Below are 57,200 nucleotides of genomic sequence, written 5' to 3'. Positions count from 1 at the left end.
TCTTCGAGATCGCCCATTCGAACCCCAGCTCATCCGGCGAGGTCAGCGCGTCGGTGTCCTGACCAATCAGGATATGGCCTTTCTCCAACCGCAGAATCCGGCTGGCTTCCAGCCCGTAAGGGCGCAACTCGTGCGCGTGACCCGCCGCCATCACCGCATCCCACAGGGTGTGGGCATAGCTGGTGGGGCAGTGCAGCTCGTAGCTCAACTCGCCCGTGAACCCAATCCGCATGGCGCGCACCGGCACCCCGGCCACCATGCCGCTACGCCCGTCGAGATAGGCAAATCCATCGCGCGAGAAATCGATGTCGCTGTCCAGCGCTTCGACCACGGAGCGCGCCTTGGGACCGGTAATGTTGAAGCCCGAGAAGGCCGAGGTGACGTTCAGCACATCCACATCCAACCGCCACTGCGCATTCCAGAACAACATATCCGAATAAACCCGCGCCACGGCCCCGGTGGTGGCGGTGACATAGAACAGATCCTCGGCCAGCCGATACGCCACGCCATCGTCGATCACCGTGCCCATTTCGTTTGTCATCAGGCAGTACCGGCAGCGGCCCACAGGCTGCTTTTTGTAGGCCATGGTGTAAATGCGGTTGAGGAATTCGCCCGCATCCGGGCCACGCACCTCGAGCCCGCCCAGAGTTGAAACATCCAGCACGCCGACCCCATTGCGCACCGCATGCACCTCTTCTTCGATGAGGCGCTTGGCGTCTTGTTTCGGGCCGTAGAAATAAGGCCGCCACCACGCTCCGACCGGGCGCATGTCCGCCCCCAACCGGATATGTTCGTGATGCAGCGCCGTGCGCCTGTCTGCCGGGTGATGATGACCGGACAGCACGCCCAGCGTTTCGGGGCCAAATGGCGGACGGGCCGTAGTCACGCCGATCTGCCCGATGGTGCGGTCGGTCGCCTTGGCCACCACCCGGGCGGTGGCCAGCGCCGAGTGCCGCCCTTGTGACGGCCCCATACCAACTGTGGTAAAGCGCTTGATCAGCTCCAACTCGCGATAGCCTTCGTTAACCGCGTTTTGCAGGTCCTTGATTTGAATATCCTCGTCCCGGTCGACAAAATCCTTGCCCTTGGGATGCCCGGCGATTGCCGGTTCGAAATTCGTCAACGCAGCTTCGACATCTTCGACCTGCGCGATGTCGCGGGTTGGCAGCCCCAGACGAGTCAACGCCGTCTGTGCCGCGCGTTGCGCATCGGCCACCACCGCATCAGGCGCAAAGACCCCGGCAACACCCCCGGCAATGCCCAGCGGAGCGTCTGGCAGAGACAGGGAAAACCGCGCCGCCGTTTCATTGTACCCAAGGTTCGCGCCAGCATGACAGGGCAGTTGCCACATTGGCGCATAGCCGACCGAAATTACCAACAGATCGCAATCTAGCCAGTCGCCTCCGACCTTTACGCCGGTAACATGGGTCTTGCCACGCGCCTCGCCCACGGCGCCGTGAATGACACGCGTTCCCCTTGTTGCCAGTTGCTGGCCAAGCTCGCCGCCGCTGCCGCCGGGGCGCGGATCAACCACAGCCGCCAGTTCTACGCCTGCGTCCAACAGATCCAGCGCCACCCGATAACCGTCGAGATTGGCGGCCAGTACCACCGCGCGCTTGCCCGGTTTCACACCATAGTGCCGCATAAGCCGTTGCGCGCCAGTGCCCAGCAAGATGCCCGGCAGGTCATTGTTTCGGAAGATCGCGGGCTGTTCGATGCAGCCGGTGGCCAGCAGAACCTCGCGCGCGCGCGTCTTGAACAGCTTGTTGCCCCGGATCAGCGGCAGCCAGTTGTCCTCGAACCAGCCGTTCACCACTGTACCGGTCATGATGCGGAGGTTCGGCAGACTTTGCACTTTCGCCAGTAGGTCGGACAGCCTGTTGGCATCGCGGCCATAGGTCAGCGCACCGCCCAAGACCGGCTCCTGCTCGGCCAGAATGACGTCAGCCCCGGCCTCGGCGGCTTCGATGGCGGCGGTCAACCCGGCCAGCCCCGCGCCGACGACCAGCAGATCGCAAAACAGGTTGGCCTTTTCGTAGTCTTCATGCGGTGCGTTGATATCCAGAACGCCCAGCCCCGCCTTCTTGCGGATCAGCGGCTCCCACAGTTTCAGCCAGCTATTGCGCGTCGGGCCCATGAAGGTGCGATAATAGAACCCCACCGGCATGAATCGCCCCAGCTTGTCCATGAATGCGTCGCGGTCTCGCGCCAGTGTTCCGTTGACGTTCTGCGCCGTAACTTGCAGCCCTGCCGAAATCGGATGCCGGTCGGCCTGCACGTTCGGGTCCGAGGGCAGTTGCACCAGCGTATCGGCCTCGGTGCCCGCCATCGACATCGCACCGCGCGGTCGATGGTATTTGAACGAGCGCGACAGCATCCACTTCCCCTGACCGGCCAAAGCCGAGGCGATCACATCACCTTCGTATCCCTGAAACGCCTGCCCTTCAAAGCTGAACGATACCGGCGCATCTCGATTGATCCTGTTGCCCCAGGGTGCGGGAAGTCGGGCCATCACCTTTGCTCCAACCCTGAGGGGTCAAAAGTGCGGATCACCTCGTTCGTGGTGGCGTTGCGCTCGGCCAGAAAGAAATAGTTCGAGGGCACGTGCCGCCACCATTCCACCAGCGTTCCGCGTGAATTGTCGGCGCGGAACAGGTGACGTGCCCAGTCCTGATCGCTGGTTGCATCCGGGTCGGGGTTGGCGCGCAGAGGGCCGAAGCTCTGGAATTCATTAATATTGCGGGGCCCGTTCATCGGGCAGATCAGGATCTTCATGTCAGTGGCTCGCGGCAGTTGCGCCCATTTCATTGAGCAGATCAAAGGTGGCGAAACGCTCCATTGTGAAGGGTTCGAGTATCGGCGCGACCTTCTGGTTGGCGATGGACTGCGCCATGTACTTGCCCGCCACCGGAGTGGCTTTGAACCCCCAAGTGCCCCAACCGCAATCTAGCCATAGGTTGGACAATGGGCTGGCACCCATGATGGGTGAGTAATCGGGCGTCATGTCGGTAATCCCGGCCCATTGTCGCAGCAGACGCACCCCGTGCAGGAACGGGAACAAATGTACCGCGCCTTCGGCCAGATGTTCTTTCATGTCCAGTGTCGAGCGGGTGGAATACAGCTGATAAGGGTCCGAGCCACCGCCGATCACGATCTCGCCTCGCGAAGACTGCACCAGATAGGTGTGCAGGCTGACCGAGCTGACCAGCGTGTGCAGCCACGGTTTCAGCGGCTGCGTAACCATCGCCTGCAACGGATAGCAACGGATCGGCAATTCTACCCCGGCTTTCATCGCCATGTCGTAGTTCATACCCCCGACAGCAATCATCACCTGACCGGCACTGATATCACCGCGATTGGTGCGCACCTTTGTGATCTTGCCACCGGCAGTGTCGAACCCTTCAACCTCGGTACGTTGATGAATTTCCACCCCGCGCCTACTGGCTTGCGCTGCATAGCCCCAGGCCACCGCATCATGCCGCGCAGTGCCTCCATCGGCGTGCCACAAACCGCCGATGATTTCCAGCGGCCCGCCCTCATCCATATTCAGATGCGGGGACAGGTCCTTGACCGTCTGCGCATCAACGACCTCGATCCGGGTGCCCGCGTGTTTACCCATCTCGGCCCGCAGATGGAACGAGCGTAGCGTCGCCTCGGTATGGGCCAGCGTCAGTTGACCGCGCTGGCTGAACATGACGTTGAAATCCAGCTCTTCGCTCATCTCCCCGTAAAGCTGCACACCTTTCTTGTAGAACGCGATGCCCTCTTTGGTGATGTAGTTCGAGCGGATGGTAGTGGTGTTCCGCGCGGTGTTGCCGCCCGCCAGATAACCCTTTTCCAGCACAGCCACATTGGTGATGCCGTGATACTTTGATAGGTAGTGGGCACAGGCCAGTCCGTGGCCGCCACCACCTACGATGACCACATCGTAACTGGATTTAAGCTCTGGCGTGGCCGGAATGTCTCCGGTGACAGGGTAGTCGGCGGATAGCCCGTATTTCAGCAGCCTTAGCGGCATTTTTGTTGTCCTGATTTCAGCGGTTGTCAGCGGCGTCATAAATCAGCGCGCCGAGATCCGAGAATTTGGCGTCCGGCGACTGCAACCCCAGAACCGCGTCGCGTATGGCGGCGGCACGGCTGACCCCCAGCGGTGGAGTGGCGAACTCCATGAACTTGGCAATCACTTCGTCACGGTCCATGGGTGCCTCGGGCCCGCCGCGCGCGTGGACGTCGCCCGACGCCAGTTCCCGCCCATCCGTCAAGGTCATGACGACATCAGCAACGCGACTTTGAGGAAAGCGGTCGGAATGGCGCGCGGTCTCGGCCACCGAGATACGGTCGACAATCGCCGCGACCAGCGGATCGGAGAGGCCCGCGCCGGTGATATGCTCGACCCCGATACGGCCGTGCGCCACCATCGTCGCCACAGCGAAGGGCAGCGAATACTGCGCCTTCGAAGTGTCATCCGGCATACCCTGAAACAGGCAGGCACTTTCGTGGAAAGTGTTCACCTGAATCGCGGCAATGTCCTGATGAGACAGGCCATATTCACGCATCAGCGCCCTGGTGGCGTCGATCGCTGCATGGGCCCAACGACAGATCGGATAGGGCTTCACATATTGATGTTCCATCTGCCAGAAGCTGCCCAGATCCCGCCAGTGATGCGCGACCTCATCCGCCTCTATTGTGATCGCCGGCGCGCCGGTAAATCCCTTCTCGGCGAGCACTGCCGAGGATACACCCACCAGCGCGCCCCAGCCCGAGCCGTCATGCAGCATGGTGGGGTTGGCAATCTCGCGCATCATTTGACTGCGCGGCCCGTGATATTCGGCGATGCCCATGGCCTGCCGCATCTGTTCCGCGCTCAGCCCGCGCAGACGGGCGGCAACGGCCACAACTCCCAACGCGTTCCATGCGCCGGAAGTGTGGTAGTCGCTGACTGTGTCATGCAACGAAATCCCGGCGCGCCCGGCGATTTCGTATCCAATAGTTACGGTCGCCAACGCCTCGGGGCCGGAAAAATCCGCGACCGTTTCCGCCAAAGCCGCCAGAACCGGCACAACGGCAACACCGATATGGCCCTTGGTGGGGTTATAGCCGTCATGGCCATCCAGATTATCGGTCTGAGTCGCAGCGGCATAAGCCGCGCCGGCAACGCTAACCTTGCGGCCATCGAACAGCATCCGTGCGCTGAGGCCCGGATCGCCCGCACCGTAAAGCGCCACTGCGCTGTCACGCGCGATCTGACCGGCCTGCATCGGTCCGGACCCGATGGTGATCCCCATCGTGTCCAGCAGCATCAGTGCCGCTGCTTCGAGCGCGCTGTCGGGGAAATCCTGCACCCTTCGATTTAGCGCAAACTTTGCGATAGTTTGAAATGTGTTGGTCACGATGCCCTACAGATGAGGTTTCGGGTTCGGCCAAAACCTAAGTGTGTTTGCCCATCGCAGCACGAAAACAATACGAGGGCAATGGCCCCGGAAAATTTGTAGCTTTGGCTCCGCTCCATTGTAGCATATGAACCAGATCAATTCCCGCCGCGAAACAGGATTCCCGGCGCACCACCCATCCGCCCGCCCAGGAAAATGTCGCCATGATGAACCTGCCCCACCTGATCTTCCTGCGCTCCTTCGAGGCCGCCGCCCGGTACCTCAGCTTTACCAGCGCGGCAGATGAGCTGAACTGCACCCAATCCGCCGTCAGCAACCATGTGCGTTCGCTCGAAGAGTTTTTGCAGCGGCCTCTGTTCGTGCGCCATGCCCGGTCATTGTCGCTGACCGACGTGGGCGAGGCGTATCTGCCTTCAGTGCGGCATGCTCTGCATGAGATTGACGTGGCCACACAATCGGTCATCCAGCGGTCACACACCCGCAAAGTCGTCGTGTCTTGCCCGGTCAGCCTGGCCGAGAATTGGCTACCGGACGTAATCCGGGGCTTTAGCGACCAGCACCCGGATATCGACCTGACGGTACACGGCACCGTCTGGATTGATGTCGAGCCGAACGTCTCGGACATTTCGATAACGGTCAATCATATTGACGATGTGACGGTGGGCGCGCGGCAGCTGTGGGCCGAAAAGCTTGCGGTCGTGTGCGCGCCCGAATTCACAGTCAATGGCGCGCAGCTGACCGATCCGGCGCAACTGCAAGAGGCACCTCTGATCCATATTCTGGGTCGTCCAGCTTATTGGGAACGGGTCGCACGCCATTTTGATCTGGCAGACCTGAACCAGAAGGAGGGGCTGCGGACCAACGCTTCAAATCTGGCAATGGAGATGGCGGCGAAGTCGTTGGGCTGCGTCGCTCTGCCCCGCTCTTTGGCCGGGTCTTATGTGGACCGGGGGCTGCTGATCGAACCGTTCGAATTCGATTTGGACAGCCCCTGGGCCTATTTCGTGCGTCTCAAGGAAAAACCCGTTTCACCGTCGGTCAGGCTGTTTCAGGACTGGCTGCTAAACGCCGCCGCCAGCATGAACCGCTGACCTGCAACGGGGCTTCTCAGGCAGCCCCTTCCAGTGCCGGTTTAACATCACGCAGGCGGTTTCCATCCGGGTCAAAAGGAGGCTCGGACAGGATTTTCGCTTTATGGGGCTTGCCAAGGATGAACACTTCGACCGTATCACCAGGTTGCGCGAACCCAGGGTTTATATAGCCAAGCGCTAGCGATTTGCCGACCGAATAGCCGTATGCACCGGATGTCACGCGGCCAACCGGGGTACCATCCGGGGTAAAAATCGGCTCACCGCCGGTAGCGTCGGCATCCTCGGAGACTTCGACCTCGAAGATTGACAGCACTTCGCGCGCGGCGTTGTCCTTGACCGACAGATACGCATCCTTGTGCAGGAAATCCTTGTCCAGCTTGATCAGGCCCGCCAGCCCGACCTCTTGCGGCCAGTATTCCTGCGAATACTCACGGCCCCATGAGCCATAACCTTTTTCGATCCGCAACGACCCCAGCGCGCGGCCGCCAACGGGGCCGCCATCCAGCAGCTTGGCCGCATCCAGCAGCGCAGCGTACAGGCGGGTCTGATCTTCTTCGGCGCAGTGCAACTCCCACCCTAGATCGCCGGTAAAGCTGACGCGGATGGCCAGACAGGTGACACCTGCAACCTCGATTGTGGCCGAGCGCATAAAGCGGAACGCCTCGTTCGACAGGTCTGCATTGGTCAGCCGCTGCAGCAGGTCACGCGCTTTCGGACCGGCGACGTTGAACCCTGCTATGCGGTCGGTGGCGACTTCGAAGGTTGTGTCCTTTGGCAGGTCGATCATGTTGAAAAAGCGTTGATGATAGCGCTCGGCCATGCCCGATCCGATCATCATGTATTCGTCATCGGCCACCTTGGTTATGGTGAAATCTCCAGCCACGCCGCCACGGACAGAGATCAGCGGCGTCAGGCAAGACCGCCCGATCACGGTCGGTACGCGGTTGGCGACCAAGTGATCCAGCCAATCTTGCGCACCGGGTCCTTTGATGATGTAGTTCGCAAAATTCGATATGTCGATGACGCCCACATTCTCCCGCAGCATCTGTACCTCACGTCCCACCGGCTCCCACCAGTTCTGGCGTGTGAAGCCGTTGGTTTCCTGTACACCGGGCTGATCGGCGAACCATAGGGGATGCTCCCAGCCGCAGTTCAGACCAAAGACACAGCCCATGTCTTTCTGCATTTCAAAGGCAGGGCGGACTCGGGCGGGGCGACCTGCACTACGCTCCTCGTTCGGGAAGTGGATGGCAAAACGGTGGGTATACTGGTCCTCAACCCGTGCCTTGGTGAATTTTTTGTCGGCCCAGTCGCCGAAGCGGGCCAGATCCCATGCAAACATGTCGTATTGCGGCTCGCCCTCGATCATCCACTGCGCCGCCAGCAGGCCCAGACCACCCGATTGCGAGAAACCCGGGATCAGTCCGCCGCAGAGGAAATAGTTCTTCAGTTCGGGCACCGGACCCCACAAGGCGCTGGAGTCCGGAGACCAGATCATCGGCCCGTTGATCACCCGTTTGACCCCTGCGGTGGCGGCAACTGGCACACGTTCGGTAGCGCGGATCACGTTTTCCATGATCCGATCCAAATCGTCGGGGAACAGGTCATGGGCAAAGTCCAGCGGCGTACCGTCCTCGGCCCAGAACTTCATGTCCTTCTCATAGGCCCCGATGAGCAATCCGTTGCCTTCCTGACGGAAATAGTACTCGCCATCCCGGTCTGCAATTGACGGAAGGCGACGGCCCAGATTGGCAACTTCTTCGATGGATTCAGTCACGAAGTACTGGTGCTCGGTCGGTTGCAACGGCAGAGTCAGCCCCGCCAGCGCCGCAACTTCGCGGCCCCAAAGACCAGCGGCATTCACCACCCATTGCGTGTGAATATCGCCCTTTGCGGTACGCACGATCCAAGACCCGTCGGGTTGCTGATCCGTACCTAGTACCGGACAGAACCGTTCTATGGTTGCTCCCATGGCGCGGGCACCGGAAGCATAGGCGTGGGGCACGCCCGAGGGATCCACATTGCCGCCATCGGGTTCATACATGATGCAGCGGATATCGTCGAACTGCGCCAGCGGGTGCAGTTCCTTGGCCTGCTCGCGACTGACCTCGTGGAAGTTCAAACCATAGAATTTAGCCTTGGCTTCCTGTAGGCGCAGCTGATGCTCGCGTTCTTCGGTTTGCGCTAAATAGAGCGAACCTGGCTGGAACACGCCGCAGCTCTGACCGGTTTCCTGTTCCAGCTCTTTATATAGATTCATCGTATAGTGCTGGATGCGGGTGATATTGTTGTTGTCATGCAGCCCATGAATGTTGGCCGCCGCGTGCCAGGTCGAGCCGCTGGTCAGTTCGTCCCGCTCTAGCAGGACCACATCGGTCCAACCCAACTTGGCGAGATGATACAGAATTGAACAGCCGGCTAGGCCGCCGCCGATTACAACCGCTTGCGCATGCGTTTTCATGTGCTTCCCCTCTCAATTGCCTCAGGCGGCGATGGTTTTCATTGCACCCAGAAACTGGGCCACTTCGGCGACGCTGTTGTAGTGGCACATCGAAACACGCACGCAGCTGTCCATGCCAAGCGGTGTCAAGATGTTGCCCGAGTAGTGATCGGCCTTGCGCAAATGCGTACGGATGCCTTGTTCGTTCAGTTGCTTGACCACATCGACCGACGGCACGCCCTCGACCTGCAGTGACACCAGCCCCTCGCGTGCTGGGTTATCGACACCGCCCAGAATGGTCACCTTCTCCATCTCGGCCAGCCCGGGCAGGTTGCCGGTTCCGCGGATCATCGCATCAGTCAACGCTTTTTCCTGCTCATGGATCGCCTCTCCGGCAGCGACGAATTTTTCGCGCCGGTCGGTGGCGTCGCTGACCTGTGCGCCCAGCCATTCGAAATAGCTGACTACGTCAGACATTGTAGCGTAAGAGCCGGTATCACGCGTCCCCATTTCCCAATTGTCGGCGGGGCCGTCGATCAAGCTGTTATGTGGCAGCTTGGTCAGCCGGTCAGAAATCCAGGCCACCCCGTAACCATGGCGCGAGAACACCTTGTAGGGCGAGATCACATAGCCATCGACATCATAGGCGGTCAGGTCGATCCGGCCATGCGCGGCGTGCTGGATACCGTCGATTATGATGAAGCAATTGGGCGCAACGGTGCGGATTTCGGCAGCCACAGCCGCTACATCCACGCCCATACCGGTCACCGGCGAGGTGTGCACGATAGTCGCAACCTTTGTGTCCGGCGTTACCTGCGCCGCATAAGCATCTGCGGTGACGGTGCCTGTGGCGTCGTCATGGACCACCAGAACATGATCTTGCCCGGCCACCCCGGCCCAACGCGCGCAAGCGCTTCGGGTCGCGGGATGTTCCAGCGTTGTGCCAAGTACCCGACCGGTGGCGGTGCCCAGACAGGCGTTCATGATCAAACGAAACAGCAGCTCGGTCCCGCTTTCGCCGACAAAGAACTGGCCACCGGGGGCGTTCATGAACACGGCCATATCTTCTTTGGCCTTGTTGATTACCCGCACCAGTTCGTGACTTCCCGGGTTGTCGCGGCCCTGATTGTCAGGGACCGCAGCATAAGCCTGCGAGGTACCCACAACCGAATTCAGCGTCAGCGCCCCACCCGCGTTTTCAAAGAAAATACGCGGTCCCTGCTGCGGGCAGTGGTCAACCTGCGCAAATCGGGCACGGATTTGTTCAAGCAATTCTGGAGTGATCTTGGTCATCGGGAACCATTCCTGCGAAAATGTCATTCTGGCAAGATATATGCGCCCTTTTGCAAAACTACTCACAAAAAAACTTGGGGCATTGTGGGTGGAAATTGAGACCATCGAGCCAAGAGAGCTCAGCCACAAGAACAATATGGTTCGCGAATTTCAATTTCGTCGGCCCGATCACACCCTCACGCATGCCTTCGCTTGGTTGAGAAACCGCTGGTCAGGCCGACGGTTTGTAACCTGAGCGTTGTTCTAGAGACATCGCTTTGCAGGACGGTGTTGAGAGAGTGACGATCCAACCTCATTGGCGCAGCCTGTACCGCCATCACAAACCAGACATCGTAGAAGCGGGCATGCATCCTGCATCCCAGATATTCCCATATCGGCTGGGGTATTTAGATAGATAGCGATTCATGCATTTGTTTACAGCAGTTTGGGATTTCGTCACGCCTTTCAGACCTGACTAATCGCCATTGTAAGAGATCACGAACTTGCCTTCGACGCGGCGATACCGCGAACCACTCACGCGCTGGTGGCGCATTCGTCGATGGTCAATAGCTTGTAACATATTGGTGTATAGAGCTTGCTGATTGAAAGCTGAAAAGTTAATCGCCTGCAACAGGTTAGCTTATGTCCAGACTTCGAGTATTAAATCAATTTGCCAAAATTTCTGCTAATTAGGCTTAAACCCATCATCGACGCACCAAGGACATACGCGGAGCAGCGACAGACCGGTGTTGCGACCCAAACGCCGTTGCCCCGCAAAACCTGACATAACCCACCTGAACGATGAACATTGGTTGTCCGGCCCACCAAAAAGGCAGGCCGAACAGAGTTAATAAGTACTTTTAGTCGTACAGAACGGCCGAGATCTTCGGGTCGTCAATATTCGAGGCATCGTAGTAGTAGAAGCCTGTGTCGATCAGACCTGGAACCTCTTCCCCATTCAGAGCCGCAACCGCTGCTTTCACAGTCTCATAGCCGATGCCCACAGGGTTTTGCGTGATCGCACCCGCCATCAGGCCGCTCTTGATTGCGTCTTTCTGGGCCTTGCCACTGTCATAACCGATGATCACCAAACCCTCGGTACCCAGCTCCTGAACGCCATTCACAACGCCGATGGCCGAGCCCTCGTTGGTGCCGAAGATGCCATTCAGATCGGGGTTTGCTGTCAGGATCGCCTTTGTGACCTCGGTCGACTTCAGGTGGTCGCCCTGACCGTACTGAACTGTGACGACTTCGATATCCGGGTACTTCTCGGCCATGCGATTGACGAAACCGTCGCGGCGGTCGATGCCGGTTCGGCTGGTCTGGTCATGCGCGACAACCGCAACTTTACCCTTGCCGCCGATTTTTTCGGCCATCTTGTCGGCTGCAAGCCCAGCCGCCGCCAGATTGTCTGTTGTCGCAGTCGAAAGCGGGATGTCACTGTCAACGCCGCTGTCGAAGGCGATGATCGGAATGCCCTTTTCATTGGCCTGCTTCAAAAGCGGAATTGCGGCCTGACTGTCCAGAGCGGCAAACCCAATGGCTTTGGGGTTGTTGGCCAAAGCGGCAGCCAGCATGTCGATTTGGCGGTCCACCATTGTTTCGTTATCCGGACCTTCGAACGTGATGGTGACATCAAACTCGTATGCTGCCTGTTCGGCGCCGGACTTCACCGCTTGCCAGAACTGATGTTGGAACCCTTTGGATACCAGTGGAATGTAAATCTCTTCGGCTACCGCCATCGAGGCGGGACCTGCCAGGGTGGCTGCGCTGAGCGCACCCAGAATGAAACGACGTGTTAACATGTTTTCTCCTCCAGTTGGTCGTTTTGGTCTTTGATTTAGTTGCTTGGTCATCCCGATTTCTTGCGCCGCGCCATGTCGGCATAGACGGCCAGAATGATGATCGCGCCGGTGACAACGGTCTGCCATTCCTGCGCGACTGACAGCACGCGCAATCCGTTGGTCAGTACAGCCATGATCAGGGCGCCGATCAACGTGCCCAGGATCGTGCCGCGCCCACCGGACAAAGACGTGCCACCGATCACTACGGCTGCGATCGCCTCCAATTCGTATCCCAAACCCAATGCCGGTTGCGCCGAGTTCAGGCGCGAGGCGATCAGGATACCGGCGATGCCGCAGATCGCTCCGGCCAGCGCATAAATGCGCATCTTCCACATGTCGGTGTTCACGCCTGACAGACGCACCGCTTCCTCGTTAGAGCCAAGCGCAAAGGTGTAACGACCCAGAACTGTGCGCCCCAGAATGTACGAAGCCGCGATGGCCACCAGGAACAGGATAAGCACACCGTTGGGGATGGGTAGCGATGGGAAGACCTCTCCGATCAGCGACCCGCGCGAGATCTGGTCAAAGCCCGGCGTGTCATTGAAGTAGATTGGCCGTGTCCCAGAGATCACCAGCGACAGGCCTTTGAGGATCAGCATCATCCCAAGCGTGGCGATGAAGGGCGGAATTTTCATTTTCGCTACGAAAGTGCCCGAGCAAAGTCCGCAAAATGCGCCCGCCGCAATGGCTGCGGCCACTCCCAACAGCAAGGGCATGCCGAGATATGTCAGGACCACCCCGGCGATCACAGCGCAGAAAGTCATCAGTGTTCCGACTGAAAGGTCGATCCCACCGGTGATAATGACCAGCGTCGCAGCAACAGCCAGAACGCCATTCACCGATGTCGCCTGCAGAATGGCGATCATGTTCGACGTCTGCATGAAGTTGGGTGAAGCAATGGAAAAACCGATTAGCAGAACGATCAAACTGGCAAAGGCCAACAGCTTTTGATAGGCGCCGCTGTCCGCGAGGCCCGATAGTGGCTTTTTCTTTTCGATGTCGGTTGCTGTGGTCATTGGACTGTCCCTGTTACCTGCATCGCCGCCGCACGTTGCGTGGCCAGATGCATGATGTCTTCTTGAGTGGTGTCTTTTCCGCCGGGCAGAATGCCGGTCAGTCGTCCTTCGCACATCACGGCGATGCGATGGCTAAGACGCATGATCTCGGGAAGTTCGGATGAGATCACGATGATCGTCTTGCCCTGCCCTGCCAGTTCTTCCAGCAACTTGTAAATCTCGGATTTCGCGCCGACGTCGATACCGCGGGTCGGTTCGTCAAAGATCAGAATATCGCAGTCGCGCAGCAGCCATTTGGCGATGACAACCTTCTGCTGATTGCCGCCTGACAGCAGACGAACCTCTTGCACATCCGATGGCGTTCTAATGCCCAATTGCTGGATGTAGCTTTTGGCGGTGTCGCTGATTTCACCATCGTGCAGAACCCCGCCTGCGCCGGTGAACAGGTCCATCGAGGCAAGCGCGATGTTGTCGCGTACATTCATACCAGTGGCGAGACCGAAATGCTTTCGGTCCTCGGACAGGTATCCAATCCCCGCTTTGACGGCGTCGGTGGGTGATTTGATCGACACCACCTGACCATGTACCCGGATTTCGCCGCAATCCTTGGGATCGGCCCCGAAGATAGCCCGTGCAACCTCTGTACGACCTGCGCCCATCAGACCGGCAAAGCCCAGAATTTCACCCTTTTGGACCGAGAAACTGACGTCCTGAATTTCGTTGCTCCGGCACAGCCCGGTGACTTGCAAAGACATCTCCGCATCACCCAGATCGGGCACGTCCAGCGGTTCTTCCTTGACCTCTCGGCCCACCATCATCGCGATGATCTGGCTGATCGGGGTTTCAGCAGCCCCAACTGTTCCGACATATTCCCCATCGCGCATAACCGTCACGCGATCCGAGATCTGCTTCAGCTCGTCCATCTTGTGGCTAATGTAAACGATGCCTACACCTTCAGCCTTGAGGCGGCGGATGATCACGAACAGCTCGGCAATCTCGGCGTCATTCAGGGCCGCTGTTGGCTCGTCCATGATGAGCACCTTGGACCGAAAGGACAGTGCCTTGGCGATCTCGACCATTTGCTGTTTTGCGATGGTCAGGCTGCCAACCAACGCCTTGGGATCAAGGCTGAGGTTCATCGAAGCAAAGATTTCGGCAGTCTGCGCATTCAGCGCCGCCTCGTCCAAACGGCCAAAGCTCTTACGCGGTTCGCGTCCGATAAAAATGTTCTGGGCTACAGTCAGGTCGTTCATCAGGCTCAGTTCCTGATGGATGATCCCAATACCTAGATCCTGCGCCTCGCGCGGGGTTGTCGGACTGACTTCGCACCCTTCGATCTTCAAGGTCCCACCGTCACGTTGATAAATACCCGACAGGATTTTCATCAACGTACTTTTGCCGGCACCGTTCTCGCCCATCAGCGCGTGAACTTCACCCGGTTCAAGATCGAATTGCACGGATTTCAGCGCGTGCACGCCGGGGAAAAACTTATCAATCCCCGTCATTTCGACCAGTCTATTTTTGTTGCCTCCCATTTGCCCCTCTCCCCTTGGGCCAACGCGGTTTACATCACCGCACCAATTTGCCAGGGGACGAATTCAACGCCCCCAAATCCAAGTTCCTCGCTTTTGGTTTTCTTGCCTGAGGCGACACGGATCAGTATTTCGAACAGTTCTTCGCCCTTGCTCTCGATGCTGACCCCGTCTGTCACGATGTCACCGCAGTTCAGATCCATATCCTCGGCCATGCGGGCATACATTTCGGAATTGGTGGCCAGCTTGATGCAGGGCGTTGGCTGATATCCAGACACCGAACCACGCCCGGTGGTAAACACAATCAGGTTCGCACCCGAAGCGACTTGTCCGGTGACCGAACACGGATCAAACCCGGGGCTATCCATGAAGACAAACCCGCTCTTGTCGATCATCTCACCGAATTTGTAGACGTCTCGCAGTGGCGCGGTGCCTCCCTTAGCTACGGCACCAAGCGATTTCTCAAGAATGGTTGTGAGCCCCCCGCGCTTGTTGCCTGGGCTTGGGTTGTTGTCCATCTCACCGCCGTTTCGGGCCGTGTAGTCCTCCCACCAGTGGATGCGTTCGATCAGTTTTTCACCCACCTCAACAGTCTCGGCCCGCCGGGTCAGCAGGTGTTCGGCACCGTAGATTTCCGAGGTTTCCGACAGGATCGTTGTTCCTCCATGGCGCACAAGTAAATCCGACGCATACCCCAGCGCCGGGTTCGCGGTTATCCCAGAATACCCGTCCGAGCCGCCGCATTGCATACCGACCGTGATGGCACTGATCGGAGCCGGAGCGCGTTCGGCTTGATTGGCCAGATGGGCGATGCCGCGCAACTCCGCCAGCCCCCGTTCGATAGTGCGGCGTGTTCCGCCCTCGTTCTGAATGGTCATGTAACGCAGCGCACCGTCAGCGCGGATTGGTCGACCGCCGACAAGATCTGCCACCTGCATGACTTCGCAGCCCAGACCGATCAGCAGAATACCCCCGAAATTCGGATGCTGTGCATAGCCGGCCAACGTCCGAAACAGGGTAGCATAGCCCTCATCCTTGCTGGACATTCCACATCCGGTCCCGTGCACAATCGGGACCACACCGTCAACATTGGGATAGCTTTCCAACAACCCGGTCTTTTCCGCTGCGTCGGCGATAAAACGCGCTACTGAACCCGAGCAGTTCACGGTGGTTAGAATCCCGATGTAGTTTCGGGTTCCCACTTTACCGTCAGATCGATGGTATCCGTCGAATGTACGCTTTTCAGTCAAAACAGGCAGCGGGGTGTTGGCGCTGGCATGCGCATAATCCTGCTGATGCGCCCCCATGCCAAGGTTGTGCACATGGATATGTTCGCCAGGCGCTATATCGCATCTGGCCTGCCCGATGATCTGACCGTAGCGGACAATATTCTCGCCAGTTTGGATTGATGACACGGCAAGCTTGTGACCGCGGGTAACGGGCGCAGCCAATTGCACGGGAACATGTGCCGGCTGCTCACCCGCTTGCAAGTCACGCAAAGCAATAACGATGTTGTCCTGCGGATTTAGCTTCACGACATCGCGAGCCGCCTCTTCCAAAACGTTTATGCTGCCGTTCGCTCGCATCTCTTCTCCACTTGCTTGGTCAATGTTGCTAAATCCAATATCTCTACTTGTCAACTAACATGTTAGAATGCTAACTTATGCAGTATGAACAAACACCAAGATATTGATGCCGAACTTTTGCCCGAGATCACAACGATCGAAGGACCGCTCGCTCAGCGGGTTCACCACTCATTGAAGCAGGCGATTCTCTCACTGGATTTCCCACCCGGAGCGAACCTTAGGAAGGCACCTGTGTGTGAGAGATTGGGAGTGTCGCGCGCACCTGTGGCCGATGCGATCGCGCGTTTGGCCTCGGAAGGGCTGGTGGATGTGGTACCGCAGTCAGGCACTCGCGTATCCTACTTTTCGATGGACGAGATCCGCGAAGGCGTATTCCTGCGTGAAGCGCTTGAACTTGCAACTGTCGCCAAAGTCGCGCGCGACATAACCGACGATCAGCGTAAAAGGTTAAGCCGCAACATGCGTCTGCAGGAACTGTTGATTATGGATGATGATATCCCAGGCTTTTATCAGGCTGATGAAGAGTTCCACAGTCTTCTGATGGAATTTACAGGCTTCCGTCGCCTCGCCGACGTTGCCCAAACCGTTTCCTTACAGGTCAGTCGCGCACGCATGCTATTGCTGCCCACCCCTGGCCGGATCGCTGAAACACTGGCAGAACACAGGGCCATTTTCGAGGCAATCAGCAATCGCGACGAACAGGCCGCGCAGGTCGCTATGCGCGCCCACCTCGGGCAGTTGATGCCGCGCATTGAGCAGTTGGAGCAACTGAAGCCGCATCTGTTCAACCTCACCCCACAGCTGAATAGCGAGGCAGGATGACCGTTTCCCAAACAGAATTACTGAACAACCGGACCACGCGGCCCGTTCCCCTGACCCGCATGGGGTTCGGCGGAGCGCCATTGGGGAACCTGTACCGCAAAGTCTCGGACGAGGACGCGCAGGCTGCATTGCAAGCCGCCTATGACGCAGGCATCCGTTTTTTCGACACCGCGCCGCAATACGGGCTTGGCCGGTCAGAGCATCGGTTTGGGCAGGCGATCGACCGGTTCGGTCGCAAGAACATTCAGCTTTCGACCAAAATCGGGCGTTTATTACTGGATTGCAAACCGCATGAAGTGACACCCGAAGCCTTTGTCGATGTGCCGCAGAAACGGATTGTGTTCGACTATACCTATGACGGGGTCATGCGGTCTTACGAGGCCAGCCGCGACAGGATCGGCGTTGCCAATTCTGACATTCTTCTGGTCCATGATGTCTGTGTCTTCAGCCAGGGCAGTCAGGAAATGTCGGACGCCAAGGTGCGCGAACTTTTTGATGGCGGAGGTTACAAGGCTTTGACCGAGCTGCGCGATGCGGGTGAAATCGCAGCAATCGGCGCAGGTGTAAACGAATGGCAGGTTTGCGAGAAACTTCTTGGGCTGGGCGACTTCGACGGGTTCCTTTTGGCTGGGCGCTATACATTGCTTGAACAAGAGGCCCTCGACAGTTTCCTGCCACTCTGCGAGCAGCGCGATGTCGGGATCATCCTCGGAGGACCTTACAATTCAGGCATTCTCGCGACCGGAGCAGTGCCCGGCGCCAAGTACAATTATGCTGACGCGCCCGAAGACATTCTGGACCGGGTTCGCAAAATCGAAGCCGTTTGCGCGGCGCACGACACTCCGTTGATTGCTGCAGCACTGCAATTTGTTCTGGGTCATCCTTGCGTCAAAACAGTAGTTCCCGGAGCCGTAAACGCATCCGAAGTCCAATCCAATGTGGCATTGATGGAGCGTGACATTCCCCCGGGCCTGTGGGCGGACCTACGATCCGAAGGTCTGATCCGACCGGATGCGCCTCTGCCAAGCGAGACTGCAGATGCTGCGTAACATCGATCCGATCCTGTCGCCGGAGTTGCTTTTCACCCTCAGGGCCATGGGCCACGGGGATGAGATTGTTATCGCAGATGCGAATTTTCCGGGCACCAGCATGGGACCAGACTGCATCAGGGCCGATGGGTCTACAGCCAGTGAAATGTTGAAGGCCGTACTTTCTGTGATGCCTTTGGATACGTTCGTTCCTGATCCGGCGTTGACCATGCAGGTTGTCGGCGACGCAGAGGCGGTTCCCGACGCAGTCGCGGACTTTCAACGCATCATCGACACGACCGCCGACAACCCGGCCAAAGTTCAGGGCTTGGAACGGTTTGCATTCTACGAGCGTGCGGCCAACGCGTTTGCCATCGTTCAAACGGGCGAACGCAGGCTTTATGGCAACATCATCCTGAAAAAGGGTGTGATCGCATGAGGATCGACGCGCATCAGCATTTCTGGGCTTTGGCGCGCTGCGACTATGGCTGGCTGACGCCCGATCTGGACACGATCTACCGGGATTTCACGCCGGGCGATCTAATGCCCCTGCTTAAGGCTGCCGGGATCGATGGCACAGTCCTTGTCCAGGCGGCGCCCACTGTGGCTGAGACGGAATACATGCTCTCGCTGGCCGACCAGAATGCGTTTATCAAAGGTGTTGTCGGCTGGGTTGATTTTGAAGCCGATGATGTTGGCTCACAGATTTCTGCGTTAGACGCCCATCCGGCACTGATCGGTCTTCGTCCGATGATACAGGACATCGCTGACCCTCTGTGGATGCTCGGCGACACGCTGCCTCCAGCTTTCGAGGCTGTCCAACGGCATGACCTGACATTCGATGCATTGACCTTGCCCCAACATCTGGGCCCGCTCAGACAACTTCTGGAACGCCATCCGAAAATGCGTGTAGTCGTCGACCATGGCTCGAAACCGCTGATCAAAGACGCAATCTTGGGTGACTGGTCCGACAACATGACCGCATTGGCCCGAGATACAACTGCATGGTGCAAGCTTTCAGGCCTTGTGACTGAGGCTGCTAAAGACTGGACGATCGACGATCTGCGCCCGTACGTGGATCACCTGCTGAACACCTTCGGTCCATCGCGTCTGATCTGGGGTAGCGATTGGCCAGTTTGCACCTTGGCCAGTAGCTATGAGCGCTGGTGTGAAACCACCGACATGTTGCTGAAACATCTGAGCAGCGCAGAACGACAGGCAATAATGGGTGGCAACGCCGCCCGCGCCTACAACCTCAGGAATTAAAATGACCATAGGTACATTGGATTCGAACGGGCTGTGGCTCGGCCGTATTGAGCGCGGTGGAATCGGCCCCAGCGTGGTGACCCTGCGCAATGGGCGGATTATCGATATCACGTCAAAAACGGCACCAACTGTCAGGGACATTCTGGAACGCGACGATGAAGCAGATCATGTGCGCAACGCTCAAGGTGAAGATATCGGCCCTTTGGACGCCGACCACCAATGGCTGGCCCCGTGTGACCTGCAGGCGGTCAAGGCCTGTGGTGTCACATTTGCCGGGTCCATGGTCGAACGCGTAATCGAGGAACAAGCCGCCGGTGATCCTGCCAAAGCCGACGCGATCCGGGCGCGCATCGGAGACCGGATCGGAGACAGCCTCTCGAACATCCTACCTGGATCGGACGCGGCCGCAGAGGTCAAAGAAGCACTGATCGCTGAAGGCCTCTGGAGCCAGTATCTGGAAGTCGGGATCGGCCCCGATGCCGAGGTGTTCTCCAAAGCACAAGTTTTGTCTTCGGTCGGGTTCGGTTCAGAAATCGGTCTTCACCCGATTTCGACCTGGAACAACCCCGAGCCCGAGGTCGTTCTGGCCGTTACTTCTAAGGGCGAGATTAAGGGCGCTACGCTGGGGAACGACGTCAACCTGCGTGACGTTGAAGGTCGTTCGGCTTTATTGCTGAGCAAAGCAAAGGACAACAATGCCTCTTGCGCGATCGGACCGATGATCCGGTTGTTCGATGATGGGTTCACACTGGACGATGTACGCCAGGCTGAACTTGCGCTGACCGTGACCGGATCGGATGGATTTGTGCTGAACGGAAGCTCATCTATGTCCCAGATCAGTCGCGATCCTGCAGACCTTGTGAAGCAGACTATCGGGCGCCATCACCAATATCCTGATGGGCTGATGCTTTTCCTTGGCACCCTGTTCGCCCCGACCCAAGACCGTGACACACCTGGCGGTGGGTTCACTCACAAAATTGGCGATGTCGTCACTATCTCCAATACACGCCTTGGAGCGCTGACAAACACCGTGCGCCTGTCGACGGAATGCCCCGAATGGACCTTTGGGGCATCACACCTGATGCGAAACCTCGCCCATCGCGGCCTGCTGTAAGAGAGAACGAATATGTTGACCGGAAAACACCTGATAGCTGGCGAATGGATCGGCGCAGACACCACTTTTGCGTCAGAACCAGCGCATGGACCAAGCCATGACTTTTCTGTGGGGACAGCGGCGATGATTGATAACGCGGTGGAGGCAGCAGAGTCGGCATTTGCCACTTTCGGGTGGTCCTCTCGTACCGAACGTGCCGCGCTGTTGCGCATGATCGCAGATGAGATTGATGCCCGCGGGGATGCCATCACCGAAATCAGCGCTCAGGAAACCGGCTTGCCCGAGGCGCGCCTGCAGGGGGAACGTGGCCGTACCGTCGGCCAGCTGCGCCTCTTCGCCGATCACATCGAAGCGGGTAATTATCTGGACATGCGCCATGACCCGGCCATGCCGGATCGTACACCCCTGCCCCGCCCCGACTTGCGCATGATCCAGCGCCCGCTGGGTCCTGTTGCGGTGTTCAGCGCGTCGAACTTCCCATTGGCCTTCTCGGTTGCTGGGGGCGATACCGCCGCGGCACTGGCCGCAGGATGTCCGGTTGTCGTTAAAGGCCATTCGGCCCATCCCGGCACGGGCGAGATCGTGGCGCAGGCCATCGACGCCGCCATCAAGGCGACCGGAGTTCATCCCGGAGTGTTTTCATTGGTACAGGGTGGCAAACGGGATGTGGGCACGCGATTGGTGCAACATCCCTTGATCCGGGCGGTTGGCTTTACGGGCAGCTTCGGAGGTGGACGGGCGCTGTTCGATTTATGCGCGCAACGCGATGAACCCATTCCGTTTTTTGGCGAACTGGGTTCAGTCAATCCGATGTTCATACTGCCGCAAGCGGCGGCCGCGCGCGGTGCTGAAATCGGCAATGGCTGGGCCGCGTCCCTAACCATGGGCGCTGGACAGTTCTGCACCAACCCCGGTATCGCCGTGATCATCGACGGTCCTGATGCTGACGCGTTTCAAGCAGCGGCAGAGGCTGGCCTGTCTTCGGTGGCCGAGCAGACAATGCTGACCGATGGAATTGCGGAGGCATACCGAAACGGAGTTTCGCGTGTAGCTGCTGGTACCGGTGTATCGAAGATTATCGGCACAAGCTGCAAGTCACGCGATGCGGCCCCATACCTGTTCACTGTTTCAGGTGATGACTGGCTCGCCAATCGGAAGCTGCAAGAAGAAGTCTTCGGACCATTGGGCATCATCGTACGCGTGAACGACAGCTCTCAGATGCAACAGATCGCGCGGGCCATCGAAGGGCAGTTGACCTGCACACTACATCTGGACGCAGGTGACAAAGCGGACGCTCAGGCACTGCTACCGCTGCTTGAACGAAAGGCTGGGCGATTGTTGGCCAACAGCTTTCCGACCGGGGTCGAAGTTTGCGACAGCATGGTTCACGGAGGCCCCTACCCCGCCTCAACCAACTTTGGCGCAACATCCGTGGGAACATTGTCGATACGCCGTTTCCTGCGGCCGGTTTGTTATCAGGACATCCCATCCGAGCTTCTACCCGAGAAATTGTGAGGTTGTTCATGTCGACAATCAACCCATCCAACCGGCTTGCAGATAAGACCGCTCTCATCACAGCAGCTGGCCAAGGCATTGGCCGTGCAACCGCCGAATTATTCGCTGCCGAAGGCGCACGGGTGATAGCCAGCGACATCAACGATGCTGCGCTTGCCGAATTGGGCGGTATTCCGGGTATCGAACCGCTGCAACTGGACGTAATGGACGATAAGGCCGTTACAGATGCATCGGTCAATCTGCCGCAACTGGACATTCTGTTTAACTGCGCAGGTTATGTAGCGGGGGGATCAATTCTTGAATGCACTGAAAGGGATTGGGATTTCAGCTTTGACCTCAACGTAAAGGCCATGTTCAGACTGATCCAACTGACTCTACCCGGAATGCTGAAAGCAGGCGGAGGATCGATCATCAATATGTCGTCGGTCGCATCGTCCATGAAAGGCGTGCCCAACCGATTTGCGTATTGCGCGTCAAAAGCAGCGGTGATTGGCCTGACCAAGTCTGTGGCAACCGATTTTGTGACCCAGGGCATTCGGTGCAACGCGATTTGTCCAGGTACGGTGGACAGCCCCAGCCTGCATGACCGGCTTCGCACCACCGGGGATTATGAGCAGGCAATGACTGATTTCATCGCCCGTCAACCGATGGGCCGTATTGGCACAGCGGAGGAGATCGCTGAACTGGCTCTGTATTTGGCCAGTGATGCCAGCAAATACACTTCGGGCCAGCCCTTTGCCATAGATGGCGGCTGGACGATCTGAGCAGGAAGGACCTGACAATGAAACTACTACGCTATGGCCCGAAGGGCGCTGAGAAACCCGGCATTTTGGCCTCAGACGGTTCGGTTCGCGACCTTTCCGGTGTGGTGGATGATATTTCGGGCGATACTCTTGGCGATGTCGTTCTTGAAAAGCTCCGCGCACTAGATTTGGCCAGCCTGCCATTGGTAGACAGCAACCCGCGCATCGGTCCTTGCGTTGGCAATGTTGGAAAGTTCATATGCATTGGCCTGAATTATGCCGATCACGCAGCAGAAAGCGGCATGGAATTGCCTGCTGAGCCCGTAATCTTCTTCAAAGCCACCTCGGCCATCGCCGGCCCCGACGATACCGTAGAAATCCCGCGCGGATCGGTCAAAACCGATTGGGAAGTTGAGCTGGGCGTCGTTATCGGCAAAGAGGCCAAATATGTCTCTGAGGCGGAAGCCATAGACCACGTCGCCGGCTACTGCGTAGTGAACGATTTGTCAGAACGTGACTTTCAGCTTCATCGCTCTGGCCAATGGGTCAAAGGAAAGTCTGCGGACACGTTCGGCCCAATTGGCCCCTGGCTGGTAACACGAGACGAAGTCCCCGACCCGCAGAACCTTCCGATGTATCTTGAGGTAAACGGGCACCGATATCAGGACGGATCAACCAAAACGATGCATTTTGGCGTAGCGACGGTCATCTCGCATCTGTCGCAATTTATGTCTTTGCAACCCGGTGACGTAATTTCTACAGGCACACCCCCGGGTGTTGGTATGGGACAGAACCCGCAGACCTACTTGAATCCCGGCGACAAAATGGAGCTTGGTATTCAGGGTTTGGGCACGCAACGTCAGAACGTCATCCAGGGATGAGAGCGCGCTGTTGGCGAATGCCATAAGTAGCCTTGAAGCAACAAAAGTAAGCGAGAAGGTTTTGTCTCAGATAACGCCGCCCGTATACTGATTATCTATCAGGCCAGTATATATTCTTATAGGCGCTTCTCGCGCGATTAATCCGGTATTTGTAGTATCGGATCAGGTTACCGAACATCTTTCTGGTTGCTTAGGGCGTTTCAATACTGAGAAGAGTCATTGTTTTTTTAGCAAGCTTTAACAAAGCCTGTCCTTAAATCACGATTCAGCAGGCCCCTAAGCCGGCTAGATGGGGCGCCTTCGCATTAAAGTAGGCAGACCGATACAGCTCTTAATAATACTTATTAAAGTATTTTGCACACTACGCCCAAATGACCTTCTACTCAGTCAATCATTCAACCCATCGCCGCCCTTTCTTTGGCAAGCCACAGCGCAATCATATCCATCATTGATAGGTGCTCACGGCCAATCCGTTATATGCTCACGCGCCTCGAATATGTTTCGGTACGCTATGTTGGTCTTCCCGTTGAAATGTAGTGCCGGGGCGCTCGAAGATAGAAGCGATCGCGTCGTCCCTGCCCTGCCGCGAAAACTGTGTATCTGTTCAGCCGCGACTAACTACATAAATTGTAGATTATCTGCCCTAGTTCCATATCAATACGTTAAGAAACCTTCTACTGATGGCCTGAACTTGTATTCGTCAACTCTGCTCGGAACGTACCTGCCCGAACTACAAAACAAGAATTTGAGGCCGGGCGGTAAAAGCTAAGCGTTTAGATGGTCTCCCAGGGTACCGTATTACACGATTGGTCTTTTTATGCAAAAAAACGGCGCTGAGATTAACCAGCGCCGCGCTTCGGATCTATCTCGCTAAGCCCGTCTTACCCGTGGGTAAGATCGTCTTCTTCTCGCAGATCCTCGATCAAAGTGGCCACAGCACGTTCTAATTTCGCCCTATCGACACGGGTGAAATCGAGATCATAGCGAAGTTCGATCCTTCCGCTGGATGCAGAACATTTTGCAATCCCTGCCCTGCCCCTTACCTGAAACGTTGTCTTCGCGCGGCGTGGTTTACCTACGGCTTCAGCCTTTGGCTTAGCGGCGGTCGCATTTTCGATTGTGAGAAAATCGCGAAGAATGGCCACTTCGCGCACGCTGTCGCGATTTGGTTCACTCACCAAAGCCGCACTGACTTGTCGGATCAATCCAGGATCAGAGTCGAGCTTTCGTTTGAGTTCAACCCCCACATTCCGTGGAATGTCGTTTGGGTGCATAAGAACCTTTTCCAACATGGCCAGCAAAGTCGCAAACGCCCGAATATAGCTGCGCTTGGTATAGCTTGCAGATTTGAACAAGGTTGAAACCGCTTTGTCGACATCCGGACAATCATTGGCGGGGTCTTCCGCATAGGCACGCGCAAGCGCGCCCATTTCCGCAAACGAGATATCCTTTCGGATCAGGTTTTCATCGACCATGCGACGATAGCTATCATCCAGCTCTGCAACGTCAGAAACACCGGCCGGAATCGTCGCAAATCGCGCGTCGCCAGTTTCCTCAAGTAATGCGCGAAATGCCGATAATCTGCGCATTCCTTGAATTAACTCAAAGCGTCCATCGTTGCGACGCTCGACCCGGATCGGGTTCGAAAGACCCACATCCTGAATAGAAGCCTTCAACTCATCCAACTCAGGATCAGGGCCAGGCTTGCGGTCGCGCGTCAGGCGCTCGGTAACAACATCCGCCAATGCGATCTGTTCAGTAACATACCCTTCGGAACGTAGTCGCACAAGCTCGTGCGCTAACCTGTCATTTTCGACTCTGATTGCATCTTCGGTAGTTTGCTGGTCGCGTAGCGCATTAGCGTTCTCGGAGATTGCAGTGGCCATTGGTCCGCGCCTTTTCTCAAGCGCTTTATCCGGAACCTTGCCAACCGGGATTTCTTCCATCGCTGGCATATCGATATCGAACATTCTGCGTTTTCGGCTCATACGTCATCCTCCAGCTTGTCCCAGGCCGATAGCATGACGCCCCGGAATTCATCATAAACATTATCAAATGTCGAACGCGCGCGACGCCAGGTTTCCCTCGTCATCTCACGGTAATCCATCTCATAAACTGAACTCAGGAATCGACCCGATTGCTCGACCGCACGCGTCATCTCGACCGGGTGCTCGGCGAGGTGCTCACCAAAGACTTTGCGGAATGCGTCATACATCGCTGTGTGCAGTGCGTTCCCCGGTTCGTAGCGCGTAAGCAAAAACCGAATTTCGCAGAATGTCTTGGGTAAACCAATCTTACCCGTGGGTAAGGTCTTGTCGAAACCATAGGCCAGATCTTCGAGGGCTTCAGCCAACTGTCCAATGAATGAGGTGGTTGAATCGTATTCCCAGTATCCGGGCCCCGACGGGATATACAACATGTCTGCTGCGAACACCGCATTCATGGATTGGTATCCTATCGCAGGCGGGCAATCGAACAGGATCAGGTCATAAGCATCATTCGGTATTTGATCCAGATAGCGGGACACAGCTGCAAAAAAAGACCACTCAGGATTCAGGTGCCGATATTGTGCTGATGCGAATTCGACGAAAGCAGCGTTGGCGCAAGAAGGGATCGCATCAATCGTTGACCATGAGGTCTGCTTGATAAAATCAGAAATGCGCAGTTCGCCGAGGCCCATATCCGTTATAGAAGGTGGTAATTCTCGGCGGGGCAGGGCAGTTCCTGACTCCGCAGCCGCAGGGCGGTTATTCATGCGCTCGGTTTCACGGATCAGATCCCGCGCCATGATACCCCAGACGGTGAAATCTTCAGCGACATCGGTTAGACCCATCGAATGGCTGAGCGTCGCCTGAGGGTCAAAATCCACCACTAATACTCGGTAGCCGTCCAGAGCAGCGGCGTGCGCAAGATGCAACGCTACGGTCGACTTGCCAGCCCCCCCTTTGAAATTGGCAACAGCGGCCCGAACCGCCCGCTTGCCCGCAGGGCGTGGGGGAGTGAGCGCTTTGCGATTAACCTTAAGCCGCCGCCTGAGCTCATTTACCTCTTCCAGACTAAACCAACGCTGCCGCCCATCAGGCTCGACCTCGCCTCCCGGCAATGAAGGATCGGCAGCCAGCTTTCCTCGGAAAGTCGATTGGTTCACCTTAAAGATCAGCTCAGACACCTCCCAGCTTGAGAACCGCCTTAGCGTCTTCTCCATCTCAGGGCTGAAAGTCTGCTGGCGAATCCAGCCCTGCAATTTCAGGGACTGGGTGCGCAATGCATTCAGGTCTTCGTGCGTGTACATGCCTCAGTTCTCATTCTTCTGGACGTTATTTTTCTCTCTTTTGTTATTTACGCCCGATTTGCATATTTGGCAAAAGAAATTATTGTAAGGTTGTGATGTTACCCACGGGTAAGAAAATATGGCCGTATCTAGTGCTGTCCGATTCGGAACGCTGCTTCTTTCTGCGATCGTCCTGACTTCGGATATCCTACCAGATTTAGGGGGACACAACTCAAGCAAATACGGCATATAGGGGGACATTATTGCTCGATAAGGGGACACCCAGTATGTCCCCCATCACCATAAATTCACCTATTTATTTTATTTTTTGATAGCGAATAGCAGCTACCAAATAGCGTGATCTCAACGAACTCTTGACAGAATCGAAGTATTGGACGCTAATCAGTGAACAATCACGAAAAGCGTTGGGAAACGGCGCGATTACGGCGGGATCAACCCGCATGAGGCAAAAAAGAGCGGTGAGGAAACGGATGCAGGTTGCGAAACCGGTCGGGCGAAATGCGCCTGCACTGAAGTACGATATCTTGTCGGCTCTCGCCGTTCACGCCTTATCAGGTGACAAGCATCGTCATCGCAGTGTTCTTCGCATCATGACATTAATTACCACGCGCTATAACTGGCGCTCCAATGAACTGTCGATTGGTCGGGAAGAGATCGCTCGGTTGTGGTCCGTGAACGAACGCACAGTTAAACGTGAGATGGCTAAGCTGCGCAGCGCAGGCTGGATTGCGGTCAAACGACCCGCCGCTCGGGGTCGGGTTGCGGTTTATGAACTCGACCTCAAGCAGATCATGCTGGACACAATCGAAACCTGGCCCGTCATCGGGACGGATTTCCAAGAACGAATGCAGCAGAAGCCAGAGCGCGATACCAATGTTGTGCCATTTCAGTCAAAGCCATCGATCCCACCGCCACAGGGTGAAGACGTTTGGGCACAGGTTCAATCGATCCTACATGAGCGTGACCCAGAACTTTGGTCCAGTTGGTTCAAGCATCTGAACGAAGCCGAAAGGGCAGGGGGCCTGGCGATTCTGATTGCGCCAACGCGTTTCATGGCGGATTACATTGCACAGAAATGGTCGGGGAGGGTTTTGGCCGCTTATTCGCGTGTAGACCCTTCGGTTCGAACAATTCGCATTGAAGCGGCAGAATAGGGCGCGGGCTTGCTCAACTGGCAACAGGCGACTATCTAGCGGAAACTGTTTATGAGCGCGTCAGATGTGACATAGCTCGATCCTGATCACAGTGGACATGTGCATTGCAAAAGATCAAATCAAAATTTGCGGCCGTATTGAGTGATTCCGTCCTGTGGCGACTGCTCTCCGAAAATATGCGCGAGCAAGCGGTCCCTTATACCATCGCGATCATCGCGATGGTATTTGTTGCGGCAACCACTGCAGGTATCGCCTTTATCATGCGTGATGTGGTGGATTCGCTGTTTGACAGTGAAAACTCAGCCAAGATTTTCGGCGTTTCGATGGCTGTATTCTCGATCTTCCTGGTCAAAGGGATTGCGACTTACGTCCAGATTGTGGCTCTGACCCGTGCCGGTAACCGGATCGTCTCGAAACAGCAGATCAAGCTTTACGACAAACTTTTGCGGCAAGGGGTGTCATTCTTCAATTTGACCGAAAGCTCGGATCTGTTGTTGAAGGTGACACAAACCGCCCAGGCTGCGCGCACGGTGATCGAGATTATGGTGACCACTGCGGTGCGCGATATGCTTACATTGATTGGTCTTTTGGCCGTGATGTTCTACCAGCAACCGATCTTGTCTTTGTTTACGCTTATCGTCGGCCCTTTGGCGATCTTGGGTGTTCGCATGCTGCTTCGCAAAGTGCGAGAGATTGCGGATATGGAGCTGCAATCGATGGGCGCGATCATGAAGGTCATTCAAGAAACCTCGGCTGGTATACGTGTGGTCAAGTCCTTCGGATTGGAAGAGCGCATGGCCCTCGAAATGAATTCGGCGGTGAAAAGCGTTGAGAAGCGCCGCAACAAGCTTGCGCGTTTGCAAGCTGCGACGAGCCCGCTGACGGATATCCTGGCCGGGTTTGCAATTGCCTCGGTCATCGGGTTGAGCGCTGGTAAGCTGTTTGGCGCTGCAGCGTCCACTCCGGGTGAACTGATGTCGTTCGTGACCGCTGTGATGATGGCCTATGAGCCCGCGAAGCGCCTGACGAAGGTGCGGGTGAAGATGGAGCTGGGTCTGCGCCGGGTGCAGATGTTGTTCAATATGTTGGACGAGCCTGAAACTCTGCCGGAAGAGGCCAATCCCAAAAGCCTGCCTGATGGTCCGCGAGAGGTGGTGTTCGACGCCGTCACTTTCGGCTACCGTCGTCGCGATCCGATCCTGAAAGGGCTTTCGTTGACGTTCGAAGCTGGCAAGACCACCGCTCTGGTTGGTCTGTCCGGCGGCGGCAAGTCGACCATTTTGAATTTGGCCCTGCGCCTTTATGACCCGAGCAGTGGTTCGGTATCGATCGATGGTCAGGATATCAAGTACGCCTCGTTCAAATCACTGCGCCAGAACATGTCGTTCGTCGGGCAAGAGACGTTTCTGTTTTCAGCCTCAATCGCCGACAACATCCGTTTTGGCCGTGAGGGTGCCTCGCAAGACGACGTGATCGAGGCTGCCAAGGCCGCGAATGCCTATGACTTCATCATGTCGCTTGAGAAAGGCTTTGACACTCTGGTTGGTGAAAATGGTGCCTTCCTGTCCGGTGGTCAAAAACAGCGCCTTGCGATTGCGCGCGCGCTTCTGCGCGACAGCCCGATCCTGCTGCTGGACGAACCAACTAGTGCGCTGGACTCGCGGTCGGAACATCTGGTTCAGGAGGCATTGGGCCGCCTGACCGAGGGGCGCACGACAATCATTGTGGCTCACAGGCTTTCAACCATCATGCACGCGGACAAGATCGTCGTGATTGAGGCTGGTGAAGTTCTTGAGCAGGGCAGCGCCCAACAGTTGCTGAAGAAACCGGGACCATTCAAAACCCTGTATGACCATCAGTACTCGAACGCCGTCAATGCCGAATGATCCCGACGTGATCCAGCGGCCTGACATTACACCGGCGCGTTCGCCCCTGAGCGCGTCAGTGATCATCCCGACCTATCAAAGCTGGGACCAATTGCAGCTTTGTCTGGATGGGCTCGCCTCTCAGACATTGAACACAAACCAGTTCGAGATACTTGCAGTCAACAATGATCCGACCGACCCCATGCCAGACGGGTTTCGCCTGCCCGCCAACGCCCGCATCCTAAGTGAGGCAAAACCCGGCTCATACGCAGCGCGCAACCGGGGAATCGAAGAAGCCGCCTCGGAGCTACTGTTTTTCACCGACTCCGATTGTCAGCCTGACCCGCTCTATCTAGAGGCCGGGTTGAAAATAGCCGAAGACCACCCCGAGGTTAATCGCTTTGGTGGCAATGTTGTGCTGATCCCGAACGGGCAGGATTGGAAGACGACCGAACTCTATGATGTTCATTTGGGATTAGAGCAAAAAAAATGGGTGGAACGTGGGCGCGCGGTTACGGCCAATCTGATCGTTCGGCGGGAGCTTATGGATCGCATCGGTCGGTTCAACGACACGGTGTTGTCCGGCGGGGACATGGAATGGAATGATCGTGCACAATCTGCGGGCGAAGCGATTGTGTTTGCCGAAGACGCCATCGTCCGTCACCCGGCGCGCGACTGTCTTGGGGATCACATCACTAAAGCCCGTCGTATTGAGGGGGCTAGGCTGCGCCGCAATGCCAAGCGCGGCATCGTAAATTACATCCCGCCTTTGCAGAAATTGATCCCTTCCTTCAAGACGTTGAAAAACCTTCTGAGGAATCAGGATCTGTCAACCAAACAGGCTTTTGGTGTGTGGGGCGTTCACTATGTGATCCGCGTTGCAAAAATTACGGAAACCATTCGGCTTCTCTGGCTGCGGAGGCCTGACCAGCGGAAGTAGTGGCCACTGGCAATGATAAACCACTTTCAGACCATGACGCTACGCGTTCTGGTTCGGCTTAATTCAAGTTGATCCTTAAGGTAGGACTCTTGGACAAGTGACTGCGGCACACTCTGTGTTCGCCGCTCGACCAACTAGCTTTGTTTAACATGGCGCTCTGGAAATCAATGTACTCTAGCTTTGAGCTCTTTCATCACAGCTAGTGGCACGATTAAAGTCGATCTCCGCGTTCGCGTATATTGATGGTCAGTACTTTGTTCATATCTGATCACGCTGATCCAGGTACCGATTGCACAGGGCGTTGACCGTTGCGTGCAGGATGATGGTGAGTACCGCCAACACGATCAGCGCGGCGAACATCAGATCGGTTTTGGCACGGCCATTGGCCAGCAACATCAGATATCCCAGCCCACGCGACGCTCCGACCCATTCACCGATGACGGCACCGATCGGGGCATAGACGGCAGCCAGACGCAGGCCGCTGGCAAATCCGGGCAGAGCAGATGGAATACGGATGTGCCACATTACTCGGGCAGGTGACGCCCCCATGACCCGAGCCAGATCCAGCCAGTCGCGATTACTGCGCATCAGTGCATCAAAGAAAGACGAAGTAACCGGGAAATAAATGATCAGCAGCGCCATGGCGATTTTGGCCTCGAGCCCGAAGCCAAGCCACAGGGTCAGAATCGGTGCCAGAGCAAAGACGGGGATGGTCTGGGAAAACACCAAAATTGGTCGCACCAGCGCGCGTACTAGCGGTGAGGCGGCAAGGCCGATGGCCGACAGCCCGCCCAGCACTGCGCCAAGGGCCAGCCCGATCAGCACTTCGGTCGCGGTGACCAGCCCATGCTCCAGCAGAAGGTTGCGGCTGTTCCAAATGGTTTCGGAAACCAGCGCTGGCGGGGGCAAGATAAAACGCGGCAAGCCGGTGGCCCAAACCACCAGTTGCCAAAGCGCTACTGCCATTGCGGTGGCGGCGATACCCGCACGCCAACCTGTCATCGGGCTACCGGGAAGCCTGCCCATGCGGCATCGAAAAAGGCACGTTCAAGGGCGACGGCCTTGCCGAAGGCTTCAGCGACCTCGGCCTGTGCCTGGTCCGAAAGGGTCGACCAGATCGCGTCCAATTGTCCACGTAGGTAGGCGACCACACTTTCGAACCCGTCGCCTGAGTGCAGAGTGATCCATTCCCCCAGCCAGAACGGCAGATCTTCGGCGCGGGCTTCGACCGGGCTGGCCCAATCCAGATAGACCCATTCCGCGACCACCAACACCGCCAGCATCCGCTCGTAGCGCCCGGATGTGCGGGCTTCGTCCATCAGGGCCTGAAACGCCAGGGTTTCGGGTGCGGCTTCGCTTGCCTGGGGCACGTCCAGCGCGTCTAATGCACGCAGGAAGTACGTGTTCTCTGGCCCGCAGATCTGGCCCAGAAAGCGCGCGCCCGGCACAGCATCGGCGAGGTTGGGTGCATGCGCCACTGCTGAGGCCAGCAGACGCACGAAGCCTTCCACGAAAAGGTAATCCTGCTGTAAATAGCCAGCCATTTTGCCGTGATCGAGCGTTCCGGTAGCCAGCGCATTGGTAAAGTCATGTGTCGTGGCCGCTGTCCAGTTGTCCTGGTTCAGCGCCCTGAGAGTTTCGCTTGTGCTCATCTGTCAGTCCTGAGTTGTTGAAGCAGCGCGGCCTGGATGCCCAGCACGCCCGGATCATCAACAGGGCGCGGGATGCTGCCCATTGGAGTTTCGACCGGGTGCAGCCCGTCGCGCGTCATGATCATGATGTTCTGCCCCAGCCGCGCCACTTCGGCCGGGTCATGGGTGATAAGCAGCACCGTACGTCCCTTCAGCAGCTGTGCGGTGAGGTCCTGCATATGCACCCGAGTCAGGGCATCAAGGGCTGAAAATGGTTCGTCCAGCAACACAATGGGGCGGTCTTCCATCAGGGTTCGGGCCAAGGCCACGCGCTGTCTTTGCCCACCGGAGAGCTTTCCCGGTTTCTTGCCCAGATGTGTGCCTAGCCCAACTTGCTCCAGTACCTGCTCGGCCCGGCCCCGATCGAATTTCTCGCCGCGCAATCGTGCCCCTATTGCCACATTGTCGAGCGCTGATAGCCAAGGCAGCAACAAATCACTCTGCGCCATTAAGGCCACCCGCCCGGCCAGCGCGCCACCGTCCGAGGCCCAGATTTCACCGTCCAAAGAAACATGGTCTCCCAGTCCGGCCAGCAGCTTGAGCACTGTGGATTTGCCCACACCACTGGCCCCCAGAAGACAGGTCCACCGCCCTGCATCAAGTCGCAGATCAATGCCGTGCGCGATGGATGTGTCGCCAATCGACAGTGATCCGCGCAGATATAGGTCGGGGGCCGGGCTCATGGCTGCGATGCCATGCCCCAAAAGCCGACCTCAAGCTCGGTCGCCTTGTGGAAGCGGTCGCAAAGATTTGCCCAACGTGGGCAGTTTTGCGGGTCATCCCCGATGCGCCGCGCTACCACGCCATCGATCAGCGCGCCAACATCGCAGCAGACCTGTTGGTAATCTTCCCCGCCATAAGTGTTGATCCAATCGGCATAGGTTTCTGAGGTCTTTGCCACCGAAAGCTCCGCCCCGATCACACCATAGCCCATGACGCAGGGGGCCAGTGTGGCCAGCAGATCAAGCATATCCCCTGAATGCCCGGCATCCAGCACATAGCGTGTATAGGCAAGATTAGCCTGACGCTCTTGCGTTGCAATAAGTTCTTCCTCGGAAATCCCAGCCTCGGCGCAGATGCCGATATGCAGGGCAAGCTCGTCATTGATCAGTGCATTCACTGTCCCCGCGGCGAGGCGCATATCCGCGACGGTCTCGGCCTTGGTCACCACCAGCGCCCAAGCGCGGGCGAAATGGATCAAAAAAACGTAGTCCTGTTTGAGATAATGCAAAAACGCCGCGCGCGGGAGGGTTCCATCACCCATGCCCCGCACGAATGCGTGGCGGGTATAGGCAGGCCAGGTTTCCCCGGCCGCCGCTCGCCACGCCTCAAATGAGGTGCCGTAGTTCATTGTGCCCCCAGATCGACCGCGATTTTCGATACTGGGCGGGTGCCCTCGACTAGGCCGCTTTTGGCCAGAAATTCCTCGAAGCGGATATAGCGGCCTTCGTCCAGCGCCTCAGGACGCAAGGCAAAGCGGGGTAGGGTGTCGACCCAAGCCTTTGCATTCAGCTCGTCGTCCAGCTCTTCCGCGTAGCTTTTGAAAACCTCCCAGCTTTCATCCGGGTTGTTGACGATGTATTGCGTGGCCAGCTCGGTGGCGCGCAGGAAGCGGCGCACCTTGTCCTTGTCCATCAGCTCGGGGTTGGCGACATAGATCAGCTCGTCATATGTCGGCACGCCTTCTTCTTCGACATAGAAGCATCGGCCTTCGACGCCTTCGATTTCCATCTGATTCAGCTCAAAATTGCGATAGGCACCTATCACCGCATCGACCTGCCCCGACATGACCGAGGGGCTGAGCGAGAAGTTGACGTTGATCATCTCGATCTCGTCCAGCGCGACGCCGTGCTTGCCCAGCATGGCGCCCAGCACTGCCTCTTCCACGCCAGCGACCGAGAACCCGATCTTGCCGCCCTTTAGCTGGCTGATCTCTTGGATCGGGCCGTCCTTTAGTGTCAGAAGACAGCTGAGTGGCGTTGCCACAAGTGTACCTACGCGCATCAGCGGCAGACCTTCGGCTACCTGGAGGTGCTGGTTTGGTTGATAGCTCACGGCGATGTCACCCTGCCCGGCGGCTACCAGTTTCGGTGGGGCCGAGGGATCAGCAGGCGGCACAATCTCGACCTCAAGATTCTGGTCTGCGAAATAACCTTTTTGCTGCGCTACGATGATCGGACCGTGATCAGGGTTTACGAACCAATCCAGCAGCAGAGTCATCTTGTCTTGTGCCAGCGCCGGTGTAGCCATCAGCATCGCCGCTACGGTCAGAAAATGTTTCAATTCGGTTTCCTCGTTTCAGTTGTTGTCACCAAGGGCCAGAAGCTTGATTTCGGGCCCGTTTTTCGTGGAAATCCGCATCGCCGCCTGCCAGGCCCGAAGACCGGAACGGCAGGCAAGGATGAGGCGTCTGTTGTTTTGCAAAAGGGGGTCACGCGGATCGATTTCATCGACACTGAGGCGCTGAGCCCCGGCCAGCTCCGGGCCAGTTTCATCTGCGGCGCGTAGGTCGATTACCAGATCGTCGGCCCGAAGCATCTCTTGCGCTATGAAGTCCGGCTCTGGTGCGGGATCCGGCGCGCCGTCAAAGCGAAAACCGCCAAAGCGCATGCTGGTGGCCTCATAGGTCACCAGACGCCCCATTGGCGTAAGGTCCCCGCTCAGCACCGCAACCGCGATCTGCGCTTGCAGACTGCCGATCATACCCACCGTCGGGCCAAGCACGCCATCGGCGTCACAGGAACCCAGCCTTGCAGGCAGATCCGGGAACAGCGCGCGCAGACCCGGAGCCTTGTGGCAGAAGCCCCCGACATAGCCCTCCGAGCCCACCACGCTGGCGCTGATCAGCGGCAAATCGGCATCAAGGCAAACATCCGAGGCCACATAGCTGGCGGCAAAACTGTCGGCACAATCCAGCACCAGATTGATGCCCTGACAAAGTTGCGAGGCATTGGCCGGATCAAAGCGGGTTTCGACCGGTTCGATCCGCACCTCATCATTCAGCGCCATCATTTCACGTGCTGCCACCTGCACTTTGGATTGCCCTATGTCGCGTTCACGGAACAGCGTTTGGCGGTGCAGGTTCGACAGGCTGATCTTGTCAGCATCAACCAAACGGATACGTCCCACACCGGCCCCGACCAGATATTGCAGCACTGGTGCGGCAAGCCCTCCTGCGCCAATCACCAGTACATGCGCGGTGCGCAGGTTTTCCTGCCCCGACGCGCCAAAGCCAAATACAGCAATCTGGCGTGCATAGCGGCTCATAGGCAGATCCTTAGCCATTCGCGTACACGGGCTTCTGGGTCGTCCTTCAAGGTGATGTCGGTCACGGCGGACACGATGTCGGCCCCGGCGGCGAACGCACCCTGCGCGCGCTCGACCGACATGCCACCTATCGCCACAAGCGGAATAGGTCCGATCCGCGCCTTCCAGTCGGTCAGCTTTTCGACACCCTGCTGGTGCCATTTCATCTTTTTAAGAATGGTCGGATGAACGGGCCCGAGTGCCACATAGTCAGGCCGCAAAGCCAGCGCACGCTTAAGCTCTGCTTCGTCATGGGTTGAGACTCCAAGTTTCAATCCAGCAGCTCGGATCGCGTCAAGGTCAGCGGTGTCCAGATCTTCCTGCCCTAGGTGCACCCAGTCGCAGTCAAGCTCAATCGCCAGTTCCCAATAGTCATTGACCACCAACAGCGCGCCGTGGTCGCGGCACAAATCCCGCGCCTCCGCCAACTGCGCGCGCACCGCATCCAGGGGATGTTCCTTGATGCGCAGCTGCACCAACCGCACTCCGAGCGGCAGCATTCGGCGCAGCCATGAGATGTCATCGAATATCGGGTAGAACGACGGCAGCGTCACAGCATGGCCTTTCCGAAAACAGGTGTTGAGGGCGCGGCCATGTCGCGCGGTTCCATAGCATCGGCACCGAAGGCCAAGGCACCGGCTTCAACCGCGCGGGCAAACGCTTGGGCCATCGCCGCCGGATCACCTGCCTTAACGACCGCCGTGTTCAGCAGCACCGCATCATAGCCGATTTCGATGGCCTGTGCCGCCTGTGATGGCAGGCCCAGCCCTGCATCAACCACAAGAGGCACCTCGGGAAAATGAGCCCGTACCGAGCGAAGGCCGTAAAGGTTGTTCAGCCCCAGTCCGGTGCCGATCGGCGCCCCCCAAGGCATCAACACACGACAGCCTGCCTCGATCAGTTTCTCGCACAGCACCAGATCTTCGGTGCAATAGGGGAAGACGTCGAACCCATCGTCGGCAAGGATGCGCGCCGCCTCCACAAGGCCGAACGGGTCGGGCTGCAGAGTGTCGGCATGGCCGATCACCTCAAGCTTGATCCAGTTGGTCTCGAAAAGTTCGCGCGCCATCTGCGCCGTAGTGACCGCTTCGCGTACTGAGTAGCACCCGGCGGTATTGGGCAACACCTCGACACCCAAATCACGGATCAGAGACCAGAAATCCTGCCCGGCCCTTTCACCACCCGCCTCGCGACGCAGCGACACCGTGGCAATGCCTGCGCCCGAACGTCGAAACGCATCGGCGAGCACTGCGGGCGACGGATACTGCGCGGTGCCCAACATCAGGCGCGACGCTATTTCCTTGCCGTAGAATTCCGGCATGTCAGCCCCCCTGCCGCGGCGAAACCAGCTCGATCCGGTCCCCATCGGAAAGCATTTGCGCCGCACGTGTTGATGCCGGAACGAACACCTCGTTCACCGCCGTGGCCAGTTTGTCATTGCCTTTGCCTAGTTCGACCAGAAGATCGGCAAGGCTGGGGCCCTTGGCCTCGACGGCCTCACCATTCACCATCAGTTTCATGTGGTTCTCCCCGGTGTTTTGTGTGCGATTTTCGTGTTTTGGCAGTTCTCGTACCAAAGCGCGGGCTGCGTGCCGCAGGTCACCAGATCTGCCACCATCCCTGCCAACGCCGGAGCAAGCAGATAGCCATGGCGGTACAGCCCGTTCACCATGATGCGATCGTCGAAGTGGCGGATGCGTGGCTGATTGTCCGCAAAGGCCGGGCGGGCATCGACTCCGATTTCCAGCAGCTCGGCTTCACCAAAGGCTGGATGCAACGCGTAGGCCGCATTCATTAGTTCCATCACGGATCGCAGGCTTGCGCGGCTGCGCTGCCCACTTTCGATCTGGGTTGCGCCCAACATGAATACGCCATCGCCGCGCGGTACAATGTAGAGCGGGAAACGAGGATGCAGCAGCCGCACGGGACGCGACAGCGACACATCCGGGCAGCGCACGATGAGCATCTCACCCTTTACCCCGCGCAAATCGCTCAGCCGATCCTGCGCGGCCAGACCACGGCAGTCGATGACCTGACCCAGCGTTTCGCTTGTGGTCAGAAACTCAACGCCCGAGGCCACCAGCTGCGCATGCAACCCGGTCAACATCGGGCGGGGATTGAGATGCGCTTCACTCGCGATGAACAACGCCTTGCCGAATTGCTCGGCCAGATGTGGCTCATGGAGGGCGATGCCCTCACGGTCCAGCCATTCCACGCCTTCGGCGCGCCGTGCAAACGTCGTCAGCTCGCTCTGATCCCGGCCCAGAGCGACAACCATGGTACCGTTCCGGTTCACATCCTGACCGAACTGCGCCCCCTGCTTTTGCCACCAATCCGCTGCTTTACGCCCGTGTTCCACAACGGGCTGTTCGGCGACTGCGCCCTCGCATTCTGGTGCCAACATGCCACCGGCCCACCAGCTGCAGGAATGCGTATTCACGGGACCTGCCGGGTCGATCATCCGTACGGAAACACCGCGTGACACCAGCTCGGCTGCAACGCAAAGCCCAGCAACCCCTGCACCCAGTATGGTGACAGCGCTCATGCCCACATCTCGTGAAAATGATGCACCGGGCCGTGGCCTTGTCCAATCTCCAACCCGTCGGCACGTTTTATTGCAGCGTGCAGCCAGCCATGCGCCCGCCGCACCGCAGTCTCAAGATCCATGCCCCGCGCAAGGCAGCCCGCAATTGCTGCGGAATAACTGCAGCCAGTACCATGCGTGTTGCGGGTCGCGATCCGCGGTGCCCCCAGCGTGACAACGAACCCTGACTTTGCCAGCACATCAAGGCACTCAATGCCATCGGCATGGCCGCCCTTGATCAGAACTGCCTTAGGACCTAGCGCCAGCAACGGCGCAACCAGTCCGGCACTTTCGCCCTTATGGGTTTGTCCCAGCAGCTTGTCCGCCTCGGGCAGGTTCGGTGTCAGCAGGTCAGCGTGCGGCAGAAGATACTGCTTCAGCGCGGCAATCGCTTGATCCTCAAGCAGGGCGACCCCGGATTTCGCCACCATGACGGGGTCGAGGACTACAGGTCCGGAAAAACCTTCCAATGCACGGGCCACTGTTTCGACCAATGATGGCGTGCCCAGCATTCCGATCTTGATGGCGTCTATGCGGATGTCGTCCAGGACCGCCTTGATCTGAGCCGCGACCACATTGTCGGGTACCGGATGTACTGCGGTCACGTCACAGGTATTCTGCGCGGTTATCGCGGTGACCACGCTGCAACCGAACACGCCCATTGCGCCGAATGATTTAAGATCTGCCTGAATTCCCGCGCCGCCCCCACTGTCGGAACCGGCAATCGTTAATGCTGTCGCAACCATGGCACATCCCTCATTGTCATGGTCAGGATGTGCGTGGAAAGACCCGTAGCCTGCGTTGTGACACGAGTTGTGACACGGGGCGCCCGGTATGCCTGTTTCCTCCGCCGGTCCTAACCGGGTCAGGTTCAATGGGTTTGCAAGTCAGCATCTCAGCCCCGAGGGGCACCCCAACAGATGGTTACCGATTATTGATGAGATCAGGTCTCGTCAACAATTTTGTTGCACACAGTTTGGTGGTTGCGACCTCCCCTTGAGTATTTCGATTAACTCGGGGTTTTGGTGGTGTCGCAAAATGCTGGCGTTTCCATATGCTATGACCGGAGAACGACACAATAAGACGGGGACATACAGCGCCGACACCGTGGTCGTTTCATCAGCCCCGCGATCCGAGATTGAAGGCAGAAACGGTTTTTTGAGGTTCTGTCACAAGTTACTGCTCATAGATGCAGATAGTTGCAGCGCGTGAATTGCAATGGGCAAATTCAGGTAACAAGCCAGCCGATAGTCTCATGTCAGGGCGCTCTACTGCCTTGGACAATTCACCTATCCCGAAAAATGCCCATCGCAATGAAGAGGGCTCAGCCAAGATCTCGCGTGCAGGTCCAAACGACCCTCCAAGACAAATCGTCCAGCCGTAGAAAACCCGCGTTAGAAAGAATCCTTTTACAGGCCCGGACACCTTTGTGCCCATAAATGAGGCGATGGAATTCAATAACAATGGCTCGAATGCCCGACAGGTCCGCATTCCTCAAGAAATCCAGTTCCGCCCCCTCAATATCCATCACAAGAACCGTCGGAGCGAACTCTCGTTTCACCGCTTCGAAGTCCGCTTTAGCTACGCGCACTGATGTTGTTGATTCACCAGCATTATCAAAAACTGAAGACCCTAGATATGAAGCGTCAATATGAAACGGAATAGAGTCGGGATCCTTTGGATTGGCGCTTAGTATCGCATTCCGGACTTCGATCCGGTCTGAAAGCCCATTTAGGGCATGTAAACGACGGATGTGTGGAATTAGATTTGGATTGGCTTCAAAACTGAGAATAGCCTCTGGTTTGTTCTCGAGCGCGACAACACCACTCACGATACCCAACCCGGCGCCCATTTCCAGAATACGATCCTCAGGTTGAACGACGCTCAAAGCGCCATCCATTTCCCAGCTTTCATAATTGTCCTGCTCGATCAGATTCATGATCGTTTCGTCCAGAAATGGCGATGAAGGTATCTTCAATCCACGGTACTGGATCGCAACATCAGGGTTCGTTTCGGTCATACTTGCTCCATTCCAAGGATGAGCGGTCGGTAGAGCATGTTTTGCATAAGGTCAGACTATTTGCATCAAACATCATGTCGGTAATCTCGCATAGAGGTCCGACATATTCGTCTTCAGAACCTCGTTGAACCACTCAACCGACAAGTCAAACTCGTGTTCAGGATAATAAGTATCCAAACCCCGGAAAGGGCGGACCTGCACATCATCGAGAAGACCATGACCCCTTAGTCTTTCTTCGGTGTCCTTGTCGTATTTTCGGATAATGTCATGAAGCTCTTGAACAGCATTCATAGAAGATGAATTTTTCAGGAATTGGACCTGTTCATAGCGGAAATCGTTGCTGCCCTTAGGTGATTCATATGTGCCCATATCATGATATCTCAGCAATTTGAGCATCCAGTGGATTTCGGTCAGTCCGTCAAAGTGACAAATGACCGATTGTTGAGAAACATGTCGCTTGATGTTGCCTCTCCACCGCTGTGGCGCATGAACACCTAACTTGATGTTTTTCCCCGTTCGGCTGGCGCTTTTTCCGAAACGATGCGCACAAAATCCTCTGTCGCTGTACTTGAGTCGTTCTTCTCCGAATAAGCTTCGGGCGACATAGCCGCGGGTGTGCTTAGGCTTCAGCATAAGACCACCAAAAAGTCCGGGTGTGGTGTCCTCGGTTGAAAACACACGCTCGCCATTAGGAATTGAAATCGTATCAACATCCGAGGGCAGGTCAGCAAGCTCTTGTGCAAAATCATCGGCTTGCAGATACTCGTCCGCATCGAGGAAAAGCATCCAATCGACTTTTGCTTCTCGATAGGCTTTTGTCGCTATCAGCCTTTGGCGTCTGAAACTGTTTTCTGGATAAGCACAGTCCCAGTTTCTTCGAAAAAACGTGTCATCCATCACTTCAACGCGACAGTTCGGTATCTGAGCCAGAAGTTGCCGCGCTTTCGGATCATCACCATCCAGAAAGATAAAGATCTCTTGCGCGCCGAGTGACGCATAATAGGAAGCAAATATAGCCACCAGCTCTGGCGGCTCTTTGACCATGGTAACGACACCCCAGGTGGCCATCTTCAAAGGAGTCCTGTGTTTGGGAAGGGCCAAAATCGCTGATTGCACGTCTTTAGAGTCACCGGCTTCCTCTATTGCCCAGTAAGTCTGGATTTGTGACAACCTTGATCGGTGAATTTTCCGCCTTAAGCAAGAGCATCCTGAGGTCTTATTGGACGATCCGATTTAAGACAGTTTGGGTGATCTTGCGACCTTTGTCGGGGAGGACTGAGAAAACTGGACCAAAGTTGAGGTAACCAAACAATTACTGCTTATTGCGAGCCCCTAAAGTTTGATCGTTACCGCTCGTTCTTTTTCGCGAAACACAAAGGTGCGAGAATTCTGACTAACGGACCTGCGCTACAGACAGTTCATATTGGACGGTTGGGTCACCATCACAATTGCGGTTGTATCGGGATCATTAAACCAGTGGATCGAATACCGGAGCCATGCTAATGCGGAGCAAGCGAAAAATATAACGGGCATCGATCCAGCATGGATATTTCTCCAGTAATTTCATCGTTTTGGCATGGATCCAGTCTGACTTTTTTCGAGCAACTCTGCCTCAAAAGCTTTGTGGATCACGGCCATAAGGTCAAGTTGTACTCTTTGAATGAAATCACGAATACGCCACCGGGCGTTGAAAATGCGGATGCACGTATTTTCTTGCCTGACCACCTGAAAATATGGCGAAACGAAAAGCGAAACAGCGCTTATGCCCCGTTGTCGGATTTTTTCAGGATCAACATGCTTCGGGAATCCGACGAAATCTGGATGGATTGCGATATGTTGTGTATGCAGCCGATCCCCGACATTCCGTATATTTTCGCAAAAGAGAAACGCTATTATAACAATGCGGCTCTCCGGCTGCCGCACAGTTCTCCAACATTGCAAGGTATGCATGACTTTATGAACGGGTCTGAGATCGTGGTCCCCAATGACTGGCCGTGGAAAAAAAATATTGATGTTTCCATCGGCAAGTCCAATGAAGACGGCTCTTTCTCGGTACCGTTGGAAAACCTGTCGCAGCTGCCATTTTATACGTTCGGGCCTCAGGCTATCTCGTATTTTCTGGGCAAAAACGGTGAAGTTAAACACGCCCTGCCACCCGAGTCATTCTATTCCCAAGAACCTACAGCCATGCGCTTGAATTATTTTCGGCCGCGGTTTTCCCGCATATCGCTCGATGAAAACGCGTTGGGGGTTCATCACATTGGCGGCTCAAGCATGCGCAAGAAATACAATATGGACGGTGGGTTTCCTTTGCCGCATCCCAACAGCCAGGTCGCCAAGCTATGCAAGAAACATGACATCGATCCCTCTAAGGCGATGCCACAGGATGTGCTGAAGTCTGTTGACCAAGATTAAAATGTCCGGGCAAGTCAGAAGCGCCAGTATGTGTCCAAGTTTCGGACGATCGGAATCAAAAACACTAGGCGTCATCTGCTAACACCGTAGTGCCAAGTTGTTCGGCAGACAGTTCCCCAACCGGCCACTGTATTGAGTACAACGTGCAACAACTTGGCAATCAAAGTAATGGCGGTCGCTTCAGGCAAGGATGATAAACTGCGACACTGTCAACATATTCGATTGTCTTCCTACGGATAGAGCCTTTACTTTTTCTGGCGTAGAAATTTCACTACGATTACTTGCAGCGGCGCAGGTACGGCCATATCAGAATACTGGGGTGAATAAGGCCGAATGTTATGAAGCCCGAACACAGATCTTGGATTAATCTGGGGTCCAGTTTATGGGATAGGCGAATGTCAAAGAAGCTGGCTACAGATCACAAGGATATTCGCCGATCATCTATCCCGGCCTTTAACACCAGAAGACCGACTAAAAGCATGTCTTTGTCGACCCGGTCGCTCTGACCGGGTGTGAACAAAGATGTCTACGCTTAACGATAATGATCTGAACCAACCTCCTCAGCCTGATCAAGGATGGTCACGTGAACTTGTTGCACTTGAGCGGGCTATTGTGGTTCCGCCCGCAGTCTCCGATACGGTGCAGGAAGCCGGTGTTCTGACTGAAGACCGGGAATATTGCGCGCATGGGGCGCTTTGGCGGGGAAAGCGTGCCATGACCACCCAACCGGTATCGCCAACAGACCCTTTGCCGCAATTGTCGGGTCGCTGGCTTTATGCCGGGCTGTTATGGGTACACTTTGGTCATTTCCTTGCTGAAAGCACCGCACGTCTTTGGCCGCTGCCGGCAATCGCGAAGGATATTGATGGGGTCCTCTTTACCCCCAAGCGACCCGCCAATGGGGGTGAAACACGCCCTATGCAGCATAATTTTTTTGCGCTTCTGGGTATTGATCTGCCAATCAAAGTGGTGACCGAGCCAACTCAGGTAGAACATCTGCAGGTGCCCGGTCAGGGGTTTGGGCTGGGCCCGATTGTGGCGGGAACGCCTGAATATCGTGCCTTGATCCATCAAAATTTTGGCGCCGACGTTCCCCCTGATGGGCCGGAGCGGCTTTATATCTCGCGCGCGGGTCTCGGAATACGGCGGGGTGGCGTTATCGGAGAAGAGTTTCTCGAAGAGAATTTGCGCCAGAACGGTTACGAGATTTTCTATCCGGAACAACACCCGATGGAAAAGCAGATCGCGCGTTACAAAGCCGCCCGTCAGATCGTTGCACTAGACGGGTCGGCACTGCATCTTTTTGCTCTGGTAGGCCGTCCAGATCAGCAGGTTGCAATGATCCCGCGCCGCACTTCTTCGGTGCATCACAATATCTCGGCTCAGCTAGCGGCCTTTTGCGGGCAAGAGCCTTTAGTCGCCAATGCCATTCGCACTGATTGGGTATTGGCTTCGCGCGGTCGCCCCAACCGCCATTCACTTGGAGAGCTTGACATGTCCAGATTGCATAAAATGCTTGCCGATGCAGGATTTGTCTCACCTGATCTGGCCTGGGAAGAAATGTTCTGGCGGCAGCGGCGGCGAACCATCCGAAAACTGGAAAAAGCCCTTGGCGACCAGCTGGTTCCCATCCATCAAGAGCCCGCTGACTAATGCAGCTAATCCTGGATATACGCGACACAGCTCGGGATCAGGCGCACCAAGCCAATGGGGTTGCGTCTGTTTTGAGTATCGATAATGCGGATTTGCAGCAGCAACTGGTTACGTTTGCGCAGATTACACGGCGAAGACGTGCAAAGGCCGAGCCGCCCGATTTTTTGCCCGCACTCGCCAGTGCGATTGCTAATGAGCGACCGCGGTTCATGCTTTTGGCCATGCCAGGGCTAGCAGAAAACCTCACCACGGAAGTCTCTGTTGGTCGAGTCCACGAAGTTTTGGGGCAATTGGCGGCCGACATCCTGATTTTGACTGATCTTGATTCAGGATCTGATCGCGCCAGAATTTGGGCCACACAATTTGGTGCCGATGCGATAGTTAACCGGATTGAATGGCCAGATGATCTGACTGCGCAGCCTCCTGCATTCTCTACCCTGGCCTCCTCTGAAAAAGAAGAATCCACTCCAAAAGAAGTGCTGCCATTTGCCCGTCGCTTCTTGCCGCGCAATGACCTGACAAGTTTTGACGAAAGTCGACCCATGGGTGACACGGTGCCGGTGGACCTCAGGCCGCCAGAGGGTACCAGCGGCACGGTGCTGATCGGTTGCATGAAAAACGAAGGCCCTTTCTTATTGGAATGGATTGCATACCATCAATCGATCGGGGTGCATCACTTTGTTATCTATACAAATGGCTGCGAGGATGGCACGGATCTCATGCTGGATGCGCTGGCCAAAACCGGTCTGGTCACGCATGTTGACAACAACAAATGGGAGGGCAATTCCCCGCAACAGTGGGCTCTGAACCAGTCTGCAAAGCTCAAGGTGGTCAAACGTGCTGATTGGGTTATCCATATTGATGTGGATGAGTTTATCAACATCCGCTTTGGTAACGGGACACTGCCGGAACTTTATAAGCGCCTGCCCGAGGGGGTCAGCAATATTGCCATGACCTGGCGGCAATTTGGGTCGGCCGGGATAAAGACCTACGAGGACAGGCCGGTCCTTGCGCAATTTGACCGATGCGCTCCGTCATATCTGCCCAAACCGCATACCGCTTGGGGCTTCAAGACCGCCACCAGGAATATTCGTGCCTATCGTAAACTAAGCTGTCACCGGCCAAATAAGCTGAAAGAAGCAAAAGCCGAACAGGTGCAATGGGTCAATGGATCGGGTCAGGATATCACGCACAAAGTGGCAAAGAATGGCTGGAGGTCCGATATCAAGACCATCGGCTATGAGCTGGTCCAGCTAAACCACTACGCACTAAGATCTGCGCAGTCTTTCTTGGTCAAGCGTCAACGCGGACGGGCCCTGCATGTGGATCGCACTGTCGGGCGCAACTATTGGATACGGATGGATTGGAACCAGTATCAGGACGTTACTATCCAACGCAACCTGGCCAGATTGTCAGTGGCGATGGAAGCGTTGCTAGCCATTCCTCAGATTGTGCAGCTACACGAAAAAGCCGTCGCCTGGCACCGGGCTAAGATTGAGTTTTTGATGGATGAGCCCGAGTTTCGCAACCTTTATGACGAGATCACCAGCATCGATCTTGAGGATTTGCAACGGATCCGCGCTATCATGGATGCGGATATGCATAGCTGACTTATCCTGCCGCAATGATCAGATTCAGAGAACGGCCCCGGCTGTCGCAGATAGCGCGCGGCTGATATTCATTCGCCAACTAAAAGACCGCCGATAACCAAAAGTTGACGAATAACCCTTCAAAATCTTAGCGAGAGACATGACATGCCGCCATCCAGCTTGGCGCAATCGGTGTTGTCAATTTCTACGATCTCATACCCTTCACGATCCAACATGTCTGCTGTGCGCGAGAAGCCTGCGGCCATCAGCACCAGATTGTTGAAGCGGATCGCGTTGGCAGCAGCTTCTTCCCCATCAGCAACATGAAGCACTCGGTAGCCCTCAAAGCAGCCTGATGCATCAAGTCTTCGGGTAGACAGGATTGTTTCGGCATCCATCAGTGAACAATCTGTCTTGAAGTGCAAAACGCCTTCCGGTGTAAACACTTCGCGCAGTTTGTGGCCCCACGCGGAGGTGATTTTAGACAGCTCGGCGACACCTTCAGCGTCCGTGCGGTCTGATCTGCCCACCAAAATTTCGCGACCGGTTACAAGAATATCTCCGCCCTCGATATGGCCGGGGCCGTTGATTTCCAGAACCGTCTCGTAGCAAGCGCGAAGATTTGGCGCCATTTCTGCCACCTCACCCATCCGCGATGGTGCGCCTGGTCGCATCAGCACAGCGCCTTGCGGCAGGCAAAGGGCCGTATCCTCGACAAACTGTGCGTCGGGGAACGCGTCAAGGGGATCAAGTTCGATCACTTCAGCCCCGGTGCTTTTCAGTGCAGCCACATAAGCCTTATGTGCCGCCATCATTCCTTCGAAATCGGGGTTTCCAATATCCTTCGCACGCAAACCACCAGCAATGGTCGCAGCCGGGCGGCGGGTGATTGCGCGGGAGAACTCAAAGGTCGGGTCTGACATGTTTCAATCTTTCTGAGGTTCACATTTCGGAGCGATGACTTCGATCATTGCAGGCCCATCTAAAGCGACAGTTTCGCGCAACGCCTGCGCGACAGCCTGTGGTTCGGCCGGAACCTTGGTGAATGGAATGCCAAAAGACTTGGCTGATGCAGAAAAATTCGGGGGCGAAGGATCACAACCTATGACGGTCACACCCACATCCCGCATTGACGCGGCAATTTCCTGGTATCCATGATTGTTCCAGATCACGAAGGTGACCGGCAGGTTTTCATCTGCTGCGGCCATGATTTCAGGCAATGAAAACTGTGCACCTCCATCGCCGACAATGCAGATCGCCCTTGCAGTCGGATCGGCGATCGACGCGCCGATGGCAGCGGGTATCCCGTAGCCGAGCGCGCCATATCCCGTTGCTGCGTTGAACCAACCTCCGGCCCGGTCGTGGTCGTAGAAAAGATTGCCGGCATAAATTGGTTGGGTTGAGTCTCCGACCATCAATGCATTCGGAACTGCCGAGCGAATGGCGTTCAGGATTTCGACCTGATGGCGATAGTCCGGACCAATTTCCTCCCAGGCGGCGCGGCGTGTTTTGCTGGCGCGTTCGGCACCGTCGTCTTGCTTTGCCTCATTGGACAATGCCCCAAACAGCGCCGGTACAACTAAATTAACGTCACCTTGAATGGTTAGCGCTGCCTCATGTCGCGCCAGTTGATCGCTGCAGCGATCCACCCGGATCAGGCCTGACCTTCCTGCTATTTGCTCGGTGGCGTACATGTCATAGTCGGTTGGCCCCAATTCGGTTCCCAAAGCCAGAACGCAATCAGCGCTTTCTATCAGCTCGCGTACTGCTTTGAGGCTCGGGCTGGCAGGAACGGTCAGTGGATGTCCGTGCATCAGGCCCCGTGCGTTGACGGTTTGCACGACGGGGGCATCGAGGGTTTCAGCTAATGTCTGTAAATCGGTTTCCGCTTTTTTCGCGCCACCGCCCGCCAGAATGACAACTCGATTTGCTTTAGCCAGTTGCCTTGCCGCTTGTGAGATTAAATCTGGATTGAACGGGGGTGCTGGATCGAGCGTCTCGACTGGTGTTTTTTGATATTTTTCTGCTGCTACATCCAACGGGATCTCTATATGCACCGGCCCTGGGCGACCGTTGGTAAGATCGTGAAAAACACGGTCCAAGACCGGGTCCAGAGCGTTGGAGTCGGGAACTTGTTCTGACACCAACGCAACTGTTCTGGCCAGCCCCAGTTGGTCTGGCAATTCATGCAGATGTCCCAAGCCCTTGCCAAGTGAAGCGGTTTTATTGACACCAGAGACCACCAACATCGGAATTGAATCAGCGCGCGCCTGCGCCATCGGTGTCAAGGTGTTGGTCAATCCGGGGCCGGTGATCACAAAGGTCACACCCGGTTTCCCCGAAACACGCGCGTAGCCATCAGCCATGAAACCAGCACCCTGTTCATGCCTGGGCGTGATATGACGAATGCCCGAAGCCGCAAGACCGCGGTAAAGTTCGACCGTGTGAACGCCCGGAATTCCGAAGACGCAGGTCACATCTCTTTGGCGAAGCTTGGCAACCAAAGCTTCACCGATTGTCATTCCGCTCATGCAACCTCGCGTGATTTGCTGTTGGCGTGATCAATGATGCGAGAAACCGCTGTGGCAAAATCGGCGTCACTAATCGTCAGCGCGACCCGGACCCAGTCTTTCAGACCGTCGCCAAAGGCGGACCCTGGCATGACAGCCACCCCGGCCTGTAACAAATCCCACGCATAAGCTTCACCATCAAACCCGGTGGCAGAAACGTTGATGAGGGCGAACATTCCCGCCTCTGGGCGATGAACCGTCAGATCCGTTTCTGCTTCAAGACGATCAGCCAGCAGGGTGGCGCGGCCAGAGAAACGAGCGGCCATGCCGGGCGCAACCTCGGACCCGTCGCGGATTGCCATTTCGGTCATGTCCGCGATGAAGGGCTGATTGCCAAAGAGCATTGTTTCGGAATACGGCAGCAGCGCTTCACAAAACGCTGCTGGTCCGACACACCAACCGCTACGAAACCCTGGGGCAGCATGTGATTTCGAGATGGATGATACACCTATGACACGATCCGCCAGTTTCGGGTCTGCCAATGGTGAAGCAAATTCGGCCTCGTCAAAGATCAGTTCTTCATAGACCTCGTCCGAGATGATCCATAAATCGTGCGCCATGGCGAGCTGCCCGATTTCGGCAATTTCCGTGGTAGTCAGAATTGCACCTGTCGGGTTGTGTGGCGTTGTCAGAAGAATGGCGCGGCTGCGTGGAGTGATGCGTGCGGCAATATCTTCGGCTTGCATGCGAAACCCGTGCTCTGGCCGAAGCGGCACAGGCACCATATCCGCCCCGGATGCACGCACGACTCCTTCGTATGTCGCGTACATCGGATCACCAACCAAAACCTCGTCTCCGGCCTCTGCAATCCCGGACATCACTGCGAATAGGGCGGTTTGCGTCCCGGGAAAGCACAAAAAGTTCTCGGGTCCGAAGGGCCGCCCACGAGAGGTTGAATAGCGAACAGCAAGCGCGTCAAGCAGTCCGGCTTCACCGCGCCCGTTGGAATACCCTGTCCGTTGTGCCCGCAAGGAGGTTACGGTGGCTTCTACCAATGCGGCTGGCACGGGCACATCCGGTTCTCCAATCGTCATTTCGACGATATCCACTCCGGCTTTGATAAGGTCACGTGCTTTCAGGTGTACACCCCATTTGGCACCACCCAACCCCGCTAAACGCTCAGTCACAGATGTTGTCTTCATGGCTGCTCCGCCTCTTTGTTTAATGGTATCCCCAGGATGGCGCTCACGGAGTCCAAGCCGATCCGCGCCAGTTGCCCTTCGGAAAACGCGTCCGGAAGCGCACCGCCTTCCAGCCAAAGGCCGTCGATTACCGCGTTGCAAGCAATGGCCAGTTGCGTTGCCTCCGTTGCAGCAACTGAACGTCCGGTTTCCAGCAATGCGGCGACGATCAGCTCCTCGAGGTGACCCCGGAAATAGTTATAGGTCTGCTGGTGAATGCGCTGCATTTTTGAATCATGTTGCACCTTGTTCAGAAAGCTGGCCCACAACGCCACGGCGCTTGGATCAACGATTGGTGGTCGTAGCGACGCGTCAACGAAGTTGGTCAACTGAGATACTGCGCTTCCCGTTCCTGACGAAGCTGCTGTCTGATCGGTTAGCGTATTCATGTGGTGCTCATACGCCGCCTGAACCAACTCTTCCTTTGAAGAGAAATAATGACGGATCAACCCTTGGGTCACGCTCGCGCGGGCTGCAATCTCACGCACCGTGGCACCGCGGACCCCCATCTCGGCGATCAGGTCCAAAGTCGCCAATATCAGCGCCTCGCGCCGAAACTCAGCAGACTCACGTTTAAATTTGCGGCTGTCATCCTGCACGTCAGTGTCATCCATGGCATGGAGTTATTATACACTTGCATAATTGCGAGATTCGAGGCTTACTGCAAGCTGAAATCAGAAGATTGTTAGATATGGACACAGCCGAAGCAGCATCACCCACACCCGAAGCCACTGCGTCCATTGAGGCGATAAAGATTGAGGACCTGCACAAATCCTTTGGTGCGCTAGAGGTCCTGAAGGGTGTTTCCCTGACTGCCAATAAGGGGGACGTTGTCGCAATCATCGGGGGATCAGGCTCGGGCAAATCCACCATGCTGCGCTGCATCAACTTCTTGGAAACGCCGAGCTCGGGAAAAATCACCATTGGCGGTGAATTGATTGAAATGCACGCCGATGGCAGTCCTGCGAACCGCCGCCAGATCGAGCGTATCCGGACGCGGCTGGCAATGGTTTTTCAGCAGTTCAACTTGTGGACGCATCGCACGCTTTTGGAGAACGTGATCGAAGTGCCGATACATGTCCTCAAGGTGCCAAAGGCAGAGGCTATCTCGCGGGCGCACGACCTGTTGAAAAGGGTAGGGCTTGGTGACAAGGCCGACACCTTTCCGGCCTATCTATCTGGCGGTCAGCAACAGCGTGCCGCCATTGCCCGAGCGCTTGCCGTAGATCCTACGGTAATGCTTTTTGATGAGCCCACATCGGCGCTGGACCCCGAGTTGGTCGGCGAAGTCTTGAACGTGATCCGTGATCTCGCTGGTGAAGGACGCACCATGCTGCTCGTCACCCATGAAATGAAATTTGCGCGCGAAGTTGCCAGCCACGTTGTCTATCTTTTCGAAGGCCGTATTGAAGAGCAGGGTCCACCTGCCGAGGTCTTCGGTAATCCAAAATCAGAGCGGTTGAAGCAGTTCCTCAGCTCGGTCGCCTGATCCAGTCAAAACAAACTAATGAACCAAAAGGGAGTAACAAAATGAACCTTAAGAAACTGCTTGCGTCCGGAGTTGCCGCCGCCATCCTTTCAGCTGGTGTCGCCAGTGCCGAAGAGGTCAAGATCGGTATCGCGGCTGAACCTTATCCACCATTCGCTTCGCTTGACAGCTCAGGCAACTGGGTTGGATGGGAGATCGATGTTATCAATGCCGTCTGTGCAGCTGCCGAACTGGACTGTGTTATAACGCCTGTAGCCTGGGACGGTATCATCCCATCGCTGACCGGGCAGCAAATCGACGCCATCATGGCCTCTATGTCGATCACCGAGGAGCGGCTGAAAACCATTGATTTCAGCGATCCTTACTACAACACACCCGCTGTAATCGTTGCGGACAAATCGATGGATATCGAAGCGACACCGGAGTCGCTGGCGGGTAAAGTTGTTGGCATTCAGGCTTCGACCATCCACCAGGCCTATGCGCAGGAATATTTCAAGGATGCTGAACTGCGGGTTTATCAGACACAGGATGAGGCCAATCAGGACCTGTTCGCAGGCCGTATTGATGCAACTCAAGCAGACAGCATCGCCATGGCCGACTTTGTAAACTCGGATGCGGGCGCTTGCTGTGAAATTAAAGGCGCCGTTGCAGATGATCCCGCTATTCTGGGACGCGGCGTTGGGGCTGGCGTGCGCAAAGGGCAAGATGACCTGCGTGAGGCGCTGAACAAAGGCATCGCCGCAATTCTTGCCGATGGCACGCACGAGAAGATCACGTCGAACTATTTCTCGGCCAGCATTTACTAAGCCGCTGCTGTGAACGGACTGTTGGATTCACTTGGATTGGCGCAGAGCGCAGAGCTTTTGTCGCTCTCGCCGCCGGGATGGGGGGCCAATCTGCTGCGCGGATTGTCCCACTCATTGCAGATCGCTTTCGGCGCTTATGCCCTCGGTCTCGTGATCGGATTGTTCGGAGCTTATGGCAAACTCTATGGCGGGAAGGTCACGCGCGATCTTCTCGCCATCTACACGACGGTGATCCGGGCTGTGCCCGAGCTGGTCCTGATACTGATCCTGTATTACGTGGGATCTGACATCATAAACAAAATCTCCGCCGCAATGGGCGGGGGTCGGGTTGAGGTCAGTGGTGTTGGCGCAGGCATATGGGTGCTGGGTGTTGTCCAGGGTGCTTACGCGACCGAGATTTTGCGCGGCGCAATTCAGGCGGTTCCGCCCGGTCAGATCGAAGCCGCCAAATCCTACGGTATGCCCGCCTTCATGACCATGCGCCGCGTGACAATCCCGGCCATGATGAGCTTCGCCGTGCCAGGTCTTGCCAACCTGTGGCTGATTGCAACCAAAGATACCGCGTTGCTCGCTGTTGTGGGTTTCAACGAGCTGACACTGGAAACCCGCCAGGCTGCAAGCAGTACACGCGCCTATTTTACTTTCTTTCTGGCAGCGGGATTTCTTTATCTCATGGTAACGCTATGTTCGGGCGGCATCTTCGCTCGGATTGAGAAATGGGCGCGTCGCGGCCAACCCTCTCTGAAGGGAGGGGGCAGATGATTGATTTCAGATCGTTGATGCAACCACATCGCATTGTGATGATGCTGATATTCGCTGGAATCGTTGTCTGGTGCGCCGTCTCTCTTCAGTGGGACTGGATCCCGAAATATGCGCCGCTCGCCCTTCAGGGCATTTGGACGACAATCTGGCTGTTGGTGGTCACCGTAGTTTTGGGTTTCCTACTCGCCGTTCCACTTGGATTGGCACAGGCGGTTGGGCCTTGGTATCTTGCCGCCCCGGCCAAGGCATTTTGCACTATCATCCGTGGCACACCGCTGCTGCTGCAACTCTGGTTATTGTATTATGGGCTTGGGTCTTTGTTTCCGCAGTTCCCCTGGATACGCTCTTCCGAGTTGTGGCCCTATTTGCGACAGGCCTGGCCATATGCAGTACTGGCGCTGACGTTGTCCTATGCCGGCTACGAAGGAGAGGTGATGCGCGGTGCCTTCAAAGGGGTCGCCAAGGGCCAGCTTGAGGCAGCCAAGGCATTTGGCATGCCACGTTTCACCATGTTTCGCCGTATCTGGTTGCCGCAGGCTATCCGCAACGTCCTGCCGACATTGGGCGGTGAAACCATATTGCAGCTCAAAGCAACTCCATTGGTTGCGACGATCACTGTCGTCGACATTTACGCCGTGTCTTCACGTGTGCGCTCCGACACTTTCATTATTTACGAGCCGCTCATCCTGTTGGCCGTATTCTATATTCTCGTCGCGGGCGTGATCGCATTTGGTTTCCACTGGCTGGAAGTAAAGGTTCTTGGGACTGGAAACCGCAATGGCGGTATCAGTTAATATCGCCAGCAGCGGAGGGGATCCATGTGCTGCGTCAGCTCCGACCAGTGCTTTGAGTTCATAGCAATCTGAGCTGCAACTTGGATTCAGCTTGGCTGAGTACTGACGGTCGATATCAATATCAGGCCATACTGGAATGGTGCGCAATTATATCTCTACGCACCAATCCCGACCGGTTCCGTTCACAGCTCTACAACAACTTTTCCGACCGCCGCTCCGTTTGTCAGGTGCTCATAGGCTGCATCGACATTGGTCCACCCAAACCTCTGTTCGTCAACAATTGGTTTGAGTTGGCCCGCATCCGCCATTTCCGCCAGAGTTTTCAGGATGTCACCATGGGATTGACGCCCGACATCATGCATCATCGGGATCAGCATGAAGACGACGTGCAGAGACAGACCTTTGAAATGCACAGGTGTCAGATCAATCTCGACCATCGCGACGGTTGAGGCGACTTGGCCATTGAGCTTGGCCGCTTCGAACGAGTTCGTCAAGTTAGGCCCACCCACGCTATCAAACACCACATCGAAGCCTACGCCATCAGTGTGTTCGGCCACGTAGTCCTCGACCTTTTGGGTTGTGAAATCCAACGGGCGCGCACCGAGACCCTCGATCAGGGCTAGCTGATCCGCTCCGCGACCTGTTGCCGACACGGTTGCGCCAAGGTGGCGCGCAACTTGAACGGCAACATGACCAACGCCACCGGCACCGCCTTGAACCAGAACGGTCTGCCCTTCGCCGACACCGGCGCGCGTCAATCCTTCGTAGGAGGTGATGCCTACGAGAGGCAGCGCCGCGGCTTCTCGCATGCTCAGCGTCTTGGGTTTGTGTGCAATCAGGCGGGCATCCGCATTGATGTATTCGGCTAGCGAACCAGGGAGGTCCATCAAACCACCGGCGCAGCCATACACCTCATCGCCTATGGAAAAACCTGTAACACCTTCGCCAACGGCTGTGATTGTGCCAGCAAAATCCATGCCAAGGACCGCGGGCAAATTGGGGGACAGAGGTAGATCCGCGCCCATGCTTCGGATCATTGTATCGACGGTATTGACGCTGGTCGCGGCCACTTTGACGACTACATGCTCAGACGTTGCGACCGGTTCGAGCATTTCTACAAGCTCGAACGGTGCATCGGGTCCGTAGTCGTTCAGAACCATTGCTTTCATTGGGATATTCCTTTTTTTGACGAAGTGTCAGGCGCGGCATTGAACAGCGCACGCCTGACGTGATCATTGTGTTGGAGGACGGATCAGTTGATATCCTGAACCTGCATAACCAGATCGCCCCACTTGCGCTGGTTTTCGATGTCGTGTTCCAGACCCTGTTCATCCGCGATGGTGAACCGTTTGACCGCCGGGGTTTTGCTTGTGGCCTGATACAGCCAATAGGCTTCGGCCTTCAGCGCTTCATCAATGGGTTTGTCGATGGATTCATAGACCATCTGCTTGCAGGCATTGATCGACTCTGCCGGGAATTTTGCGATCCGCTCGGCCAGAGCCGTCACATACGGGCCAATCTCATCTGGCTCCAAAGCCTTGTTTATGGTGCCCAGACGTTCTGCATCATCCGCGTCGTAGTCTTGTGCGCTCAGGATGATCTCGAGCGCTTTTCCAAGGCCGGTTTGACGTGCCATGCGCGAAGCACCGCCGCCGCAAGGCAGGATGCCCATTCCAACTTCCATCTGCATGAACTTGTACTTACCCCGCGCCGCAAATCGCATGTCGAGCGCCAACGCCAACTCGTGTCCGCCACCACGTGCGAACCCTTCCAGCTTTGCGATGGTGGCTTGTGGCACCTTGCTGATCCGCTCGCAGACCGATTGAAGGTCCAAAAGCTGTGCGTCCTCGCGGGATACGGCCTCAGTCGACATATCCTTGAGCAGCTCGGTATCGTAGTGGCAGACCCAGATTTCCGGGTTGGCGGATTGAAAGATCACGACCTTGGTTTCGCGGTCTCGCTCTAGCCGCATGGCCAGACTGTTGAGGTCGGCCAGCATTTCCTGGCCTTGCACGTTTACGGTGCCAAAGTTGAATGTGACTGTTGCGATGCCGTTTTCAACAGCAACGTCAAAGGTTTGAAAGCTCTCATATTTCATCAGACAGTCCTTTCTTGGGCCTCGACGCGGCACGCGCGAGGGGTAAGGGAGGTTAAAGTTGGAAGCGCGTCTGGATTTAGCGCAGCGCGGGTCAGTTGGTCTGGTTAATCAAACCTCTGATCGAGTTCATGACGTCGGCAACATGTGCTTTGTCCAGTGCTGCGGCATGTGGATTCGCGAAGGCACCGCTGTCATTGTCAAAATAGGCACCTGACGCATCAGCGAACCGATCACCCAATGCTGCGTCAATCAGGATATCAGCGCCGATGTTCATATCGTTCCCGGCTAGGCCGAATCCTTCTTTCACCATCTTTGAGGCCAACAGCGATCCCGGATTTACCGCGACCATGACGGGTGCATCGGACAGAGATTTGGCCCATTCCCGGGTCCAGATGGTGATCGCCAGCTTGCTTTGCGCGTAAGCCTCCATATCATCCAGCGGAACACTGCCCTCCAGTGCATTTATGTTCACCGGGGCCTGCGCTGCCGATGACAGGTTCACGACGCGCCCGGCGGCGGGAATGATCGGCATCAGCAATTCTGTGAGCAGATAGGGTGCGAGTGTGTTGACGACAAAGCGGATGTCCTGCCCATTCGCAAGCACGGTTTGCGGAGCTTTCAGCACACCTGCATTGTTGATCAACACGTCCAGTTTGTCATGTTTGGCCTTCACGCTTTCAGCCAGTTCTCGCACTGCGGACAGATCGCTCAGATCAGCGGTATAAGCTTCGACATCGCCGCCGACTTCGGAGGCCGCGCTGTCCAATTTGGAGGTACTGCGTCCATGCAGAAGTACTTTGTGTCCATCGGCGGCCAGCTTCTTTGCCGTGAGCAAACCAATGCCGTCGGTTGAACCTGTAATGAGTATAGTCTTGTTCATTGATCTGATCCTTTAGGAAAAGTCGGGCAGTACGGTATCCGCCAGGTGTTCGAGCGTTGTATCGATGGGCGCTTGATTGAACCGTAGGTTCAGTGCAACGTGATTGACCCCAAGCGTTTCTATTTCACGTAAATAGCTACGCAGGAAATCGGTGCCAGACTGAAACCCAAGATGGATCGGGCGCGGTGGTGCGGCGTGATCGGCAACGACATCGATATACAGGGATTGCATGACAGGCTTGTCTGGCTGGCCCGCTTCCTTCCCGCGCCTCCGATAGTCCGCAATAACCTGCCTTTGGGCAGTCGCATTGCGCGGATAGGTCATCCAACCATCGCCGTTCTGCGCCACCCAATCGGGGGATTGCTGGCTACCACCCGTAATAATCATCGGCAGGCGGGTCCCATGCGGCTTTGGCAGCAGGTCAATCCCGCCAGACAGCGTACCCTGTGCACTTTCACGCTCGGGATAGTCCAATCCAACGGCGCGGATATAGTCAAAGCTGTCGCGGAAAAGTGCCCCGCGGTCATCATAGCTCTGGTTCATAGCCGGATACTCCTCAGGCCGGTCCCCG

52 protein-coding genes and 1 riboswitch (2 of these 53 running past the window's edge) are annotated in these 57,200 nt (G+C 56.4%); of the genes, 19 read left to right on the top strand and 33 right to left on the bottom strand.

All coding sequences use genetic code 11. From position 1 onward, the window contains the following. The 4 genes in view from ACR0DE_RS01795 to ACR0DE_RS01780 are tightly spaced (at most 16 nt apart) and all read right to left on the bottom strand, a layout consistent with a single transcriptional unit that may run on beyond the window. On the bottom strand, window positions 1-2,512 hold the 5' portion of the coding sequence (locus ACR0DE_RS01795) for a 2Fe-2S iron-sulfur cluster-binding protein (RefSeq protein ID WP_480751430.1). It extends 326 nt beyond the left edge of the window; 2,512 of the gene's 2,838 nt are visible here — the first part of the coding sequence; it begins with the start codon at window positions 2,510-2,512; its stop codon lies off the left edge, out of view. Continuing rightward, the gene (locus ACR0DE_RS01790; RefSeq protein WP_170423136.1) at window positions 2,512-2,775 is read right to left on the bottom strand and encodes a sarcosine oxidase subunit delta; all 264 of its coding nucleotides are present in this window, start codon (window positions 2,773-2,775) and stop codon (window positions 2,512-2,514) included. Before ACR0DE_RS01790 ends, ACR0DE_RS01795 begins: the two co-directional genes overlap by 1 nt. A 1-nt stretch (window position 2,776) precedes the next feature. After that, on the bottom strand, window positions 2,777-4,018 hold the full coding sequence (locus ACR0DE_RS01785; RefSeq protein ID WP_480751428.1) for an FAD-dependent oxidoreductase: 1,242 nt from the start codon (window positions 4,016-4,018) through the stop codon (window positions 2,777-2,779). Window positions 4,019-4,034: 16 nt separating this feature from the next. Continuing rightward, window positions 4,035-5,390, bottom strand: coding sequence for an MmgE/PrpD family protein (locus ACR0DE_RS01780; protein ID WP_170394129.1), 1,356 nt, complete (start codon window positions 5,388-5,390; stop codon window positions 4,035-4,037). 203 nt (window positions 5,391-5,593) lie between these two features. On the opposite strand from ACR0DE_RS01780, the gene ACR0DE_RS01775 reads away from it, so the two are divergent. Next, complete coding sequence (locus ACR0DE_RS01775; RefSeq protein WP_170423129.1) at window positions 5,594-6,481, top strand: LysR substrate-binding domain-containing protein; 888 nt, start codon at window positions 5,594-5,596, stop codon at window positions 6,479-6,481. A 16-nt stretch (window positions 6,482-6,497) separates the two neighbouring features. On the opposite strand, the gene ACR0DE_RS01770 is transcribed toward ACR0DE_RS01775, so the two are convergent. The 6 genes from ACR0DE_RS01770 to ACR0DE_RS01745 all read right to left on the bottom strand — a co-directional run bounded on the left by ACR0DE_RS01770 (window position 6,498) and on the right by ACR0DE_RS01745 (window position 16,171). Then, the gene (locus ACR0DE_RS01770) at window positions 6,498-8,942 is read right to left on the bottom strand and encodes a GcvT family protein (RefSeq protein ID WP_480751426.1); all 2,445 of its coding nucleotides are present in this window, start codon (window positions 8,940-8,942) and stop codon (window positions 6,498-6,500) included. 21 nt (window positions 8,943-8,963) lie between these two features. Then, complete coding sequence (locus tag ACR0DE_RS01765; RefSeq protein WP_480751423.1) at window positions 8,964-10,214, bottom strand: aminotransferase class V-fold PLP-dependent enzyme; 1,251 nt, start codon at window positions 10,212-10,214, stop codon at window positions 8,964-8,966. A gap of 839 nt (window positions 10,215-11,053) precedes the next feature. Continuing rightward, window positions 11,054-11,998, bottom strand: coding sequence for a substrate-binding domain-containing protein (locus ACR0DE_RS01760; protein WP_480751421.1), 945 nt, complete (start codon window positions 11,996-11,998; stop codon window positions 11,054-11,056). A 47-nt stretch (window positions 11,999-12,045) separates the two neighbouring features. Further along, complete coding sequence (locus ACR0DE_RS01755) at window positions 12,046-13,053, bottom strand: ABC transporter permease (RefSeq protein ID WP_170394139.1); 1,008 nt, start codon at window positions 13,051-13,053, stop codon at window positions 12,046-12,048. After that, complete coding sequence (locus ACR0DE_RS01750; protein ID WP_480751418.1) at window positions 13,050-14,588, bottom strand: sugar ABC transporter ATP-binding protein; 1,539 nt, start codon at window positions 14,586-14,588, stop codon at window positions 13,050-13,052. The genes ACR0DE_RS01755 and ACR0DE_RS01750 overlap by 4 nt, the downstream gene beginning before the upstream one ends. A gap of 29 nt (window positions 14,589-14,617) precedes the next feature. Continuing rightward, a complete protein-coding gene (locus ACR0DE_RS01745; protein WP_480751416.1) occupies window positions 14,618-16,171 on the bottom strand; it encodes a UxaA family hydrolase in 1,554 nt (517 codons plus the stop codon). 84 nt (window positions 16,172-16,255) lie between these two features. On the opposite strand from ACR0DE_RS01745, the gene ACR0DE_RS01740 reads away from it, so the two are divergent. From ACR0DE_RS01740 to ACR0DE_RS01705, 8 genes are read left to right on the top strand one after another with little or no spacing between them, the layout of a single operon-like run. Next, the gene (locus ACR0DE_RS01740) at window positions 16,256-16,993 is read left to right on the top strand and encodes a GntR family transcriptional regulator (RefSeq protein WP_170561785.1); all 738 of its coding nucleotides are present in this window, start codon (window positions 16,256-16,258) and stop codon (window positions 16,991-16,993) included. Continuing rightward, the gene (locus ACR0DE_RS01735) at window positions 16,990-18,042 is read left to right on the top strand and encodes an aldo/keto reductase (RefSeq protein ID WP_480751413.1); all 1,053 of its coding nucleotides are present in this window, start codon (window positions 16,990-16,992) and stop codon (window positions 18,040-18,042) included. The genes ACR0DE_RS01740 and ACR0DE_RS01735 overlap by 4 nt, the downstream gene beginning before the upstream one ends. Then, a complete protein-coding gene (locus tag ACR0DE_RS01730; protein ID WP_170394147.1) occupies window positions 18,032-18,460 on the top strand; it encodes an RbsD/FucU domain-containing protein in 429 nt (142 codons plus the stop codon). Before ACR0DE_RS01735 ends, ACR0DE_RS01730 begins: the two co-directional genes overlap by 11 nt. Then, window positions 18,457-19,287, top strand: a complete 831-nt coding sequence (locus ACR0DE_RS01725; protein ID WP_480751411.1) for an amidohydrolase family protein — start codon at window positions 18,457-18,459, stop codon at window positions 19,285-19,287. Before ACR0DE_RS01730 ends, ACR0DE_RS01725 begins: the two co-directional genes overlap by 4 nt. 1 nt (window position 19,288) lies before the next feature. Next, window positions 19,289-20,401, top strand: a complete 1,113-nt coding sequence (locus ACR0DE_RS01720; protein ID WP_480751409.1) for a fumarylacetoacetate hydrolase family protein — start codon at window positions 19,289-19,291, stop codon at window positions 20,399-20,401. A gap of 12 nt (window positions 20,402-20,413) precedes the next feature. Further along, complete coding sequence (locus tag ACR0DE_RS01715) at window positions 20,414-21,916, top strand: aldehyde dehydrogenase (NADP(+)) (RefSeq protein ID WP_480751407.1); 1,503 nt, start codon at window positions 20,414-20,416, stop codon at window positions 21,914-21,916. 8 nt (window positions 21,917-21,924) lie between these two features. Then, window positions 21,925-22,680 (top strand): SDR family oxidoreductase, encoded by a 756-nt coding sequence (locus ACR0DE_RS01710; RefSeq protein WP_480751405.1) that lies wholly within the window; start codon window positions 21,925-21,927, stop codon window positions 22,678-22,680. Window positions 22,681-22,697: 17 nt separating this feature from the next. Then, window positions 22,698-23,540 (top strand): fumarylacetoacetate hydrolase family protein, encoded by an 843-nt coding sequence (locus ACR0DE_RS01705; protein ID WP_170423108.1) that lies wholly within the window; start codon window positions 22,698-22,700, stop codon window positions 23,538-23,540. Window positions 23,541-24,421: 881 nt separating this feature from the next. Here the strand turns inward: ACR0DE_RS01705 and ACR0DE_RS01700 are convergent. Beyond that, a complete protein-coding gene (locus ACR0DE_RS01700; RefSeq protein WP_480751402.1) occupies window positions 24,422-25,528 on the bottom strand; it encodes a ParB/RepB/Spo0J family partition protein in 1,107 nt (368 codons plus the stop codon). Then, complete coding sequence (locus ACR0DE_RS01695) at window positions 25,525-26,832, bottom strand: AAA family ATPase (RefSeq protein ID WP_170423104.1); 1,308 nt, start codon at window positions 26,830-26,832, stop codon at window positions 25,525-25,527. The genes ACR0DE_RS01700 and ACR0DE_RS01695 overlap by 4 nt, the downstream gene beginning before the upstream one ends. A 440-nt stretch (window positions 26,833-27,272) precedes the next feature. Here ACR0DE_RS01695 and ACR0DE_RS01690 point away from each other — a divergent pair, with 440 nt between their 5' ends. The 3 genes from ACR0DE_RS01690 to ACR0DE_RS01680 all read left to right on the top strand — a co-directional run bounded on the left by ACR0DE_RS01690 (window position 27,273) and on the right by ACR0DE_RS01680 (window position 30,791). Then, window positions 27,273-27,986 carry a DnaA N-terminal domain-containing protein gene (locus tag ACR0DE_RS01690; RefSeq protein ID WP_480751398.1) on the top strand — a complete coding sequence of 238 codons (714 nt, stop codon included), beginning with the start codon at window positions 27,273-27,275 and terminating at the stop codon, window positions 27,984-27,986. A 137-nt stretch (window positions 27,987-28,123) separates the two neighbouring features. Further along, complete coding sequence (locus ACR0DE_RS01685; RefSeq protein ID WP_480436466.1) at window positions 28,124-29,872, top strand: ABC transporter ATP-binding protein; 1,749 nt, start codon at window positions 28,124-28,126, stop codon at window positions 29,870-29,872. Then, window positions 29,862-30,791 (top strand): glycosyltransferase family 2 protein, encoded by a 930-nt coding sequence (locus ACR0DE_RS01680; protein ID WP_480751394.1) that lies wholly within the window; start codon window positions 29,862-29,864, stop codon window positions 30,789-30,791. The genes ACR0DE_RS01685 and ACR0DE_RS01680 overlap by 11 nt, the downstream gene beginning before the upstream one ends. A gap of 258 nt (window positions 30,792-31,049) precedes the next feature. Here the strand turns inward: ACR0DE_RS01680 and ACR0DE_RS01675 are convergent, their stop codons facing one another. The 13 genes from ACR0DE_RS01675 to ACR0DE_RS01615 form a co-directional block, all read right to left on the bottom strand. Then, entirely contained in the window at window positions 31,050-31,793 is a 744-nt protein-coding gene (locus ACR0DE_RS01675) for an ABC transporter permease (RefSeq protein ID WP_480751391.1), read from the bottom strand. After that, window positions 31,790-32,443 carry a TenA family protein gene (locus ACR0DE_RS01670; RefSeq protein ID WP_480751388.1) on the bottom strand — a complete coding sequence of 218 codons (654 nt, stop codon included), beginning with the start codon at window positions 32,441-32,443 and terminating at the stop codon, window positions 31,790-31,792. Before ACR0DE_RS01670 ends, ACR0DE_RS01675 begins: the two co-directional genes overlap by 4 nt. Continuing rightward, on the bottom strand, window positions 32,440-33,165 hold the full coding sequence (locus ACR0DE_RS01665; RefSeq protein ID WP_480751386.1) for an ABC transporter ATP-binding protein: 726 nt from the start codon (window positions 33,163-33,165) through the stop codon (window positions 32,440-32,442). Before ACR0DE_RS01665 ends, ACR0DE_RS01670 begins: the two co-directional genes overlap by 4 nt. Then, entirely contained in the window at window positions 33,162-33,833 is a 672-nt protein-coding gene (gene tenA / locus ACR0DE_RS01660) for a thiaminase II (RefSeq protein WP_170512112.1), read from the bottom strand. Before tenA ends, ACR0DE_RS01665 begins: the two co-directional genes overlap by 4 nt. After that, window positions 33,830-34,738: an ABC transporter substrate-binding protein gene (locus ACR0DE_RS01655; RefSeq protein ID WP_480591664.1), complete on the bottom strand. Its 909-nt coding sequence runs from the start codon at window positions 34,736-34,738 to the stop codon at window positions 33,830-33,832. The genes tenA and ACR0DE_RS01655 overlap by 4 nt, the downstream gene beginning before the upstream one ends. Window positions 34,739-34,780: 42 nt before the next feature. Next, window positions 34,781-35,749: a ThiF family adenylyltransferase gene (locus tag ACR0DE_RS01650; protein ID WP_480751383.1), complete on the bottom strand. Its 969-nt coding sequence runs from the start codon at window positions 35,747-35,749 to the stop codon at window positions 34,781-34,783. Then, complete coding sequence (locus tag ACR0DE_RS01645; protein WP_170561737.1) at window positions 35,746-36,342, bottom strand: thiamine phosphate synthase; 597 nt, start codon at window positions 36,340-36,342, stop codon at window positions 35,746-35,748. The genes ACR0DE_RS01650 and ACR0DE_RS01645 overlap by 4 nt, the downstream gene beginning before the upstream one ends. Further along, window positions 36,339-37,109, bottom strand: a complete 771-nt coding sequence (locus ACR0DE_RS01640) for a thiazole synthase (protein ID WP_170625590.1) — start codon at window positions 37,107-37,109, stop codon at window positions 36,339-36,341. Before ACR0DE_RS01640 ends, ACR0DE_RS01645 begins: the two co-directional genes overlap by 4 nt. A gap of 1 nt (window position 37,110) precedes the next feature. Then, entirely contained in the window at window positions 37,111-37,308 is a 198-nt protein-coding gene (gene thiS / locus ACR0DE_RS01635; RefSeq protein WP_170394182.1) for a sulfur carrier protein ThiS, read from the bottom strand. After that, window positions 37,305-38,333: an FAD-dependent oxidoreductase gene (locus ACR0DE_RS01630; RefSeq protein ID WP_480751378.1), complete on the bottom strand. Its 1,029-nt coding sequence runs from the start codon at window positions 38,331-38,333 to the stop codon at window positions 37,305-37,307. Before ACR0DE_RS01630 ends, thiS begins: the two co-directional genes overlap by 4 nt. Further along, window positions 38,330-39,118, bottom strand: coding sequence for a bifunctional hydroxymethylpyrimidine kinase/phosphomethylpyrimidine kinase (gene thiD, locus ACR0DE_RS01625; protein ID WP_480751375.1), 789 nt, complete (start codon window positions 39,116-39,118; stop codon window positions 38,330-38,332). Before thiD ends, ACR0DE_RS01630 begins: the two co-directional genes overlap by 4 nt. Before the next feature lie 79 nt (window positions 39,119-39,197). Next, window positions 39,198-39,298, bottom strand: a riboswitch (TPP riboswitch). A gap of 398 nt (window positions 39,299-39,696) precedes the next feature. After that, complete coding sequence (locus ACR0DE_RS01620) at window positions 39,697-40,392, bottom strand: FkbM family methyltransferase (RefSeq protein WP_170635914.1); 696 nt, start codon at window positions 40,390-40,392, stop codon at window positions 39,697-39,699. Window positions 40,393-40,464: 72 nt separating this feature from the next. Then, window positions 40,465-41,460, bottom strand: coding sequence for a glycosyltransferase family 2 protein (locus ACR0DE_RS01615; RefSeq protein WP_480751373.1), 996 nt, complete (start codon window positions 41,458-41,460; stop codon window positions 40,465-40,467). A 474-nt stretch (window positions 41,461-41,934) separates the two neighbouring features. On the opposite strand from ACR0DE_RS01615, the gene ACR0DE_RS01610 reads away from it, so the two are divergent. From ACR0DE_RS01610 to ACR0DE_RS01600, 3 genes are all read left to right on the top strand, one after another. Next, on the top strand, window positions 41,935-42,807 hold the full coding sequence (locus ACR0DE_RS01610) for a glycosyltransferase family 32 protein (protein WP_480751370.1): 873 nt from the start codon (window positions 41,935-41,937) through the stop codon (window positions 42,805-42,807). Between the two features lie 522 nt (window positions 42,808-43,329). Next, on the top strand, window positions 43,330-44,460 hold the full coding sequence (locus ACR0DE_RS01605; protein ID WP_170625588.1) for a glycosyltransferase family 61 protein: 1,131 nt from the start codon (window positions 43,330-43,332) through the stop codon (window positions 44,458-44,460). 92 nt (window positions 44,461-44,552) lie between these two features. Beyond that, the gene (locus ACR0DE_RS01600; protein WP_480751367.1) at window positions 44,553-46,070 is read left to right on the top strand and encodes a glycosyltransferase family 2 protein; all 1,518 of its coding nucleotides are present in this window, start codon (window positions 44,553-44,555) and stop codon (window positions 46,068-46,070) included. A gap of 119 nt (window positions 46,071-46,189) precedes the next feature. Here the strand turns inward: ACR0DE_RS01600 and ACR0DE_RS01595 are convergent, their stop codons facing one another. Genes ACR0DE_RS01595 through ACR0DE_RS01580 form a run of 4 tightly spaced genes read right to left on the bottom strand, consistent with a single transcriptional unit; the run spans window position 46,190 to window position 50,414 of the window. Continuing rightward, window positions 46,190-46,972 carry a dimethylarginine dimethylaminohydrolase family protein gene (locus tag ACR0DE_RS01595; protein WP_480751365.1) on the bottom strand — a complete coding sequence of 261 codons (783 nt, stop codon included), beginning with the start codon at window positions 46,970-46,972 and terminating at the stop codon, window positions 46,190-46,192. Between the two features lie 3 nt (window positions 46,973-46,975). Further along, window positions 46,976-48,580 (bottom strand): 5-guanidino-2-oxopentanoate decarboxylase, encoded by a 1,605-nt coding sequence (locus ACR0DE_RS01590; protein WP_480751362.1) that lies wholly within the window; start codon window positions 48,578-48,580, stop codon window positions 46,976-46,978. After that, entirely contained in the window at window positions 48,577-49,761 is a 1,185-nt protein-coding gene (locus ACR0DE_RS01585; RefSeq protein WP_480751359.1) for a pyridoxal phosphate-dependent aminotransferase, read from the bottom strand. Before ACR0DE_RS01585 ends, ACR0DE_RS01590 begins: the two co-directional genes overlap by 4 nt. After that, window positions 49,758-50,414 (bottom strand): TetR/AcrR family transcriptional regulator, encoded by a 657-nt coding sequence (locus tag ACR0DE_RS01580; RefSeq protein ID WP_480751357.1) that lies wholly within the window; start codon window positions 50,412-50,414, stop codon window positions 49,758-49,760. The genes ACR0DE_RS01585 and ACR0DE_RS01580 overlap by 4 nt, the downstream gene beginning before the upstream one ends. 77 nt (window positions 50,415-50,491) lie before the next feature. Here ACR0DE_RS01580 and ACR0DE_RS01575 point away from each other — a divergent pair, with 77 nt between their 5' ends. The 4 genes from ACR0DE_RS01575 to ACR0DE_RS01560 are packed head-to-tail and all read left to right on the top strand — an operon-like array spanning window position 50,492 to window position 53,651. Continuing rightward, window positions 50,492-51,289 carry an ATP-binding cassette domain-containing protein gene (locus ACR0DE_RS01575; protein WP_170818230.1) on the top strand — a complete coding sequence of 266 codons (798 nt, stop codon included), beginning with the start codon at window positions 50,492-50,494 and terminating at the stop codon, window positions 51,287-51,289. Window positions 51,290-51,330: 41 nt separating this feature from the next. Beyond that, window positions 51,331-52,095 carry a transporter substrate-binding domain-containing protein gene (locus ACR0DE_RS01570; RefSeq protein ID WP_480586155.1) on the top strand — a complete coding sequence of 255 codons (765 nt, stop codon included), beginning with the start codon at window positions 51,331-51,333 and terminating at the stop codon, window positions 52,093-52,095. Between the two features lie 9 nt (window positions 52,096-52,104). After that, the gene (locus ACR0DE_RS01565) at window positions 52,105-52,857 is read left to right on the top strand and encodes an ABC transporter permease (RefSeq protein WP_170423024.1); all 753 of its coding nucleotides are present in this window, start codon (window positions 52,105-52,107) and stop codon (window positions 52,855-52,857) included. After that, the gene (locus ACR0DE_RS01560) at window positions 52,854-53,651 is read left to right on the top strand and encodes an ABC transporter permease (RefSeq protein WP_170625582.1); all 798 of its coding nucleotides are present in this window, start codon (window positions 52,854-52,856) and stop codon (window positions 53,649-53,651) included. Before ACR0DE_RS01565 ends, ACR0DE_RS01560 begins: the two co-directional genes overlap by 4 nt. Window positions 53,652-53,833: 182 nt before the next feature. Here the strand turns inward: ACR0DE_RS01560 and ACR0DE_RS01555 are convergent, their stop codons facing one another. From ACR0DE_RS01555 to ACR0DE_RS01540, 4 genes are all read right to left on the bottom strand, one after another. Then, complete coding sequence (locus ACR0DE_RS01555) at window positions 53,834-54,820, bottom strand: zinc-dependent alcohol dehydrogenase family protein (RefSeq protein WP_480751350.1); 987 nt, start codon at window positions 54,818-54,820, stop codon at window positions 53,834-53,836. Window positions 54,821-54,903: 83 nt separating this feature from the next. Next, window positions 54,904-55,749 carry an enoyl-CoA hydratase/isomerase family protein gene (locus ACR0DE_RS01550; RefSeq protein ID WP_170596288.1) on the bottom strand — a complete coding sequence of 282 codons (846 nt, stop codon included), beginning with the start codon at window positions 55,747-55,749 and terminating at the stop codon, window positions 54,904-54,906. Between the two features lie 91 nt (window positions 55,750-55,840). Next, the gene (locus ACR0DE_RS01545) at window positions 55,841-56,629 is read right to left on the bottom strand and encodes an SDR family NAD(P)-dependent oxidoreductase (protein WP_480751347.1); all 789 of its coding nucleotides are present in this window, start codon (window positions 56,627-56,629) and stop codon (window positions 55,841-55,843) included. A gap of 12 nt (window positions 56,630-56,641) precedes the next feature. Next, a protein-coding gene (locus tag ACR0DE_RS01540; RefSeq protein WP_480751344.1) for an LLM class oxidoreductase crosses the window boundary here: on the bottom strand, window positions 56,642-57,200 show its 3' portion. 407 nt of this gene lie beyond the right edge of the window; 559 of the gene's 966 nt are visible here — the last part of the coding sequence; the start codon falls outside the window, past its right edge — the gene reads right to left on this strand; it ends in the stop codon at window positions 56,642-56,644.

It is taken from the genome of Ruegeria sp. C10 (assembly GCF_056537805.1).
This window is presented reverse-complemented; position numbering and strand designations above follow the sequence as displayed.

Excerpts from the sequence above, each read along its gene's own strand:
- ACR0DE_RS01790 (WP_170423136.1), bottom strand. The coding sequence starts at position 2,775 with ATGAAGATCCTGATCTGCCCGATGAACGGGCCCCGCAATATTAATGAA.
- ACR0DE_RS01785 (WP_480751428.1), bottom strand. The coding sequence starts at position 4,018 with ATGCCGCTAAGGCTGCTGAAATACGGGCTATCCGCCGACTACCCTGTC.
- ACR0DE_RS01775 (WP_170423129.1), top strand. The coding sequence starts at position 5,594 with ATGATGAACCTGCCCCACCTGATCTTCCTGCGCTCCTTCGAGGCCGCC.
- ACR0DE_RS01770 (WP_480751426.1), bottom strand. The coding sequence starts at position 8,942 with ATGAAAACGCATGCGCAAGCGGTTGTAATCGGCGGCGGCCTAGCCGGC.
- ACR0DE_RS01765 (WP_480751423.1), bottom strand. The coding sequence starts at position 10,214 with ATGACCAAGATCACTCCAGAATTGCTTGAACAAATCCGTGCCCGATTT.
- ACR0DE_RS01760 (WP_480751421.1), bottom strand. The coding sequence starts at position 11,998 with ATGTTAACACGTCGTTTCATTCTGGGTGCGCTCAGCGCAGCCACCCTG.
- ACR0DE_RS01755 (WP_170394139.1), bottom strand. The coding sequence starts at position 13,053 with ATGACCACAGCAACCGACATCGAAAAGAAAAAGCCACTATCGGGCCTC.
- ACR0DE_RS01750 (WP_480751418.1), bottom strand. The coding sequence starts at position 14,588 with ATGGGAGGCAACAAAAATAGACTGGTCGAAATGACGGGGATTGATAAG.
- ACR0DE_RS01745 (WP_480751416.1), bottom strand. The coding sequence starts at position 16,171 with ATGCGAGCGAACGGCAGCATAAACGTTTTGGAAGAGGCGGCTCGCGAT.
- ACR0DE_RS01740 (WP_170561785.1), top strand. The coding sequence starts at position 16,256 with ATGAACAAACACCAAGATATTGATGCCGAACTTTTGCCCGAGATCACA.
- ACR0DE_RS01735 (WP_480751413.1), top strand. The coding sequence starts at position 16,990 with ATGACCGTTTCCCAAACAGAATTACTGAACAACCGGACCACGCGGCCC.
- ACR0DE_RS01730 (WP_170394147.1), top strand. The coding sequence starts at position 18,032 with ATGCTGCGTAACATCGATCCGATCCTGTCGCCGGAGTTGCTTTTCACC.
- ACR0DE_RS01725 (WP_480751411.1), top strand. The coding sequence starts at position 18,457 with ATGAGGATCGACGCGCATCAGCATTTCTGGGCTTTGGCGCGCTGCGAC.
- ACR0DE_RS01720 (WP_480751409.1), top strand. The coding sequence starts at position 19,289 with ATGACCATAGGTACATTGGATTCGAACGGGCTGTGGCTCGGCCGTATT.
- ACR0DE_RS01715 (WP_480751407.1), top strand. The coding sequence starts at position 20,414 with ATGTTGACCGGAAAACACCTGATAGCTGGCGAATGGATCGGCGCAGAC.
- ACR0DE_RS01710 (WP_480751405.1), top strand. The coding sequence starts at position 21,925 with ATGTCGACAATCAACCCATCCAACCGGCTTGCAGATAAGACCGCTCTC.
- ACR0DE_RS01705 (WP_170423108.1), top strand. The coding sequence starts at position 22,698 with ATGAAACTACTACGCTATGGCCCGAAGGGCGCTGAGAAACCCGGCATT.
- ACR0DE_RS01700 (WP_480751402.1), bottom strand. The coding sequence starts at position 25,528 with ATGAGCCGAAAACGCAGAATGTTCGATATCGATATGCCAGCGATGGAA.
- ACR0DE_RS01695 (WP_170423104.1), bottom strand. The coding sequence starts at position 26,832 with ATGTACACGCACGAAGACCTGAATGCATTGCGCACCCAGTCCCTGAAA.
- ACR0DE_RS01690 (WP_480751398.1), top strand. The coding sequence starts at position 27,273 with ATGAGGCAAAAAAGAGCGGTGAGGAAACGGATGCAGGTTGCGAAACCG.
- ACR0DE_RS01680 (WP_480751394.1), top strand. The coding sequence starts at position 29,862 with ATGCCGAATGATCCCGACGTGATCCAGCGGCCTGACATTACACCGGCG.
- ACR0DE_RS01675 (WP_480751391.1), bottom strand. The coding sequence starts at position 31,793 with ATGACAGGTTGGCGTGCGGGTATCGCCGCCACCGCAATGGCAGTAGCG.
- ACR0DE_RS01670 (WP_480751388.1), bottom strand. The coding sequence starts at position 32,443 with ATGAGCACAAGCGAAACTCTCAGGGCGCTGAACCAGGACAACTGGACA.
- ACR0DE_RS01665 (WP_480751386.1), bottom strand. The coding sequence starts at position 33,165 with ATGAGCCCGGCCCCCGACCTATATCTGCGCGGATCACTGTCGATTGGC.
- tenA (WP_170512112.1), bottom strand. The coding sequence starts at position 33,833 with ATGAACTACGGCACCTCATTTGAGGCGTGGCGAGCGGCGGCCGGGGAA.
- ACR0DE_RS01655 (WP_480591664.1), bottom strand. The coding sequence starts at position 34,738 with ATGCTGATGGCTACACCGGCGCTGGCACAAGACAAGATGACTCTGCTG.
- ACR0DE_RS01650 (WP_480751383.1), bottom strand. The coding sequence starts at position 35,749 with ATGAGCCGCTATGCACGCCAGATTGCTGTATTTGGCTTTGGCGCGTCG.
- ACR0DE_RS01640 (WP_170625590.1), bottom strand. The coding sequence starts at position 37,109 with ATGCCGGAATTCTACGGCAAGGAAATAGCGTCGCGCCTGATGTTGGGC.
- thiS (WP_170394182.1), bottom strand. The coding sequence starts at position 37,308 with ATGAAACTGATGGTGAATGGTGAGGCCGTCGAGGCCAAGGGCCCCAGC.
- ACR0DE_RS01630 (WP_480751378.1), bottom strand. The coding sequence starts at position 38,333 with ATGAGCGCTGTCACCATACTGGGTGCAGGGGTTGCTGGGCTTTGCGTT.
- thiD (WP_480751375.1), bottom strand. The coding sequence starts at position 39,118 with ATGGTTGCGACAGCATTAACGATTGCCGGTTCCGACAGTGGGGGCGGC.
- ACR0DE_RS01620 (WP_170635914.1), bottom strand. The coding sequence starts at position 40,392 with ATGACCGAAACGAACCCTGATGTTGCGATCCAGTACCGTGGATTGAAG.
- ACR0DE_RS01615 (WP_480751373.1), bottom strand. The coding sequence starts at position 41,460 with ATGGCCACCTGGGGTGTCGTTACCATGGTCAAAGAGCCGCCAGAGCTG.
- ACR0DE_RS01610 (WP_480751370.1), top strand. The coding sequence starts at position 41,935 with ATGGATATTTCTCCAGTAATTTCATCGTTTTGGCATGGATCCAGTCTG.
- ACR0DE_RS01605 (WP_170625588.1), top strand. The coding sequence starts at position 43,330 with ATGTCTACGCTTAACGATAATGATCTGAACCAACCTCCTCAGCCTGAT.
- ACR0DE_RS01595 (WP_480751365.1), bottom strand. The coding sequence starts at position 46,972 with ATGTCAGACCCGACCTTTGAGTTCTCCCGCGCAATCACCCGCCGCCCG.
- ACR0DE_RS01590 (WP_480751362.1), bottom strand. The coding sequence starts at position 48,580 with ATGAGCGGAATGACAATCGGTGAAGCTTTGGTTGCCAAGCTTCGCCAA.
- ACR0DE_RS01585 (WP_480751359.1), bottom strand. The coding sequence starts at position 49,761 with ATGAAGACAACATCTGTGACTGAGCGTTTAGCGGGGTTGGGTGGTGCC.
- ACR0DE_RS01580 (WP_480751357.1), bottom strand. The coding sequence starts at position 50,414 with ATGGATGACACTGACGTGCAGGATGACAGCCGCAAATTTAAACGTGAG.
- ACR0DE_RS01575 (WP_170818230.1), top strand. The coding sequence starts at position 50,492 with ATGGACACAGCCGAAGCAGCATCACCCACACCCGAAGCCACTGCGTCC.
- ACR0DE_RS01570 (WP_480586155.1), top strand. The coding sequence starts at position 51,331 with ATGAACCTTAAGAAACTGCTTGCGTCCGGAGTTGCCGCCGCCATCCTT.
- ACR0DE_RS01560 (WP_170625582.1), top strand. The coding sequence starts at position 52,854 with ATGATTGATTTCAGATCGTTGATGCAACCACATCGCATTGTGATGATG.
- ACR0DE_RS01555 (WP_480751350.1), bottom strand. The coding sequence starts at position 54,820 with ATGAAAGCAATGGTTCTGAACGACTACGGACCCGATGCACCGTTCGAG.
- ACR0DE_RS01550 (WP_170596288.1), bottom strand. The coding sequence starts at position 55,749 with ATGAAATATGAGAGCTTTCAAACCTTTGACGTTGCTGTTGAAAACGGC.
- ACR0DE_RS01545 (WP_480751347.1), bottom strand. The coding sequence starts at position 56,629 with ATGAACAAGACTATACTCATTACAGGTTCAACCGACGGCATTGGTTTG.